The sequence below is a fragment of the Nonomuraea ceibae genome (assembly GCF_019396325.1).
In the GTDB taxonomy this organism is placed as follows: domain Bacteria; phylum Actinomycetota; class Actinomycetes; order Streptosporangiales; family Streptosporangiaceae; genus Nonomuraea; species Nonomuraea ceibae.
In genome coordinates this window covers 9,241-56,551 of the sequence record NZ_JAHKRO010000060.1, presented here as the reverse complement: position 1 = coordinate 56,551, position 47,311 = coordinate 9,241, and the positions used below count along the sequence as shown (strand labels likewise).

Below are 47,311 nucleotides of genomic sequence, written 5' to 3'. Positions count from 1 at the left end.
GGAGGGGTGGGCTGTGTCGGTCCCGTTGAAGGGGGGTGGGGGGTCAGGGGGTGGGTGGTCCAGGCGTAGGCGGCTGCGACATGGGCCGTCACGTAGGGATTGGCCGGGTCGCCGGCGGTGGCGGCTTCCTCGGCGAGGGCGTGGAGCTGGGCGGGGGTGACGGTGAGGCCGGTGCCGAAGCCCGGGTGGCGGCTCGCGATCACCGCGGCCCTGGCCAGCGCGATCGCCCGGGCGTCGCCGTCACCCGCCTGACGGGCGTGCTCGGCGGCGGCCAGGTGCAGCTCGTACGCCAGCGCCGAGTCGGCGAAGGCCAGTGCGCACTCGGCGGCGGCGCCCAGGTCGGCCGCCGCATCCCGGGCGTTCGCCGCGGCCTGCTCCGGGGTGGGGTGCGGTTCTGCGGGATCGTGCCGGGTCAACGCCAGCGTGGCGGCGTGGCGGAAGTGGGCGATGGCCTCCCGCAGGAAGCGCCGCCCGTACGCGAGCCGCCCCAGCGCCCTGGCCAGCCGGTGCGCCATCTCGCCAGGCTGGGCCCTGGCCAGCGCCGCCCGGAGATCGTCGGCCACGGCGTCGAACTCCGCCCACCACGCCACCCCCGCACGAGCCACCCCGGCGCGCCCGCCTTCCACGGGAACCGCGGCCCACGCGGGAGTCTCCCCCCGAAGGGAGCCCGTAGGCGAACCACCGGCCGTCCCGGCGGGGGCCTCCCCCAAGTGGGGTGATGGCCGGACCGCCTCTCCCGGACGGGAGTCCGCGCCGCCGGCCGTCCAGTCGGGGGCGGGTGTGGGGGGCAGGAGGCGGGCGGTCAGGGATTCGGCGGTGGTGGCGGCCCAGGTGAGGTGGCGGGCGTGGGTGGCGGGGGTTTCGCCGGCGGCGGCGAGGTGTTCGGCGGCGAAGGCGCGGACGGTCTCCAGGAGCCACCAGCGGCCGGCCCCGCGCTGGAGGAGGCTTTTGTCCACGAGGCGGCCGAGGAGGTCGGCGACGTGGATGCGGTCCTCGCCGGTGACCGCGACGGCGGCGGGGAGGTCGAAGGCGCCGGTGAAGGCGGACAGGCGGCGCAGGAGGGCGCGTTCGGGGTCCGCGAGGAGGTTGTGGCTCCAGGCGAGGACGGCGCGGAGTGACCGGTGCCGCTGGTCGGCTCCGCGCCCGCCGGCGAGCAGGCGGAGGTGGTCGTCGAGGGCGGCGAGCAGTCCTTCGGCGCCGAGGGCGGCGCTGCGGGCGGCGGCGAGTTCGACGGCGAGGGGCAGTCCGTCGAGCCGGGCGCAGATGGTCTCGACGGTGGCCGGGTCGAGGGCGTCCTGTCCGGCGGCGGCGGCGCGGTCGTGGAAGAGGGTGACCGCGTCGGTGCCGGCGGGGAGGGGTTCGACGGCGATGACGCGTTCGCCGGGCATGCCGAGGCGTTCGCGGCTGGTGGTGAGGACGCGGACGCCGGGGCAGCGGGCGAGGAGCCGGTCGACGAAGCCGGCGACCTCGTCGAGCAGGTGTTCGCAGTTGTCGAGGACGAGCAGGGCGGGTGTGGTGCCGAGCCGGTCGGTGACGGCGTCGGCCAGGGGCTGTTGCGGCTGCTCGGAGACGCCGAGGGCGGCGGCGACGGCTTCGGTGACGAAGCCGTCGCGGACGGGGACGAGGTCGGTGTAGGCGCCGCCGTGGCCTAGGGCGCCGGCCACGGCGACGGCGAGGCGGGTCTTGCCGACCCCGCCTGGCCCGGCGAGGGTCACGAGGCGGGAGGTGGCGAACGCGGCGGTGATCGCCTCCTGCTCGGCCTGCCTGCCGACGAACGAGGTGCGGGTGACGGGCAGCCCGGCCAGCTCGCCGGCGGGGACGGCGAGCGCGGCCAGCTCCTGCCGGTCGGTGACGCCGTACTTGCGCAGCAGCGACGAGACGTGGCTTTCGACGGTGCGGATGGAGATGTGGAGGCGGCCGGCGATCTGCGCGTTCGTGAGCCGCGCGCCGAGCGCCTCGAGGACTTCCGCCTCGCGCCTCGACACCCCGCCCGGACCTGACACCGTCACGTCCACATCATCGCCTATCAGGACTTTCCGTGGTGAATCCGTGGTGACTACGGATGTGTCCGGGGGGTGCCCGGCGGGAGGCTGGAGGCAGTCGGGAAACAGGAGGTCAGGGACATGGTGCAGCAGCTCGCGGACAGGACGTACGGGATCGCCGGCTTCCGTGGAGCCGTGCACCGGCCGGGTGGCGAGGGGTACGAGCGGGGGCGCGCGGCGCTCAGCCCGGCCGTCGACGCGCGGCCGGTGCTGGTCGCGGAGGCGTCGGGGCGGGAGGACGTGCGGGCGGCGGTGGCGGCGGCGGGCGAGCTGGGCCTGCCGCTGGCGGTGCAGGCGACGGGTCACGGCACGCACGTCCCGTCGGACGGCGGCATCCTGCTGCGGACGACGGCGCTGGACCGGGTGGAGATCGATCCGATCAGGCGGGTGGCGCGGGTCGGGCCGGGCGCCCGCTGGGGTCAGGTCCTGGCGGCTGCCGCGCCGTACGGGCTGGCGCCGCTGTCGGGCTCGTCGCCGGACGTCGGCGTCACGGGCTTCACGCTCGGGGGCGGCGTCGGGTGGCTGTCGCGCCGGTACGGGTTCGCGGCCGACAGCGTGCTGAGCGCCGAGGTGGTCACGGCCGACGCCCGGATCGTCACGGCGGACGCGCACCGCGACGCCGACCTGTTCTGGGCGCTGCGGGGCGGCGGCGGCAACTTCGGGATGGTGACGTCGCTGGAGTTCCGCCTGTACCCGGTGGCTGAGGTGTTCGCGGGCATCGCGTTCTTCCCGTACGAGCGGGCCGGGGAGACGCTGGCCCGTTACCGCGACTGGGCGGCGTCGGCGCCGGACGAGGTGAGCACGGCGATCATGCTCACCAAGGGGCCCGACGGCGGCCGGGCGGTCGGCATCAAGGCCATGTACGCGGGCCCGGCGGAGCGGGGGCGGCAGGTGCTGCGCCCGCTGTGGGAGGCGGCCGGTCCGGCGCTGGCGGACGGCGTGCGGCCGGTGCCGTACGCGCGGGCGGCGATGGGCGGGACGCCCGCGCGCTACCTGGACCTGTTCCCGTCGCTGCCGGACGAGCTGATCGGCGCGCTGGTGGAGACGGGCCGGGAGGCGACGGTGGAGCTGCGGCACTGGGGCGGCGCGATGGCCCAGGCGGGGCCGGACGCGGGGCCGGTCGGCCATCGCGGGCTGCCGTTCTCGATCATCGTGGACCAGGCGCTGCCGGGTCTCAGCGAGAGGCTGGGGCAGCACGGCATCGGCGGGACGTTCCTGAACTTCCTGGCCGACAGCACCCGGGTGCGGGACGCGTACACGGAAACGGACTATCGGCGGCTGGCAGCCGTGAAGCGGTGTTACGACCCGGGCAACGTGTTCCGGCTCAACCACAACATCGTTCCGCAGGGCTGAACACGCTCGCTCGGGGCAGAGGACGGGTCCCGCCCTAGGAGATCCCCTCGTGACGAACCCCACGCAAGAGCACGCGCAGTCCGACGGACGCGCGGTGCGGGTCGAGGGCTTCGCGCCGCGCGTCCCGGCCGCGCGGCGCGGTGAGAAGGCCCCGTTCGGCAAGCCGGGCCGGCCGGTGAGCGGGAGCCCGTTCATGTTCGGGTTCACGGCGGCGCTGGGCGTGCTGTCGGCCTGGCTGCTGGTGCAGGCGCTGACCGTGACGGCGTCGGCGCTGATCCTGATCGTGGTGTCGCTGTTCCTGGCCGTCGGGCTGAACCCGGCGGTGCGCCGGCTGGAGGAGCGCGGGCTGCGGCGCGGCGCGGCGATCGGGATGGTGTTCGCGGCGGTGATCGGGTTCTTCGTGCTGTTCGGCGTGGCGGTGGTGCCCGCGCTGTCGCAGCAGACGGGCCAGTTCGTCGAGCAGTTGCCCGCCTACATCGAGCAGCTTCTCGCCAATCCGGGCGTCCGCGAGCTGGACCAGCGGTTCGGGCTGCTGGAGCGGGCGCAGGACTACCTGCTCAGCGGCAATATGGGCACGCAGGTGTTCAGCGGGCTGCTGGGCGCGGCGGGCGTCGTGGTGAGCGTCCTGTTCTCGGCGCTCACGGTGCTGATCCTGACCCTGTACTTCCTGGCGTCGCTGCGCTCGATCACCGGGCTCGGCTACCGGCTGGTGCCGAAGAGCCGCCGCGAGCGGGTGCGGCTGCTGGGCGACGAGGTGCTGCGGCGGGTCGGCGGGTACGTCGCGGGCAACCTGATCATCTCGCTGATCGCGGGTGTCACGTCGTTCCTGTTCCTGTCGATCGCCGGGGTGCCGTACGCGCTGCCGCTGGCGATCATCGTGGCCGTGACGGACCTGGTCCCGCTGATCGGCGCGGCCATCGGCGCCGGGGTCGCCTCGATAGTCGGCTTCTTCGTGTCGATGCCGGTGGGGATCGCCTGTCTGGTGTTCTTCATCGCCTACCAGCAGGTGGAGAACTACCTGATCGCGCCGCGCGTGATGAAGACGTCCCGGCGTCTCGATGTGCCTCTTCGCGGACATAGGGCCCCCCCCGGCACCCGCCACGATCGTGGCGGCGCTGATCGGCGGCGCGCTGCTCGGCATCGTCGGCGCTCTGCTCGCCATCCCGGTGGCCGCCGCCATCCAGCTCGTCCTGGCCGAGGTGGTGCTCCCCCGGCAGGAGAGCCACTAGCCCTTGGCCTGCACCACCGGCGGGCCCTCGCTCGCCTGGACCAGGACGAACCCCTGTCCCTGGAAGGCGAGCTGCATGGCCTCGCCGCTGCCCCGGCCGATCAGCGCGCCGGCCTTGAACGTGCGGTTGACGCCCACCTTGAGCGACGTGCTCCAGCACACGGCCGACTGCCCGTCGGCGTACGTCGGCATGGCGGCGGCGTCGAGCACCACCGGCGTGCCGTGGGTGGTGACGGCGACCCAGCCGGTGCCGTTGAGCGTGGTGTTGAACAGGCCGCCGGCCGCCATGCCGGCCCCCTGCACCCGCTGGATGTCCCAGGCGAGCTGCGGCTGGAAGGCGAGCAGGTTGCGGCCGTTGACGGTCAGGCCCTCGTTCTCCAGGAAGAACAGGTGGATGTCGTCGGCGTTGTCGGCCAGGTAGAGGTTGCCCTGCCCGCGCACCCGCATGAGCGAGGCGCCCTCACCCGTCATGGCCTTCTTGAACAGCTTGCCGAGGCTGCCGGACCCTTCGTAGTCGAAGTCCATCTGCCCTTGGAAGGCGACCATCGAGCCCTGCTTGGCCAGCACTTCGGGAAGCTGGACGCGCAGCATCTTGGAGTTCTGCAGGGCGAAGCCCGGTGGGAGCTGCTGGGGGTCCATGTTGCCGAAGAATGCGCTGCGCACGCTCGCCCCTTTCGTGATGGATGTCCGTTGAGTCCCACGATATGGGGTCAGGACACGCCCACGTGGGCGGCGTGCCGGAGGCCGGAGCGGGGGGCGTAGGCGGGACGGGTGAGCATCGCCTGGGCGAGCGTGGCCTTGACCAGCGCGGCGCCGCGCAGCACCGGAACCAGCGTCAGCGCGAACAGCACGCCCACGATGACGTTGAAGGTGATGTGGGTCGCCATGTCGGTGCCGAAGCCGAGCAGCGCGGGCAGCCCGCCCTCGTGGAAGCCGGGCAGACCGGCCAGGAGCCAGCCGTAGACCGGGAACGTCAGGCCCGCGATCGCCCCGGCCCACCACACGACGGCGAACACGAACGAGACGATGGCGATCGGGAAGGACAGGATGGCGTACAGCAGGTCCATCGGGGCCTGCGCGTTGAGCACCGGGTTCATCGTGCGGCGGAACCAGCCGGCCCAGGCCGGGGCCTCGCGGTACTCGGGGCGGGCGACCGGGCGGCCGAGCACTTCCGGCAGCGCGGCCCGCTCCACGTCGGCGAAGCGCCGCGCCATCGTGGCCGTGGCGGCCAGGATCGGCAGGCCGACGAAGGCGACGGCGCTGCCCAGCCCGGCCGCGATCCCGGTCACGATCAGGCAGAAGCCGATGACGGCGAGGGGGAAACCGGTGAGGACGTAGCGGGTGTCGACGGCGATGCGGCGGCGGAGGTTCGTCATGTACCTCAACGTACGGTTCGGACCCCTGCCGCCACTCTCCCGCTCGCTGGCCTCTTGGGGTAGGGCTGTCCCTACCCCTTACCGGCCGCGCACAGCACGCCTGCCAGCGCGTCCGCCGCCGACGGATGCCGGGCCAGGAGCGCGGCCACCTCGGGGGCAGCCCCGGGCGCGGCGTCGCCGGAGCCGAGCGGCGCCCAGCCGCCCTCGCAGCCGAGCAGCGCCGCCACGGCGTCGCTGGGAGCCGGGTGCGCCGCCAGCAGCTCGGCGGCCGGCCCGCCCGTGACGGCGGCGGGAGCCGCCCGCACGCCCGGCCCGTCGCCGGGCGCCCGCTCCCACGGGGCCACCCAGGCGTCCACGGCCGCGAGCGTCGCCGGGAACGTGCGCCCGGCCTCCCGGATCAGGATCGGGACCAGCTCCGGGGCCTCCTTGCGCAGCGTCTCGATGAGCGTCGGCAGCCACGGCAGCAGCACCCGGTCGGGCAGCTTGGCGAACGCCCCGGAGATCACCTCCACCACGAACGGCGTCAGCGCCGGGGCCGCCTCCAGCGCCTGCACGAACCCGCTCAGGTACTGCGGGAACGACGGCACCACCAGCGGGTTGTCCAGCAGCTCCGCGCACCGCTCCCGCAGGTCGGCGATCGCCAGCACGCCGAGCTGGAACTGGGCCGCCCACAGCAGCGCGATCTTGCCGGGCGTCTCCGGGTGCGACTGGCGCACGGCCAGTTCGAGCTGCGCCCGGTCGCAGCCCAGCGACAGCGCCAGGCTCTCCATCGACGACAGGAACCCGAGCATGGCGGCCACCTGCCGCACCCCGACGTCCTCGGCCACGAACGCCGTGGGCAGCAGCGTGCAGTACTGCGCGTAGCCGGTGGTGACGAACCGCTCACACCACTCGGGCAGCGCCGGCTCGCTGGCCCGGTAGTGGGCCAGCAGCCGCCGGATGCGCCGCAGCACGTCCGGCGCGTCGTCGACGCTCCGCTCGGCGGCGAGCAGGTCCACGGCCCGCGCCCCGAGCTCGTCGGCGACGCGCCGGCCGCCCAGGAACAGGATGGCCTCCTCGACCGCCTGCAACGCGTCGGCGGCGGTCGCCTTCGGCTCCCACACGCTGCGCCGCAGCCGCTGTTCCAGCACCTGCTCGACGGTGACGCCCTCGTAGCCGAGCTCGATGAGCGCGCGCTGGTGGTGGCCGAGCGCGACGTCCCAGCTCTCCTGGATGGAGCGCTCGCCGAGCTGCTTGCTGCCCATGATGGGCCGCACGGCGTGGTCGTCGGGCATCAGCCGCCGCAGCACCCACAGCAGTTGCGAGCAGGGTCGCAGCTCGGGGGTGGCGTTCAGGTCGAGCAGCACCCGGTGCACGGCCCGCTTCTTCATGTCGAAGCCGAGCGGCTCCAGGCGTTCGAACACGTCCTGGGCGAGCGGCGGCAGCGACTGGTAGCCGACCTCGCCGATCCGGTCGCCGCCGAGCAGGATCTCGCACAGCCGCCGCACGTCCCGGCGGCCGGGCACGGTGTCCTTCTCGATGCAGGTGACGGCCGCGTCCTGGAAGTCGTACGGCGTCGGCCTGGCCCTGCCCCGGATCCCGGCGAGCAGGATGGACGTCTCGTACACGGCGATGGCGTCGGCGGTGCTGGACAGGTAGCCGTTGCGCCGGGCCAGCCGGACGATGTCGACGCACCAGCCGAGCAGTTCGGCCTCGTCGAGCGGGTCGCGCTCGGGCGGCCTGGACAGGAACCCGGTGAGCTGGTCGGCGGGCACCAGGGGCGCGGCGGGCTTCGCCTTGGCGGGCCGCTTGCTCGACGGCTGCCCCTTGAGCGCGTACGGCTTGACGCCGCCGCGCGTGGTGGCCTTGGCGTACGTGGCGGCGGCGATCGACACCGACCCGGGGGCCAGCCCGAACTGGGCCTCGATGGCCGAGTGGCTGGACGGGATGAGGCCGTACAGCCAGTTCGTGGCGGTCCGCGGGGAGATGTCGAAGTCCGTACGCGTCGCGTCCAGGCCGAACTCCTCCACCCGGCTGGCCGCGTGGAAGGCGCCGCACACGTACAGGCAGCGCTCGGGGTCGGCGCCGGTCGCGGCCAGGTGCTCGCGCATGCGCGTCCACATGTACCGCTCGCGGTCCTCGTCCCGGTCGAGCTTGGCCGAGTCGTGCGGGCGCAGCCGCCTGAACAGGCTGCCGATCAGCACCATGACCTGGCGGTAGGTGTCGTAGTCCGCGCCGGACAGCGGCTGCTCCACGTACTGGTCCCACCACTCGGACCAGTGGCGGACCTTGCCGTGGTGCAGCAGGTGCTCCTCCAGCTCGGCGAAGCGGGGCCGCAGGTCGCCGATCTCGACGCCGACCGCGTCGCCGTGCAGGCCGGCCTCCTCGGCGGGCCTGCCGGGCTCCTCCCGGGGATGCCACTGGAAGACGTGGTCGGAGGACCGGTCGACCAGCACCAGCTCCACGCCGGGCGTGTCGAGCGCGTAGGCGATGGCCTGATACTCGGCGGACGCCTCGGTGATGGGGGCGACCACGCTGAGCGGCCCCCAGCTCTCCGGGAAGCCGTCGAGGTCGGTGGCGAACGCCTGGAGCGCCACCGGCAGCTTGCAGGTCCGCAGCTCGTCGAGGAGCGGCCGCAGGTCCTCGCACAGCTCCAGGTAGATGACCTGCGGCTGCTTCTCGCGCAGCCGCCTGGCCATGGCCAGGGCCGAGGCCGGCGAGTGGTGGCACACCGGGAAGATCTCCAGCCGCTCGCCCAGCGCCCGGTCGACGTCGTCGACCATGCCCGTGAGGATCTCGGACAGGGCGCCGGGCGACCCGGCGAAGGTCTCGGCGGCATCGTTGAGCTGCTCGCGCAGCGCGCCGAAGAGGCTCATGACAGGGTGGCGATGGCCTGGCGGCCGCCTTCGAGGAAGCCCTGCCACTCGCCGCCGTCCTTCTTGCTGCGCGGCTCGACGACCCCGTGCCAGTACTTGTTGAGGATGGCCAGGTCCTCGGGGGTGCGCCGGGCCAGCGACCCGACGAGTGAGCCGGCCAGCGTCTCGGCCCTGAGCGTGCGGTCGCCGAAGAAGTTGCTGTGCAGGATCGCGTCCTCCAGCACACCGATCTGCTCGGCGGTGGACAGCGCCGACTCCAGCTTGCCGTCGTCGCTCTGCGCGGACGCGGCGGCGGCCCGCAGGTCGGCGAAGCTCTGCAGCAGGATGTCGAGCAGCGTGGGCGGCAGCTCCAGGTCGATGTTGTGGCGGCGCAGCAGCTCGGTGGTGCGGAAGCGGACGATCTCCGCCTCGCTCTTCTTGTTCGTCACGACGGGGATGCGGACGAAGTTGAAGCGCCGCTTGAGGGCGGACGACAGGTCGTTGACGCCCCGGTCGCGGCTGTTGGCGGTGGCGATGATGGAGAAGCCGGGCTGGGCGAAGACGATGTTGTCGTCGTCGAGCTCGGGGATGGACACGTACTTCTCCGACAGGATGGAGATGAGCGCGTCCTGGACGTCGCTGGTGGAGCGGGTCAGCTCCTCGAAGCGGCCGATCACGCCCTGCTCCATCGCCGTCATGATCGGCGAGGGGATCATCGACTCGCGCGACTGCCCCTTGGCGATCACCATGGAGACGTTCCACGAGTATTTGATGTGGTCCTCGGTGGTGCCCGCGGTGCCCTGCACGACCAGCGTGGAGTTGCGGGAGATGGCGGCGGCGAGCAGTTCGGCGAGCCAGCTCTTGCCGGTGCCTGGGTCGCCGATCAGGAGCAGGCCGCGGTCGGAGGCCAGCGTGACGATGGCACGCTCGACGAAGCTCCGGTCGCCGAACCACTTCTGCGCGATCTCCCGGTCCAGGCCGTCGGAGCGCTCGGAGCCGAGCACGAACAGGCGGACCATGCGCGGGCTGAGCCGCCAGGAGAACGGCTTGGGGCCGTCGTCGATCGACTCCAGCCAGTCGAGCTCCTCTGCGTACTTGACCTCGGCGGGGGCGCGCAGCATCTCGTCGGTCATTGGGGGATTCTCCTAGTTGAGGAAGTTCTTGAGCTCGAACACGAGTTTGCGGATGTGGCCGGAGATCACCGGCGTGCCCAGGTCCTTCAGCTTCTGCTTGAACCAGGAGTCGACGCTCTGATGTCCGGAGCTGCTGACGGACCCGACGGGGATCAGCTTCACGCCGGAGCGGTGCAGCGACTCGAACTCGGTCTGCACGTCCCGGTTGTCGTAGAAGTCGGAGATCCACACCAGCGCGGTGTTACGCGGGTCCATGATCTTGGGGCGGGCCAGGCTCATCGCGACCATGCCGTTGGTGCCGCCGCCGAGCTGGGTGCGCAGCAGCACCTCGAACGGGTCGTGCACCCACGGCGTCAGGTCGAGCGCCCGGTGGTCGTAGGCGATCAGGTGCACGTCGACCTTGGGCAGCCCGGCGAAGATGGAGGCCAGGATGGTGCAGTTGACCATCGCGTCCACCATCGAGCCCGACTGGTCGACGACCACGATCATGCGGGCCGGGACCGTGCGCTTGGCGGTGTGCTTGTAGAAGAGCCGGTCCACGTAGAGCCGCTCGTCGTCGGGGCTCCAGTTGGTGAGGTTCTTCCAGATCGTCCGTTCGATGTCCAGGTTGCGGAACACCCGCTTGGGCGGCACCGACCGGTCGATGGTGCCGGCGCTGGTCTGCTGCACCTGGGTGCGCAGCACCTGGGCGACCTCGTCGACGTAGCGGCGGATCAGCGCCTTGGCGTTGGCCAGGGCGACGCCCGACAGGTTGTCCTTGTCGCGCAGCAGTTGCTCGATGAGCGACATGCTGGGCGTGAGCTGCCGCGACAGCGCCGGGTCGGCGAGCACCTCGCGCAGCCGCATGCGCCTGACCAGGTCGCCTTCGAGGCCGGCGAGCAGGCCGCCGAGCCCGTTGCCGCCGGGCTGGGCGCGCAGCTCGCCGGGCTCGCAGCCGAGCGCCTGCTCGAACCAGCCGGCGTCCTGCTGCCAGGCGGCCAGCTTGGTGGCGGAGACGTCGCCGCTGCCGGTGGCGAACAGGTTGAGCAGCAGCTTGGACGCCAGCGCGGCGGTGCGGGCCCGGTCGCGCGGCTCCTCGTCGTCCTCGCCGGGCGCCATCAGGCCGCGGAACTCCTCGGCCAGCTCGGGGAAGCGCTGCACCAGCGTGTCGACGGACACCGACGGGTCGAGCAGCGCGGGCGGCAGCTCGAGCGCGTCGACGGCGGCCACGCTGGCCGCTTCGAGCGCCGGCTGCTCGTCGGTCTCGAACACGCGGGCCAGCAGCCGCCACAGCAGCACCTGGCGCCGGTTCTCCTCGGCGCGGGTATCGGTCATTTCCTCAGCAGCCGTCCTGCTCGTTCGCGGAGTACGGCCACCGCGTCGCCCGATCTGGCCAGCGACTTGACGACCTTGGGGTCGGTGGGCCCGAGCGCCCAGTCGCCGTTGTGCACGGCAACCTGCTGGCGCTTGACCGTCGACTGGACGGCGAGCGGCTGGAGCAGCCAGCGGCCGTCCCAGCGCAGCAGGCCGATGCAGGCGGTGGAGGTGGCCAGGAGCTGGGGCGTGAGCGGGCCGCAGCCGGGCAGCCGGTCGGTGGCGACGGCGATCGCCTGGTCGCCGAGCCGGAACTCGATCCCTTCGCCCGCTTTGACGGCCTTGTAGCCCTCGACGAACACCGGCTCGGCGATGGCCACGGGGTGCCGGTCGATCGGCGGCCCGGCGGGCGCGAGCGCCCCGGCGAGCTGGACGCGGGCGACGGCGAACGGGGCGGCGAGCTCGCCCACGGCGGCCTTGGCGTCGTCCCACAGCAGGTCGCCGCTCGCCAGCAGCGGCATGTCGGTGAGGTCGAGCGACAGGTGCCTGGCCAGCGCGCCGAGCAGCGCCGGATAGTCCTGGAGGACGCCCCACACGGCGGGGCCGACGACGGTGTCGACCTTGGTGGCGGAGATCGCGGTGCGCACCAGCCGGGGCGTGCCGCCGTCCTTCGGCTCCAGCAGGCCGTGCACCTGGACCTGGACGGCGGTGGCGTGCTCGTGCACGTCGGCGCCGAGGATGAGCAGCCGCCCGGACACCGGGACGCCCGGGTCGGCGCCGGCGCGGCCGGGCTGGGTGAGCATCAGGGCGCGGGTCCACAGGTCGGCCCAGCGGCGTTCCGGCAGCTTCTCCATCGTGGCGACGGGGCTGGAGGCGCGCAGCTCGGCGGCGAGCCCGTCGAGCAGCACGGCCGCCCGGCGCAGCGCGGGCTCGCCGAACATGGCCTCGATGGCCTGGTCGGAGGCGGCGACGAGGTCGTGGCCGACGCCGCGCCAGCCGGTGATGGCCACCTCGTGCAGCCAGGACCGGCAGCCGACGAGCAGGTTCTCCGGAGCTTCGGCCGGGCCGGCGGCGGGCTCCTCCCACTGGGCGCGGGTCCGGCCGAGCGCCTCGTCGAGGCGGGCCAGCAGGGCGTCGGCGACGGCGCCGAGCAGCGCGGCACGCGCCCCGGCGAGCATCGTCAGATGGTCGCCCGCGACCGAGCCGGTGGCGATCTTGTCGGCGGCCTCGACGGCCCGGTCGCCGAGCGGGGTCGCGGCCACGGCGGCGGCCAGGCCGGTGACCGCCTGGGCGCCCTCCTGGCTGAGCCGGCCGAGCCCGGTGCCCAGCGTCTCGTCGAAGGCGGAGACCAGGCCGAGGGCCTCCTCGACACCCGGGGGCAGGCCGGTGTCGAGCGCGCCGAGTTGCACGTCCAGCATCAGCGCACCGCCCCGGTGGAGGGGAACCAGTGCATCTCGGCGAGCGGCGCGGTGCTGGCCGGCAGCTCCAGGTAGCCGAGGTGGCGCAGGAACCGGCTGAACACCACGGCGGCCGAACCCGGCTCGTGCCCGCCGGTCAGGCGCCTGATCAGGTCGTGGCTGGTCTCGACGGTCTCGGCGCCGTCGACGCGCAGGTAGCGGGCGACGCGCCCGGCGCCGTACTGCACGATCGCCTCGGCCACCAGCGAGTTCAGGTGCTTGCACGGCGAGCCGTAGAGGCCGCCGCAGGGCCGGTTGTTGTTGGTGCTGCAGTTGAAGTCGTGGGTTCCGGCGGCGATGAAGGACACGTACACCCGCCCGATGTCCGATCCGCTCGACACGACGCCCTGCAGGCGTCCGTCAGCCAGCTCGACGAAGGGCACCTTCGCCAGCTTGCGCGGCTGGACGGGCGGCACCACGAGGGTGACGCTGCGCCGCTCCCACGCGGTTGGGTCCGCGTTCACGATCCTCTGACCTCCAGGGCTCTTGATCAACGAACCGGAAATGTAGCGGAGGCCACCGACAAGAGTGGGCGGTTCACGCAGAATGACTAGGCTTGGGCGGTGATCCTCTGGTACGACCGACCTGCCGCGAACTGGGAGAGCGAGGCGCTGCCCATCGGCAACGGCGCGCTCGGCGCGACCGTCCACGGCACCGTGGCGACCGAGCGGTTGCGGCTCAACGAGAAGACGCTGTGGACCGGCGGCCCCGGCGAGGACGGCTACCTGTCGGGCAACTGGCCGCACCCCCGGCCCGGCGCCGTCGAGCGGATCCAGCGGGGCATCGACGAGCGCGGCAGCCTGCCGCCCGAGGAGGTCGCGGCCGAGCTCGGCGCGCCGCCCACCGCGTTCGGCGCGTACCAGACCTTCGGCGAGCTGCTGCTCGACGTGCCGGGCGCGCCCGCCGAGCCGGCCGGCTACCGGCGCGCGCTCGACCTCGGCGACGCCGTCGCCACCGTGACCTACCGGGACGCCGCCGGGGTCACGTTCACGCGCGAGTACCTGGCCAGCCATCCGGCCGGGGTGATCGCCGGGCGGATCACCGCCGACCGGCCGGGCCGCGTGAGCTTCACGCTGCGCTTCGCCGGCGCGCACCCCGGCTGCGAGCGGGTCACGACACGCGACGGGCGGCTGGTCATGCGGGGCGCGCTCCCGGGCAACGGGCTGCGTTACGAGGGCCAGGTCCAGGTCCTCGCCGACGGCGGCGCCCGTGCCGACGGGGACGGGTGCGTGACGGTCAGCGGGGCCGACGGCGCGACGTTCGTGTTCTCGGCCGGCACCGACTACGCGCCCGCGTACCCGCACTACCGGGGGCCGGACCCGCACGCGCGGGTGACGGCGGCCGTGGACGGCGCGCCGCCGTGGGAGGAGCTGCGGCGGGCGCACGTCGCCGACCACCGGGAGCTGTTCGACCGCGTACGGCTCGACCTCGGCGAACCGCTGCCCGACGTGCCCACGGACCAGGCGCTCGCCGGGCGGGGCCGGGGGTTGCAGGCGCTCTACTTCCAGTACGGGCGCTACCTGCTCATCGCCTCGTCGCGGCCCGGCTCGCTGCCCGCCAACCTCCAGGGCGTCTGGAACGAGTCCAACACGCCGCCGTGGGACTGCGACTACCACACCAACATCAACCTCCAGATGAACTACTGGCCCGCCCAGGTCACCGGCCTGGCCGAGACCGCGGAGCCGTACCACGCCTTCGTCGAGGCGCTGCGCGAGCCCGGCAGGCGGACGGCGAAGGAGCTGTTCGGCACCGAGGGCTGGGTGGTGAACCAGAACACCAACCCGTTCGGCTTCACCGGCGTGCAGGACTGGGCCACCTCGTTCTGGATGCCGGACGCGGCCGGCTGGCTGGTGCGCGAGCTGTACGAGCACTACCTGTTCGGCGGCGACGTGGACTTCCTGCGCGAGCGCGCCTACCCGGCGATGCGCGAGGCGGCCCTGTTCTGGCTGGCCAACCTGCGGACGGACCCGCGTGACGGGCTGCTCGTCGTCTCACCCAGCTACTCGCCCGAGCACGGCGACTTCACCGCCGGGGCCGCGATGCCGCAGCAGATCGTGTGGGACCTGTTCACCTCCACGCTGGAGGCGGCGGACGTGCTCGGCGCGGACGGCGAACTGTGTGAACGGCTGCGGGCGGCGCTGGACCGGCTCGACCCGGGCGTGCGCGTCGGCTCGTGGGGCCAGCTCCAGGAGTGGAAGGCCGACCTCGACGACCCGGACGACGAGCACCGGCACGTCTCCCACCTGTACGCGCTGCACCCGGGACGTCAGCTCACCGAGCCCGCGCACCTGGAGGCCGCCCGGGTCACGCTCGGCGCCCGCGGCGACGGCGGCACCGGCTGGAGCAAGGCCTGGAAGATCAGCTTCTGGGCGCGGCTGCGTGACGGCGACCACGCGCTGCGGATGCTGACCGGGCAGCTCAAGGACAGCACGCTGGCCAACCTGTGGGACACGCATCCGCCGTTCCAGATCGACGGCAACTTCGGCGCCACCGCCGGGATGGCCGAGATGCTGCTGCAGAGCCACGCGGGCGTCATCGACGTGCTGCCCGCGCTGCCGTCCGCCTGGCCGGACGGGTCGGTGGACGGCCTGCGGGCGCGTGGCGGCTTCACCGTCGGCGTCACCTGGGCCGGCGGCCGGCCGACGGAGATCCGCCTGACCTCGAACCTCGGCGGCACCGCCAGGCTCCGGTATCCAGGGTCCGGGATCCTGACGGTGCCCACCGAGGCGGGCGGCTCCTACCGCGTCGCGTAGGCCCTGATCACCTCCTGCGTGACGCCGTTGCCGTGGACGTCGGCCGCGGTCAGCCGCAGCGAGACGAACCCGGACCGGTGCCGCTCCACCTTGGCCTCGTACCGCTTGTCGCCCTTGTTCTTCAGCTTGACCGGCTTCCAGGTGGCGCCGTCGTCGTAGGAGATCTCCAGGGCCACGTCCTTGACGTCGCTCTGCTCGGCCCCTTCCTGGTGGAACACCCGCACGCCGAGCTTGGTGGACGTGGCCCGGTTCTTCAGGTCGACCGGGGCGTCGAAGCTCGCCATGAGCAGCGGGATCACGGTCGTGTCCGCCGTGTGCGCCGAGCCGAACGTCCACACGCCCTTCGTCCGGGTGGACAGCCTGGCCCACTCCGCCTCGTTGCGCACGTCGTACTCGATCCGGTAGGACGCCTGCTCGGCGGGCAGGTCGACGGTGCCCGTCGGCAGGTAGTTCGTCTGCGTGACGAGCGTCTCGCCCTGGTAGAGGCGGAAGTCGGTCTTCATGCCGCGCTCGAAGTCACTCGTGTACGTGTCGCCGAAGTTGCCGTCGGCGTCCACGAAGCCCTGCATCGAGATCGACAGCCGGTCGCCGTCGCGGCGCAACGGGTTGCGCGGGTTGGTGCCCGGCAGCAGCGGATGCCGGAACCAGCTCCGGCTGACCTTCTGGCCCGCCTCGAAGGTGGCGAAACCGGGCAGCGTCAGCGTGACGTACGGGGTGTCGGGGTGCGGCCACATGCTGTTGTAGTGCCGCTCCGGCGTCCCGGCGCTGGTGGTCCAGCGCAGGTCGGCGCCCGGGCTGACGTAGTCGACGCGGGTGCGCGGCGCCTTGGCCAGCGGGCGGTTGGTGGTGATGGCGAAGGTGTCCCACGGCTCGAAGACGTAGCGGGCCTCGTTGACCGTCACGTCGTCGGCGAGCTGGCTGCGGAAGTCCGTCTCCACCCTGGCCAGCGACTTGGCCCGCACCACGTAGTCCAGCGAGCCGGGCACCCGGCCGACCTCGCGCAGATACAGGTCGTAGGCGTACGGGCTGGCGACGATGCCCTTGGCCAGCACCGGGACGGGCAGCCGCTTGAGCCGTTCGACCAGCTTGAGCCCTTCCTCGTGGCTGAGCCGGACGGTCGGGACGGCGAGCTTGACGCCGTTGCCGCCCGAGCTGACGTCGGAGCCGGGCGTGTCGCTGTAGATGGCGACGAGCTTGGCCCCGGCCGCGGCGGCGGCGTTCGACTGGGTGGACACGGGCACGCCGGGGGTGCGGCGGATGACGGCGAGCTTGCCGCGCAGGCGGGCCCGGGCGATCTCCTCGGCGCCGCCCCGGCCGGCGTCGGCCGCCATCAGCAGGGCGGTGCCGTCGAGGCGCGGGTACTCGGTGGAGAAGTCGCTGAAGTGGACCGGGTCGTAGTAGAAGGGCTCCAGGTCGAGGCCGGGGGCGCTCAGCGTGATCGCCGGAGCCTCCAGCCGCCATCGGGTGGCCACGGCGAACGTGCCCTTGGTGACCTTCTTCGTCGGCTGCACGAACAGCCGCTCCTCGATCTGGCCGCCGGGCGAGATGTGGGTGCCGCCGCGCAGCGCCGTGCCCTTGTCCGCGGCGCGATACCACATGAGCTGGGCCGCGGCCCCGACGTTGCGCTTGGTGCGGTGGTCGGGGGTCTTGATGGTGACCTCGACGGCCTCGCGGGCGTCGAGCACGACCTCGGTGTTCTCGGTGATCTCCATCTCGGGGTCGCCGACGAGGCTCTCGTGCAGCGGCTTGCCGCCCGACGTGCTGTCCTGGCCGGCGGGCATGGTCCAGATGTGGCCGAGCACGGAGTACGTGCCGGGCGTCACCAGCAGGCAGGTGCCCTGGCCGTACTTCTGCTCGGTGCACGGCTGGGCCGGGTCGCCGGGCAGCACGCGCCCGGCGAGCGTGCCCTCGTCCAGGTTGAGCACGGTGAAGCCGCCGCGCCCGTCGCGCCCGTCGCGGGCGATGCCGCGTACCCGCAGCTCGACGCGCTTGGGCTCGACGCTCGCCGCCAGCAGCGTGCGCACGGTCGCGCCGCCGGCGGCGGTCGCGGTGAGGTGCTCGCGCAGCAGTGCGGGGGTGTCGCCCTTCAGCGTCACCGTGGCCTCCGCCGTCCCGGCGGCGGGCACGGTGAGCTTGGCCGGCTCCACGGCGAAGGGGCCGCTGACCGCCAGGTCCAGCTCCACGGGCGCCTGCCCGAGGTTGCGGTAGGCGACGGTGGCGGTCTTCGTCTCGCCCGGCTTGACCTTGCCGAACTCGGCCGAGCCGGTCGAGGCCAGGACCGTGCCCTTGATCGCCGCGGCCACGTCGATCCGGCCGTTGCCCTGCGCGTCGGCCGCGATGTCCTGGCCCGGCTTCGCCGTGCCCATCAGCAGCGCCTTCAGCTCGGCGCCGGTGATGCCGGGCCGGGCCTGCCGCAACAGCGCCGCCGCCCCTGCCACGTGCGGCGTCGCCATCGAGGTGCCCGACATGGGGGTGTACGGCCGGTCCTGGGCGGTGCCGCCGGTCCGGGCCGCGACGATGCCGACGCCCGGCGCGGTCACGTCCGGCTTGACCGCGAGCGTCGCCGCGATCGGGCCCCGGCTGGAGAAGCCGGCGAGCTTGTCCTCGCGGTCGACCGCGCCGACGGTCAGCGCCTCGGGGGCGTCGCCGGGCGTGCCGACGCAGCCGTCACAGCCGTCGTTGCCCGCCGCGACCACGAACAGCGTGCCGTACTGGCGCGTCAGCGCGCCGACGGCCTCGGTGAGCGGGCCGCCCGGCTCCGGGCTGCCGAGGCTCATGTTGACGATGCCGGCGCGCTTCTCGCCCGCCGCCCACTCCATGCCGTCGATGATCCACGAGAGCTGGCCGTTGCCGTCGCCGTCGAGCACCCGGCCGTCGACCACCGTCGCGCCCGGCGCCACGCCCTTGCCCCGGCCCTCGGAGGCCGCGCCGCTGCCCGCGATCGTGCTCGCCACGTGGGTGCCGTGGCCGTGCGGGTCGCCGGTGGCGTTCTCGCCGGTGAAGTCGCGCCGGTCGGCGACCTTGCCGGCCAGGTCGGGGTGTCGGTCGTCCACGCCGGTGTCGAGCACGGCGACGGTCGTGCCCGTGCCGTCGAAGCCCGCCGCCCACGCCTCGGGCGCGGCGATCTGCGGCACGCTGTGCTCCAGCGACGGCTCCACCTTGCGGTCGAGCCAGATCTTCTCCACCGCCCCGAGCGGGCCCGCCGCGCGGGCCGCGGGACCGGCTCCGGCGAGCTTGACCAGCTCGGCGCCGAGCCCGGCCGCCTCCGAGGCGGCCAGCTCCACGCCGGCGCCGCCGATGCTCTCCAGCGTGCGGGCCTGCTTGACGGCCGGGAGCGCCGCCTTCGGCACGTTGTCGCGGTAGGTGAGGATCAGCGGGATCGACGCCCCGTAACCGTCCCTGGCCAGGTCGGTGACGTTGAACAGCGCCGGGTCCAGCCGGTCCGGCACCAGGGCCGCCACGTCGTCCGGGATCACGGTCAGCTCGCCGTCCGACTCCAGCGTCCGGAACGCCGGGACGTGCCCGTCCGCGCGCGGCGCCGGGGTGACCGCCACCGTCCGGTGGCCGCCGTCGACCGCCCGCACCCGCACCCGGTCACCGGTGATCAAGGTGATCTCGTCGGCGGCGCCTAACGCGGTGGCCGCCGGGACACTCTCGGCTCCCGCGCCCGGCACGCTGAGCGCCGACACGGCCAGAACCGCCGAGACGCCCACCACCGCCCCTCGGCGCCATCGCCCCAAACCAGACATTCGACCGTCCTCCAACGCATGTGGTAAGCCCAACTACCGAATTCCTATGGGGCGCGATCTGCTGGTGTCCATGAGATCGGCGTGGCTGGAACCGGACTTGTCATGAATCCGCCACCCATTCCGGCCCGCGCGGTGGTCGTTCTCGGTGTTCATTTGGGGATTGCGATGGAATAGTCGGAAGGAGGCGAGGCAATACCTGCGGCATTCGGCTGCTTAGGGGTATGTGATGGTCTCTGCACGGCGAGTTCTCGGCCGGCTGGCGTACGGCACCCGCTACGACCGCGTCCCCTGGGGACAGCGCGTCTACGTCCGGCCCGGCGAACGCCTCGTCCGCGAGGCGCAGTGGCGCTGGCGACTGCGCCGGGCGCCCGTCCTGCCGCTGGAGGACTACCAGGCCGACCTGCCGCTGGGCGAGATCGAGGAGTTCCTCGCCTGCATGATGTGCGGCGACGAACGCCAGCAGCCGCTCTTCCGGCCCACCGGCGAGAAGTGGCGCTACCGCGTCGTCCGCTGCCCCTCCTGCGGCTTCCTCTACCGCAATCCGAACATCCGCCCCGAACGCCTCGGCGACCTGTACGCCACCGGCTACAGCAAGTTCCTGACCGGCAAGTACGCCGCCAACCGGCAGCGCCGCTACACCCTCACCATGCAGGCGTTCTCCCCCATCCTGGACGCGGGCGAGGGCAGGCGGCTGCTCGACTTCGGCTGCGGCGCCGGCCTCTTCCTGGAGCTCGCCGAACAGCGCGGCTTCGACGCCTACGGCGTGGACCTCTCACCCGACTCCGTCGCCCAGGCCAACGAACGCCTCACCAAGGCCCGCGCGTTCTACGGCGCGCCCGAGGACGTGCCCGAGATCGCCGAGGGCGGCTTCGACGTCATCACCCTCTGGTCGGTGCTCGCCCACCTGCCCCGCCCGCTGGACGACTTCACCCGCTTCCGCAGCCTGCTCGCTCCCGGCGGGGTGCTGCTCATCCTCACCGTCAACGCCCGCTCCCTGCTCCTGAAGGCGTACGGGTCGGCGTGGAGCGGGTTCACCAAGAACCACCTGATGTTCTACTCGTCCGACACGCTGCCCACGCTGCTGAGGCGCACCGGGTTCGCCGGGGTCGGCTACGCCCCGCACTACGGCGACACCGTCGAGGCCGGCACGTCCCGCCTGCCCGATCCGCTCCGCGCCCGCCTGCGCCGCGCCGTCGAGGCCACGGACGGGGGCAACATGATGCGGGCGATGGCGTTCGCCGACGACGAGGCGATCTCCCGGTGGGGCGGCGCCCTCAAGGTCCGGCGCCTGCGCGAGTCCCCCGCCTCGGCCCCTCTGGAGTCGGCGGGCCACTGACCTCCGGGCCCACTCCCGGGCCCGCTCCCGGGCCGGTCGCGGCGGCGGCGTAGCGGCGGGCCAGCCGGGCGAACGCGTCCCTGAGCTCGGGAGGCCCCACCACCTCGATGTCGGCGTCGAACCTGCCGAGCGCCGCCGCCAGCCCCGGCCACGACCACGAACCCAGCACGACCCGGCAGCGATCCGGCCCGAGCTCCTCGACGAGCGCTTCACCGGCGAACCGCGACACCTCGGCGGCCGGCAGGCCGAGGATCACCTCGCCCCGGCAGGGCCAGTCACCCGCCCCGCCTGCCCCTCGGAACCTGCCCGCCACGAACGCCGCCGCGTCACCCCCGGGCAGCGTGCGCGGCGTGAACCGGGGCCCCGCCGCCGGGACGCGCGGCGTGATCCGATCCGCCCGGAACGTACGCCAGTCGCCCCGGTCGAGATCCCAGGCGACGAGATACCAGCGCCCGCCCCAGGTGACGAGATGATGCGGCTCCACGCGCCGCGCCGGCCCGGGATCGCGCTCGCCGGTCCGCCTCCTGTAGTCGAACCGCAGCACCTCGCGGGCGTGCACGGCCGCGCTGAGCGTCATGAGCACCCCGCTGTCCACCCGCGTCTCCGGCCGGACCGCGTCGGCGGCCGTGACCTGGAACGTGTCGATCCGGTGCCGCAACCGAGCGGGCATCACCTGCCGGACCGTGTGCAGCGCCCGCGCCGCCGCCTCCTCGATCCCCGCCCCCGACCTGGCGGCCCCCTGAAGCGCGATCGCCAGCGCCACGGCCTGCTCGTCGTCGAACAGCAGCGGCGGCAGCTCGCTCCCCGCGTCGAGCCGGTAACCGCCGTCCGGCCCCTTGATCGCGAGAATCGGATAGCCGAGCTCCCGCAACCGATCGACGTCCCGCCGTACGGTCCGCGGGCTGATGTCCAGCCGCTCGGCCAGCAGCGCCCCCGGCCAGTCGCGGCGCGCCTGCAGCAGCGAGAGCAACGCCAGCAGTCGCGCTGAAGTCTTCGGCATGTTCTCCATGGTGCCGCAAATAGCGGCCACACCCTGGCCTGTACTGCTGCGACTGTTGACCCCGTACCGAGAACCACCCACCGAAAGGCCGGTCCACCACCATGCCCACTCCCGCGACCCCCACTCTTGACGCCGAGCGCGCCGACCTTCTCGCCGAGCTCGCCGCCGTCCGCTCCGCCCTGACCGCCACCGTCCGCGGCCTCACCGACGAGCAGCTCGCCGAACGCCCCACGGTCAGCGCCCTGTGCCTCGGCGGCGTGATCAAGCACGTCGCCGCCATGGAGGAGCAGTGGCTGCGCTTCGCTACCGACGGCCCGTCGGCCATGAGCTACGACCTGCCCGACGGCGTCACCTGGGCCGACATCGCCGCCGGCACCGCCCGCGAGTTCCCGCAATGGATGATCGACCACCAGAACGACTTCCGGATGCTGCCCGGCGACACGCTCGCGAGCATCCTGGCCCGCTACGAGGAGGTCGCCGCCCGCACCGAGGAGATCGTCGCCGCCGTCCCCTCGCTGTCGGCCGCCCACCCGCTGCCCGAAGCCCCCTGGCACCAGCCGGGCGCCGTGCGCAGCGTCCGCCTGGTCCTCCTGCACGTCATCGCCGAAACCGCCCAGCACGCCGGCCACGCCGACATCCTCCGCGAATCCCTCGACGGCCAGAAGTCCACCTGACCCCGGACTTCGGCATGAGTACAGTTATGATAATTGCACTTATCACACGGCGCTCTACCACTCCGTCCTCGCCGCGATCGCGGCAGGCAACACCACCCGCGGCGGCATCGCCTCGTTCATGGGCCGCAAGTCCGGCGACCTCGCCCACCCGCTCACCGTGCTGGAGGACTGCGGCCTGGTCAGCCGCGAACCCGACGTCTTCAAGGACAACCGCTCGAGCATCCGCATCGCCGAGCCTCTGATCACCTTCCACCACGCCGTGATGCGCCCGATCTGGTCCGACCTGGAACACACCAGGGACGCCTCCCGCCTGTGGCAGCGCTCGCAACGGCGCTTCACCGCGAACGTGCTCGGCCCGCACTTCGAGCACCTGTGCCGCCACTGGACACGCCACTACGCGCCCGAGAGCCTGCTGGGCGACTTCCCGCACCGGGTCGGATCCGGCACCGTCAACGACCCCTCCGCCCGCACCAGCCACGAACCCGACGTCGTCGCCCACGGCCTCGACGAGGACGACCGGCAACCCCTGCTCGGCATCGGCGAGGTCAAATGGGGCGACGTCATGGGCCTCGGCCACCTTGACCGGCTCACCCGCATTCGCGCACTGCTCACCGCCCAGAACCGGCCCGGCGCCGCGACCGCCCGCCTCCTGCTCTACAGCGCCACGGGCTTCACCGCCGAACTCCGGGCCCGCGCCGCCTCCGATCCGGGCATCGTCCTGGTGGGAGCCGAAGACCTCTATACGTCCCACTTCGCCGCCTCCAAGCGCCGTTCTCGTACGAAATCCGCTTGGTAGCCTCTTACGCAGGGTAGCCTCAGCTTCGAGGAGGGCGGATGCTGCTCAGGTTCCGTGTCGCGAACGTCCTGTCCCTGCGCGATGAGCAAGTCCTGTCGTTCGTGGCGGCCCACCCCGGCGCTCCCGCCGCGCGTGACACCGGCCTGACGATCGACGGCAAGCCCGTACGCGCCCAGCCGGTCATAGGCGTGTACGGCGCCAACGCCTCAGGCAAGTCGAACGTGCTGCGCGCGATGGAGCTCATGCGCGACGCCGTGCTCGATTCGCACGCCGAATGGGCGAAGGGCGAAGGCGTGCCGCGCAAGCCCTTCGCGCTCGATTCGTCCTGTGCCGCCGAGCCGTCGTTCTTCGAGGTCGACGTGGCCCTCGGCACCCCTCCCGTGCACTACACGTACGGGTTCACGCTGAGCGACAGTCAGGTCGAGCACGAGTGGCTGTACGCGTATCCGAGCGGCAGGCGGCACACCCGTCAGGTGTGGTTCACCCGGGACGCTTCGGCCCGCGTGCCCTTCGAGTTCCCCGGAGACCACCTCAAAGGGCCGAAGTCCACGCTGGCGAAACTCACCAGGCCCAACGCCCTCTTTCTCTCCACCGCCGCCGCCAACAACCAGCGGCAGCTCACCGCCCTGCAACGGTGGTTCGCCGACGACTTCTCGCTGCTGACCCCGGAGAGAAACCGCACCGTCCTGGAGAACGACACGAGACGGCAGTTGCTCGGGCCGCTCAAACCCTGGGTCGAGGAAATGCTCCGGCATGCCGAACTCGGCATCGAGGGGATCGACGTCATCGCGAGAGACCCGGACCCGCCGGAGATCCGATTCGTCCACCGCGCCGGGGCCGACCGGGTGACGCTGGACTTCGCCGACGAATCGCTCGGTACCCGCACCTGGTTCTCGATGCTGGGACCGGTCCTGCTCAGCCTGAGCCGTGGCTCCGTGCTCCTGGTGGACGAACTCGACGCCAGCCTGCATCCGGCCATCTCGGCCGAGCTGATCCGGCTCTTCAACGACCCCCAGGCCAACCCCGCCGACGCCCAGCTCGTCTTCACCTCGCACGACACCACGCTGTTCGGCAACCTCCCGGGCGGACGCCCGCTGGACCGCACCCAGGTCTGGTTCACCGAGAAGACGGACGAGGCGGCGACTGAGCTCTACCCCCTGGCCTCGGCGAAGCCGCGCCCGGACGAGAACCTTCACCGCGGCTACCACGAGGGCCGTTACGGCGGCAGACCGTCGATCATCCCCGGTGACCTCGCCTGGCGGATCGGGCTGCGAAGAGCAGGCGAGGGCGGAAGCTGATGCCACGCCCCACCCCCGGGACCCCCTGCGCAGTGGCGGCGGACGCTTCCGCTCCCGAGTTCCCGTCTACTTCTTCGTCGAAGGTGAGACCGTAGAAGGACCAGCTCCGCGACCCCGACACCGGCCCGCGAGTGTGGTGCGTGTTCGACTTCGACGGGGATCACCGTGTCGATCGGCTCTTCCAGCAAGCCGCCCGGCACGGGGTCCGCATCGTCTTCTCGCACCCCTGCCTGGAGCTCTGGTGGCTGCTGCACTTCCAGGCCGTCACCGCGACCCTGGACCCTGAGACGATCAAGCTGAAGCTGGGGCGCCAGTCCGAGGCCTTCCGGGGGCTGAGCAAGAACAAACGCCTCACCCCACAACGATGGGAAGCCCTGCGGGGGCTCTACCCGATCGCGTGCCGACACGCCGACAGGCTGATCTCTCACTGCGGCTGCGCATGCGAGCCGCCACGCCACGGTGACGACTGCCCGCCGTCCAAGCGGAGCCCTTCGTGCAACCTCGCGGAACTGGTCGGCTCCTTCGCGATCACCTACTGACCCGTCCGCGCCTTGTTACCTTCCGGCGCCCCTCCCCGTCATACGGGCAACGGCCGCGGACGCGGGCCGACGACGAGATGGGACACCGGAATGCTGACGAACATCATGTACGTGACGATCCCCGTCACCGACCAGGACCGGGCGCTGAAGTTCTACACCGAAGGGCTCGGTCTGGAGAAGCGCATCGACTTCCCGGGGCCGGAAGGGCGCTTCCTCACCGTGGCCGTGGCCGACAGCCCGGTGCAGCTCCTCCTCTGGCCGCACGCCGGGCAGCCGGTCGAGAAGCAGCCGGACGCCGAGGCGGGCCTGCTCATCCTCGAGTCGGACGACCTGAGGAAGGATTTCGAGGTGTTCCGCCGGCGGGGCGTGACATTCGACCAGCCCGAGCCGGAGGATTATCCGTTCGGCGTGCGCATCGAGGCGGTGGACCCGGACGGCAACCGGATCTCCCTCCGCCAGCAGCGCCGCCCATGACCCACCAGCAAGCCGACCCGAGGAACGCCACAGGATGACTGACACCAGCCGGCCGGACCTGCTGGCCGCGGCCTTCGAGGCCGAGCGCGACCGGCTGGGCGCGGTCGCGTACCGCGTGCTCGGCTCGCACGCCGACGCCGAGGACGTGGTCCAGGAGGCGTGGATGCGGCTGGCCCGCCAGGACACGACGGCCATCGCGAACCTGCCCGGCTGGCTCACCACCGTGGTCGGCCGGATCAGCCTGGACGTCCTGCGGTCCCGCCGAACCCGCCCCGAGGCGACCTACGGGGACGGGCTGTCCGAGCTCGTGATCACCGTCGACGACGGCGACGAGCCCGGCGAGACCGTGTCGGTCGCCGACTCGGTGGGGCTCGCGCTGCTCGTCGTCCTGGACGTGCTCGGGCCCAGCGAACGGTTGACGTTCGTGCTGCACGACCTGTTCGCGGTGCCGTTCGCCGAGATCGGTCAGATCCTGGGCAAGTCGGCCGACGCCACCAAGATGATCGCCAGCCGCGCCCGCAGGAAGGTACGGGCCGCCGAACGCCCGATGATCGCCCGGCGCGAGCAGCGGCGGGTCATCAAGGCCTTCCGCGAGGCCGTCACGGACGGCGACTTCGAGGCGCTGCTGCGCGTGCTCGACCCGGACGTGAAGCTGACGGTCGACACCCCCGGCGGCGAGGTCGTCACCCTCGGCGCCACCGCCGTCGCCTCCGGCGCCCGGATGTTCTCCGGCGCCGTCGCCCGCCACCGGGCGGTCCTCGTCAACGGCCTCCCCGGGTACGTCTCGTGGCGCGAGGACGGGACGCCGCTCTCGATCATCTCCTTCGCGGTCACCGACGACCGCATCACCGCCATCACCATCGTGGCCAACCCGCCCCGGCTCGCATCCATCCCCCTCCCCGCCCCCGCCCCAGCCTGAGCCGGTACCGGCCTCCCGATCGACCGACCCCTCGGGGCGGCCACCCTGGGGGGCGCCCAGCCTTGGGGGGCGGCCAGCCCTGGGGGCGGCCAGTCCATCCGGACCGCGCGCCTACCCTTCTCCGCTGGTCAGGGCCGCCGGGAGTCGGACCGGCCGCCGCTTCCGAACGATCGGGCAGCTCTGTGGACCTCCCGGCTCGCCGTGACGCAGTCGGTGCGTCTGGGCTCGACGACGCCCCTGGTCGCCGCCGTGTCGGCCCACACCGAGGCCCGGCTGGGGCCACGGTAGAGGTGCGGCTTCAAGGCCGCGATGCGCGGTGCCAGCGGCTCTCCGCCCAGGTGGTTGGCCATGCGGCGGTCGCGCGGCGCTCGGGGGTGCAGGGGGCCGGAGGCCCCTTGCCAAGGGGGTGTGGGGGAGCTCGGCTCCTCCACTGGACACAGCCCGAACCCGTCGGGCGCGAAGCGCCCCCCGGTGAGGGCCGCGCTGTTCCCGGCCCGGTGAGGGCCGCGCTGTCCCGCCCGAAGCGCCCCCCGGTGAGGGCCGCGCCGTCAGGGGAGGCGGTCGAAGACGAAGCCGAGGGAGCCGTTCATGCGCACCGGCGCTGCGCGCACCCCGAACACCTCCTCGATGAGCTCCGCCGTGAGCACCTCGCCCGGCGGCCCGCCGGCGACGATGCGGCCGGCCGACATCACGTACAGCCGGTCGCAGTACGCCGCCGCCTGGTTGAGGTCGTGGAGCACGGCCAGGGTGCTGACGTCGAGTTCGCGTACGAGGTGGAGGACTTCGAGCTGGTGCCGGATGTCGAGGTGTGAGGTGGGCTCGTCGAGGAGGAGCAGCCCGCTGCGCTGGGCGAGGGCGCGGGCGATGAGAACGCGCTGTTTCTCGCCGCCGGACAGGACGGCGTAGCGCCGGTCGGCGGCGTGGGCCATGCCGGTGCGGGCGAGGGCGTCGGCGCAGATGCGGTCGTCGTCGCGGGTGGTGCGGTCGAGGGCGCGTTTGTGTGGGGTTCGGCCCATGTGGACGACTTCGGAGACGGTGAAGTCGAGGTCGTCGGGGGTTTCCTGGGGGACGACGGCGACGCGGCGGGCGGCTTCGCGGGAGGGGAGGCGGGTGAGTTCGTCGCCGTCGACGGCGATGAGGCCGGCGGTGGGGCGCAGGGCGCGGTAGACGGATCGCAGGAGGGTGGATTTGCCGCAGCCGTTGGGGCCGATGAGGCCGACGAGTTCGCGTTCGCCTACTTCGAGGTCGGCGCCTTGGACGATGGGGCGGCCGTCGAGGGCGACGCGGACGCCGGAGACGGTGAGTTTCATGCGCGCCTCCGCAGCAGCCAGAGGAAGAACGGCACGCCGAGTACGGCGGTGACGATGCTGAGGGCGAGTTCCTGGGGTGCGCTGATGGTGCGGGCGGCGAGGTCGACGAGCTGGAGGAAGACGGCGCCGAGCAGGGCGGTGACCGGGAGCATGCGCCGGTGGTCGGCGCCGACGAGCATGCGGGCGACGTGCGGCACGATGAGGCCGACGAACGCGATGGCGCCGGTGGCGGCGACCATGACGCCGACGAGCAGTGAGGTGATGACGAAGAGCTGGGCTCTGAAGAGGTGTACGGGGATGCCGAGGGAGAGGGCGGTCTCTTCGCCGGCGGTGAGCGCGTTGAGGCCGCGGTGCTGCACGAGGAGCAGGCCGAGGCCGATGATCATGACGGCGGCGGGGAGGGGCAGGTTCTCCCAGCGGGCGCCGCCGAGGCTGCCCATGAGCCAGAAGAGCACCTGCTGGGCGGCGCGTCCGCTCTGGGCCTGCTGGAGGACGAAGCTGTAGAGCGCCTGGAACAGGTAGGCGAGCGCGACTCCGGCCAGCACGAGCCGGGCGGGGGTGAGGCGGCCGCTGCGCTGGGCCAGCGCGTACACGAGGGCGAGGGCGAGCAGCGCGCCGAGGAAGGCGGCGGTCGGCAGTGAGAGGCCGCCGAGCACGGTGGGCCCGGCGATGAGCACGACGACGGCGCCGAAGGAGGCGCCGGAGGAGACGCCGAGCAGGAACGGGTCGGCGAGCGGGTTGCGCACGACGGCCTGGAGGACGGCGCCGACGACGGCGAGCCCGGCGCCGACGAGCAGGGCGAGGAGGGCGCGCGGGAGCCGGTAGGTCCAGACGATCTGTTCCTGGGCGGCGGTCCACGTCTGCTCGACGGTGCCGGGGATCAGCCGGTTCACGATGATTCCCCAGCATTCGGCCACGCCGACGGGGACGGCGCCGATGCCGACCGACAGCAGTGTGGCCACCACGATGGCGGCGACGAGGCCGAGGACGAGCAGGGAGAATCCGGTACGCCGCCGCCCGGTGGGCGGGACGGCGGTCAACGCCTCGGTGCTCACTCCTTGAACGCCTCGGGGTGCAGGTGCCGGGCGATGTCGAAGACGGCCAGGACGTTGCGGTAGCCGGGGTGCGCGGCGGCGGCGGGGACGGGCAGGAACTCCTTCTTCGCGGCGAGCGGGCTGCCCTTGGTCATGCCGTACGCGAGGTCGGCCTTGGCCTTGGCGGCGGGCATGTTCTCGCCGCGCAGGTTGGCGTAGTCGAGGACGAGCAGCGCCTCGGGGTCGGAGGTGGCGACCTTCTCGACGCTGACCTCGGTGTAGTCGGCCTTGACGTCGGCGAGGACGTTGACGCCGCCGGCCAGGGTGATGAGCTGGTTCATGATGCCGGCGCCGCCGAAGGCGTTGACCGGGCCCTCGCCGCCGTCGGTGGCGAGCACGCGCTTGGGCGGCAGGTCCTTGACCCGGTCGCGGACGTCGTCGAGCCGGGCCTGGAGGTCGGCGACGACGGCTTCGGCCCGCTCCTCGACGCCGAAGATCTTGCCGAGGTTGCGCAGGTCGGTGAGCGTGTCCTCGACGGTGAACTCGAGCTGCTCCTGCGGGCTGCACCAGCCGCCCATGATGTAGACGGGCGCGCCGGCGGCGTCGAGCTCCTCGACGGTGGCGTAGCCGCCGGCGGCGTCGAAGCTGGCCATGCTGTTGTCGAGGACGAAGTCGGCGCCCTGCGACAGCATGATCTCCTTCTGCGGCAGCATGATCGTGCTGGAGATCTCGGGGATGGCGTCGTAGTGCTGCTTCTGGCCGGGCAGGAAGCCGTCGGGGCCGAGCTCGGTGAAGTTGGTGCGGGCGGCGACCTTGTCCTGGAGCCCGAGGGTGAGCAGCGTCTCCAGGGCGGGGTGGTAGCCGGTGACGACCTTGCTCGGCGGTTTGTCGAAGGTGAGGGTGCGTCCGCAGTTCTCGATGGTGACGTGCTTGCCGGCGGCTTGGGGTTGCGGGGCGGGCGCCGCCGCGCAGCCCGTCGCCAGGAGCAGCAGACCGGCGAGCCAGTAGCGCATGCGAGGACCTTCCAGAGTGGTACGGCGCGGCAGGGCGGACGGGTCCGCCCTGCCGCATAGCTCGCACCAATCTAGCAATTGCGAACTATTCGCAGCTATCGGGGCGTGATCTCCGCCGCCGACAGGTACTGGCCGTTGTGCCCGCGCGTCCCTTCCAGCCGTACGTAACGGGCGGTCACGGCGGGGAAGGCGGCCGTCTTGAGCCGGGCGTCCAGCGCCCACGACCCGCTCGCGACCTTGGTGAACTCCCTGCCGTCGGCGCTGACGTAGACGTGGTAGTCGAGGATGGTGCCGTTCAGGTTGCCGTCGAAGCGCGGCTGGTAGTCCAGCGCGCTCACCTGCCTGGTCTCGCCCAGGTTGAGCGTGATCGACTGCGGCAGCGGGGTGAGCGGCTGATACTCCGAGTGCCAGAACGTCGCGATGTCGCCGTCCACGGCCAGCTCGGGCCCGTTGCCCGCGTGGAAGCTGGTGGCGTACACGGCGGGCTCGGAGCAGGTCTCGGTGACGGTGACGGGCACCTCGGTGGTCTCGGAGCCGGCCCGGACCGTCAGCCGGTGCTCGCCGGGCGGCGTGTCGCGGGGCGCGGTGACCTTGACCACGACGCCGCCGCCCTGCCCGGCGGGCACGTCGAGCGCCGCCGGGGCGGTGGCCGCGAGCGGCGCCGGGGCGTCGACGGTGACGGGCAGCGACACCGGCTCGCCGGTGTTGTTGACGGCCCGCACCACCACGTCGGCGACGCGGACGGCCAGCTCGCAGTGGTCGAGCGCGATGCGGGCGGGCGTCACCGCCTGCTGGACGTCCCGCCCGGCCGCGAGCAGCGCCCAGCTGAACGGCGCGTCGGCGTAGTAGTCGGACCGGCACGCGGGCGGCGCGGTCCCGGACCGCCCGGCGTCGAAGGCCGCCTTGCAGGCGGCCACGTCCGGCAGGTCGCGGTCGTAGCCCGCCGCCAGCACGTCGCCGCGGGCGAACAGGTAGCCGGTGAGCGGCCGCGTGTGCGCGTCGCCCTTGTCGAAGAGCGCGTCACTGTACGCCCCGGGCCCGGTCAGGCTCGACCAGAACGCCTGGGGCGCGCAGCCGGCCGCCTGGTCCGCGCTCGGCGTGGCGCAGCGGCCCGCCCGAAAGTCGCCGCCGAGCACCGTGACCTGGCCTCGGGCGCGCGGGAAGCGGTCGGCGAGCTGGGGCACGGCGGTGGCCGGGTCGCCGCCGGGGTGGGCGGCGAGCAGTGGCACCCGCAGCGTCCCGTCGCGCCGGGCGGCGGCCACGTACGCCTGGTCCTCGTCCTGGACGCGGTGGAAGCCGCCGGGCTGTTCGGCGAGCATGGTGTCGGTGTTGAGGATGACGGCGTTCTCGCGGACGGCGCCGTCCGGCAGGAAGGCCGTGCGCTCCCCGGCGGCCATGACGCGGTAGCGGTAGCCGGTGGCCTGGCTGAGCTTGGTGGCCAGGCGGCGGGCGCCGGGGCCGAGCACCTCGGTGAGCACCAGGGCGTCGGGCGCGGCGGGGACCTTCCCGGCCAGGCGGCGGGCGAAGGTGTCGAGGTCCCGGGTGTCGCGGGCGTCGGCGGGCCGTACCGAGTCCTGAAGGCCGGCCTGGACGACCAGCACCTGGCCGGCGGGGGTGGCGGGCAGGCGCGGGGCGCCGGTGGCGGGGACGGCGAGCGCGCCGAGGGCGAGGGCGGTCGCGGCGGCGATCCGTAGGTGTCTCATGGGGCCTCACACGTCCTGGAGGGCCGGGCGGCCGGACTCGACGGCGAACGACCTGCGGACCGAGGCGCCGCCGCCGGGCGTGGTGACCCGGTCGACGACCACGAAGTCCGTCCGCAGGAGGTCGCGGGACAGGGTGCAGCGCACGTATCCGCGCTGGCTGTTGAAGAACTTCAGGTGCGGGTTGGCGGCCAGCCACTCCTGGCCTCCGGCGGTCATGTCGGCGCCGTTGCCGCCGGAGCTGATGGAGGTGCCCATGAACTCGACGCCGACGGTCGCGGAGTCGGGGTTCGCCCAGTCGGCCTTGAGCTCGGCGGCGCAGTTGACGTGCGCGTCGCCGGTGATGACCACCGGGTTGGAGACGCGGCGGCGGGCGATCTCGGCCCAGAGGCGGTCGCGGCCGGCGGCGTAGCCGTCCCAGGTGTCGGGGTTGAGCTGCTGGAGCCCGGGGTCGGTGAGCCGGTCGAGCTGGAACATCTGGACCTGGTTGGCGATGAGGTTCCAGGTGCTGCGGGAGGAGGCCAGGCCGTCGGCGAGCCAGCGTTCCTGCTCGTGGCCGAGCATGGTGCGGTTCGGGTCGAGGCGCTGGGTGATGTTGGCGGGGCTGCGGAACTGCCGCTCGTCGAGGATGTGGAAGGTGGCCAGCCGGCCGTAGCGGAGGCGGTGGTGCAGCGACATGTCGGGGCCCTCGGGCAGGGTCGAGGGGCGCACCGGCTGGTTCTCGAAGTAGGCGCGGAAGGCGGCGGCGCGGCGGCGCAGGAAGTTCTCCGGCACCATGCGGGTGGGCGACAGGTCGGCGCCCCAGTTGTCCTCGACGTCGTGGTCGTCGACCATGAAGAACCAGGGCGCGACCGCGCGGGCGGCCTGGAGGTCGGGGTCGGAGTTGGTGAGCGCGTAACGCAGCCGATACTGCGAGAGCGTCATCACGGCGGCGGTGTGCGCGGCCGACAGCGGCGTCCTGCGCTGGCCGCCGGTGGCGCCGATGCCGTACTCGTAGATGTAGTCGCCCATGTGGCCGACCAGGTCGAGGTCCTGGGCCGCCAGGTCCTTGTAGGCGGTGTAGAAGCCGGCCTCCCACTGCTGGCAGGAGGCGAAGGCGAAGCGGATCTCGGGGGCGATGCGCGGGTCGGGCGCGGTCTTGGTGCGGCCGACGGCGCTGGTGTCGCCGCCGACGGCGAACCGGTACCAGTATTCGCGGCCCGGCCGCAGCCCGTTCACCTCGACGTGCACGGAGTGGGCGAGGTCGGGGTGGGCGGTGGCGGTGCCCTTGCGGATCACCCGGCGCATGCCGTCGTCCTCGGCGAGCTCCCAGCGGACCGGCACCCGCTCGCGCGGCATGCCGCCGAAGCCGTCGTCGGCCAGCGGCTCGGGGGCCAGCCTGGTCCACAGCACCACGCTGTCCGGGCGCGGGTCGCCGGAGGCGACGCCGAGCGTGAACGGGTTGGCGGGCAGCGCGGGCGCGGAGTCGGTCCAGCCGCTGGGCGCCTGGCTCAGGGCGGCGAGCCCGGCGAGGCCGGCGGCGTAGGAGAGGAGTTGTCTTCGGGAGGCGGGGGTCATCCGGTGTGCCTTTTCGTCGTTCCTGGGCCGTTCGGGGGCTGGGAAGGCGAAACCTCTCATACGGTGATCAAACACCGAGGAACGCCGACACACCACAGGCGAGACGACAGGTGAACGAATGACCCCCAAAGGCTAGAAGCGCCCCTTCTTGAACCTTCGCACGAAGATGTGCGTGTGCGAGCGGCTGAGCACCTCGACCTTCCGGCGGCGCGGATGCTCGTACATCGTGACCTTGAGGCACTTCAGCGTGACCCGGCGCGGCCCGCGCAGCGCGTCGAACGCGATCGTCTCGGTGTCGAAGCCGCGCCCGTCGTCGATGCCGATGCCGAGCTCGCGGCGGAACTTGAAGGAACCCGGCGGGTTGAACGGCTTGGTCGCCACGATGGCCCGGTTGGCCTCGAACGGGCAGCGGACCAGCACCCGCACGTCGCTGTCCTGCCGGGGCCGCCGCGGCCTGATCTTCACCCCGGTCCACTCGTCGGTCCAGCGCAGCGGGCCGTGGTCGGCACGGGCCGGGGCCGGGGCGGTGACCTCGGCCGTCAGGCCGCCGGCCAGACCGAGCGCCACGACGATTCCGATCCCAACGAACAGCCTCATGTTCTCCCCCATCGTCGGCGTTTCGGGGGGAGCTGATCAAGTATCGGCTACTGTGAGTAGTGAATCAATCACTCTTCGAGAGGAGTCGCGGTGAACGACGGAAATGTGCTCCGCAGGTGTGCCGAGCGTAACTTCAAGGATCTCGACACCGATGGCGACGGCGCCCTGACCAGGGACGACTACGTGGCGCTGGCCGAGCGCCGATGCACCGCGGCCGGCGTCGCCCCCGACAGCCCGCAGGGCCGGTCCGTCATCGAGGCGTACGCGGCCACCTGGGCTTCGCACGCCAGGGCCATGGACCTCGACCACGACGAGCAGATCTCGCTGGACGAGTACGTCCGGTCCTTCGAGTCGATGGTGCGCAGCGGCACGATGTCGCAGGTGCTCGCGCCGATGTTCCGGGCCACGTTCGAGCTGGCCGACCGCGACGGCGACGGCGCCCTGGCGGCCGAGGAGTTCAGGGCGCTGTGGAGCCGTCCCGCCGACGGCCTGGCGGCGGCCTTCCAGGAGGCCGACGCCGACGGCGACGGCCGCATCAGCTACGAGGAGTACGCGGACGTGCGGCACCGGCTGCTCGTCGGCGACGCCTGACGCGCGCGGCGGTCAACCGCGGGGCAGGGCGAACCAGGTGGCCTTGCCCGTCCGGTCGGGGCTCGTGACGTAGCGCTGCGGATGGCAGCCGTAGAAGCCGTCGGACAGCGCCGCCACGATGTGCAGGCCGCGCCCCCGCTCGGCGTCCAGGTCAGGCGGGCGCTGGGCGGGCAGCGGCCTGCCGCTGTCGACCACCACGCAGACGATCTCCTTCCGCCCGGCGTTCACGGCCAGCTCGTACGGCGCGTCGCCGTACAGCAGGGCGTTGGTGACCAGCTCGCTGGTCATCAGCACCGCGTCGTCGACGAGGTCGGCGGGCAGGCCGAGCCCGGTCAGCAGGTCCCGGATGGTGGTGCGGGCGTGGCGCACGGCCAAGGCGTCGCCGGGCAGCGGCCATGCGTACTGGATTCGGCTCTGCGGAGCGGATCGCAGCATGTCGTCCCTTTCCTCAACCGGGCGGAGGGTGCCGTCCCCAACCTGTACGAACACAGGAGGTTGCCAGGTTGAACCCCCGGCTGTCCCGGGGAAGTGACAACTTCGCTACTGTCCGGCCAGGCCCGTGTAAGGAACGACGCCGTCAGGGCGTTCCTGCAACCGCTTTCCGCACCCTTGACCCCACTGCTGATAACGCTAACAATCGGGGGACCCGGTATTGAGGAGCAGCCACGTGCAGACGGCGCACCTGACGATCGACCCCGCGTTCCGGGTGGCCCCCGTGCGCCGCCGCACCTTCGGCGCCTTCGTCGAGCACCTGGGCCGATGCGTCTACGAGGGCATCTACGAGCCCGGCCACCCCCGCGCCGACGACGACGGGTTCCGGCGCGACGTCCTCGACCTGACCCGCGAGCTGGGCGTCACCACCGTCCGCTACCCCGGCGGCAACTTCGTCTCCGGCTACCGCTGGGAGGACGGCATCGGCCCCAAGTCCCGGCGCCCGCGCCGGCTCGACCTGGCCTGGCACAGCACCGAGACGAACGAGGTCGGCGTCGACGAGTTCATGCGCTGGTGCCGCAAGGCCGGCGTCGAGCCGATGATGGCCGTCAACCTCGGCACGCGCGGCATCGCCGAGGCGCTCGACCTGCTCGAATACTGCAACCACCCGTCCGGCACCGCCCTGTCGGACCTGCGCGTCGCCAACGGCGCCAAGGAGCCCCACGACATCCGCATGTGGTGCCTGGGCAACGAGATGGACGGCCCCTGGCAGACCGGGCACAAGACCGCCCGCGAGTACGGCAGGCTCGCCGCCGAGACCGGCCGCGCCATGCGCGTGCTGGACCGCGACCTGGAGCTCGTCGCCTGCGGCAGCTCCGGCTCGGGGATGCCCACGTTCGGCGCGTGGGAGGCGACCGTGCTGGAGGAGACGTACGACGTGGTCGACTACGTCTCCTGCCACGCCTACTACGAGGAGAAGAACGGCGACCTGGGCAGCTTCCTGGCCTGCTCGACCGACATGGAGTACTTCATCCGCTCGGTCGTCGCCACCGCCGACCACGTCGGGGCCCGGCTCAAGTCCCGCAAGCGCATCGACATCTCCTTCGACGAGTGGAACATCTGGTACATGTCGCGCTTCCAGGCCGCCGAGCCGCCCGCCGACTGGCCGGTGGCGCCGCCGCTGCTGGAGGACCACTACCACCTGGCCGACGCGGTGGCCTTCGGCGGGCTGCTGATCACGCTGCTGCGCAACAGCGACCGGGTGACGGCCGCCTCGCTGGCCCAGCTCGTCAACGTGATCGCGCCGATCATGACCGAGCCGGGCGGCCGGGCCTGGCGGCAGACCACCTTCCACCCGTTCGCCCAGGCGTCGCGGCACGCGGCCGGCGACGTGCTGCGCGTCGAGCCGGTCTCACCGAGCTACGAGACCGCCGAGTACGGCGAGGTGCCGCTGCTGCACGCGGTGGCCACCCGCTCCGACGCGGGCGTGACGGTGTTCGCGGTCAACCGCTCGACGGACGCGCCGCTCTCGCTGGAGATCGGCGCCCGCGCGCTGGGCGGCGCCCGCATCACGGCCGCGACCACGCTGACCGACGACGACGTGTACGCGCGCAACACCGCCGACGACCCTGACCGGATCGGCCCCCGCGCCAACCCGGACGTCGAGCACGACCCGATGCGGGTGCTGCTGCCGCCGGTGTCGTGGAACGTGATCCACCTGGCCTAGCGGGGCGGGGGCGCGGTGCTCTCGCGGACCACGAGCTGCGGCTCGACCAGCCGCCGCGCCCCTTCGCCCTTGCCCGCCATGCGGTCCAGCAGCAGGTGGAAGGCGTGCCTGCCGACCTCGCCGAAGTCCTGGCGCACGGTGGTGAGCGGGGGCGAGTAGTAGGCCGACTCGGGCACGTCGTCGAAGCCCACGACGCTCACGTCCTCGGGCACCCGGCGGCCGGCCTCGCGCAGGGCGCGCAGCATGCCGAGCGCCATCTGGTCGTTGCCCACGAACACGGCGGTCACCGCCGGGTCGGCGGCCAGCCGCCTGCCCAGCTCGTAGCCGGAGCGCGGGGACCAGTCGCCGCGCAGCGGCTCGTGCACCGGCCGGTCGTGGTCCTCCAGCACCGCCCGCCAGCCGTCGATCCGGTAGTTGGCGTCGAGCCAGTCGACCGGCCCGCCCAGGTGCCACACGCTCTCGTGGCCGAGGTCGAGCAGGTGGCGGGTGACGTGCTCGGCGCCGGCCTGCTGGTCGACGGTGACCACCGGGACCGGGATGTCCTCCCCCGCGTCGACCGCCACCACGGGCAGGTCGGGCGGCAGGTGGCGCAGGCCGTCGGCGGCCGACTCGTGCGGGGCGAGGATGACGACGCCGTCGACCGACTGGGAGCGCAGCCGGTGCACGGCCTCCTCGATGGAGTGCCGGCTCAGCAGGCTCAGACTGGCGATGCTCACGCTGTAGCCGCTGAGCCTGGCGGTCTGCTCGATGCAGTAGAGCGTGGACGCCGGGCCGTACAGGGTGGTGTCGATGCTGACCACGCCGAGCACGCCGGAGCGGCCGGTGACGAGCTGGCGCGCGGCCGAGTTGGGCCAGTAGTCGAGCTCGCGCACGGCGGCGAGGACGCGCTCGCGCGTCTCGGCGCGCACCCGGTCGGGCTTGTTGAGCACCCGGGAGACCGTCATCGCCGAGACCCCCGCCAGTGCGGCGACGTCCCCCAGCACCGCCGGCCTGGTGCGCGGGCTGCGTTCGTCGGACTTCCCGGCCATGGCCGCTCACCCCCTTGCCGATAACGCTAACAGGACAGGGCCGGATTCAGCGCCCTGTTATCTCCATCAATCGATTGATAAGTTCGGGCCATGACCACCCCAGCGGAGACGATCCTCAAGGTCGCGACGGAGCTGTTCGCGGCGCACGGCTACGCGGGCACCTCCACCAGGCGGATCGCCGAGGCCGCCGGGCTCAACATCGCCACCGTCAACTACCACGTGGGCGGCAAGCGGGAGCTCTACCTGGCGGTGATGGAGCACGCCCACCGGGCCGAACGCGAGGCGCTGGAGGCGGCGCTGGCCGAGCTGCCCGGCGACGATCCGGTGGCCGCCATCCACGGCCTGATCGACGCCTACCTCGACTTCTGCGTGGCCCGCCCCGAGGTGCCCGCGCTGTGGATGCACCGGTGGCTGTCCGACGCCGGCGACGTCAACGAGCTGGAGCGGCGCTACGTCCTGCCGCTGGTCGGCGCCGTCGCCGTCGCGCTGCGGCCCTCGGTCGAGTCGCGGCTCATCGACCCCGGCCTCGACCTGGAGTACGCGGTGTGGTCGGTGGTCTGGTGCGTCCACGGATTCGCCAAGGGCGGCGTGCTCGACGCCGACGGCCGCCGCCGGGGCGCGGGCGACCGCGAGGCGCTGCGCCGCTTCCGCGCCCACCTGCACCTGTCGCTGCACCGCACGCTCGGCCTGCCAGGCCAGGCGCCGTGACGACCGCCGGACGCCTCGGGCGCGGGCGGCTGCTCGGCTACGGCGCGGGCTCGGTCGGCACCGGCGTCTTCTCCGCCGTGCCGGGACTGCTGCTGCTCTACTACCTGACCGACATGCTCGGCGTGCCCGCCGCCGTGGCCGGGGCCGTGCTGGTGACGCCGAAGATCTGGGACGTGCTGCTCAACCCGCTCGTCGGCGCGGCCAGCGACCGCGAGGCCGTGCGCACCGGGCGGCGGACCCGGCTGCTGCTGGCGGGCTCGGCGGCGCTGCCGGTGACGTTCGCGCTGATGTTCGCCGTGCCCGGCGACGTGCCCGGCTGGCTGTGGGCGGGCGGCGCGTTCCTGCTCGCGGCCTCCGCGTTCGCCTGCTTCCAGGTGCCGTACGTGGCGCTGCCCGCCGAGATGTCCGCCTCCCCCGCCGAACGCACCCGGATCATGTCCTGGCGGGTGGTCTGCCTGACCGTCGGCATCCTCGTCGCGGGCGGGCTGGCCCCGGCCGTGGTCGACCTGGCCGGCGGCGGCCGGGGCGGCTACGCGGTCATGGGCGTCACCGTGGCCGCGGTGATGGCGGTCGCGCTGGTCACCGCGACGCTGTCCACCCGCTGGGTCGACTCGCGGCCCGGCCCGCGCCCGCTCGGCGTCGTGGCCGCCTTCCGGCTGGCGCGCGGCAACGCCGCCTTCTTCGCGCTGCTCGCCGCGTTCGTCACGCAGGCGCTCGGCGTGGCCGTCATGCTCGCGGGCGCGCCGTACGTGGCCTCCTACCGGCTGGGCGACTACGGGCTGACGACCGTGCTGTTCGTCTGCCTCGTCGCCCCCAGCACGGCCGCCGTGCCGGTGTGGGCCCGGCTGTCCCGGCGGCACGGCCCGGTGCGCTGCTACCTGGTGGCCACGGTCGGCTTCGGGCTGGTCACGCTCGCGCTCGTGCCCGCCGTCCAGGCCCGCTCGCTCACCGCCACGCTGGCGCTCGTCGCGGTCGCCGGCGTCTGCTACGCCGCGCTGCAACTCCTGCCGCTCGCCATGCTGCCCGACACCGTGCACGCCGACAGCGCCCGTACGGGACACGCGCAGGCGGGCGCGTTCACCGGGCTGTGGACGGCGGGCGAGACCGCCGGGCTGGCGCTCGGCCCCGGGCTGTTCGCGCTCGTGCTCACGCTGTCCGGGTTCGCCTCCGCGCCCGCCGAGACGCCCGTCGCCCAGGAGCCGGCCGCGCTGACCGGGCTGCTGCTCGGCTTCACCGCGCTGCCCGCCGTGCTCATGCTGCTCAGCCTGCCGTTCATCGCCCGCTACGGGCGGCTCGCCCGAATCAAGGAGACCCTGTGAACCTGCCCGCGACCGGACGCACGCCCGAGGACCTGCTGGCCGAGCTGGCCGCGCTCAGGGAGCACGACCTGCCGGTGCGCGGCGGCCAGGTGACGTCGTACGTGTACGACACCGGGCGGCCCGAGGTGCACGAGGCGGCGGCCCGCGGCTACCTGGAGATGCTGGAGGTCAACAGCCTCGACCCGACCGCCTTCCCGAGCATCGTGGAGATGGAGAAGCAGGTCGTCGGCGCCGTCGCCGACCTGCTCGGCGGCGGCCACGGCATCTTCACCAGCGGCGGCACCGAGTCGATCATGCTGGCGGTCAAGGCCGCCCGCGACGCCGCCGGCCGGGCCCGGCCCAACCTGGTGGCGCCCGTCACCGCGCACCCCGCCTTCCACAAGGCCGCCCACTACCTGGGGCTGGAGGTCAGGGCGGTGCCCGTGGACCTCGGCACGTACAAGGTGCCCGTCCAGGCCGTCGCCGACGCGATCGACGAGGACACCGTGCTGGTCGTCGTGTCCGCGCCCGCCTACCCGCAGGGGGTGATCGACCCGGTCGAGGAGGTCGCCGCCGTCGCCGCCTCGGCCGGGGTGCGCTGCCACGTCGACGCCTGCGTGGGCGGGTGGCTGCTGCCGTGGCTGCGCGAGGCCGGGGCGGACGTGCCGCCGTTCGACCTGTCGGTGCCGGGGGTGACGTCGATCTCATGCGATCTGCACAAGTTCGGGTACGCGCCGAAGGGGGCGTCGGTGGTGCTGTTCGCCGACCCGGCGCTGCGGCGCAGGGCCTACTTCGCGTCCGCCGCCTGGCCCGGCTACACGATCATCAACGCCACCGTGCAGAGCTCGCGCACCGCCGGGCCGCTCGGCGGCGCCTGGGCCACCCTCCAGGCGCTCGGCCGTGACGGCTACCTGGAGCTCGGCCGGACCACGCTGGAGGCCGCCGCCCGGCTGCGCAAGGGGATCGCCGGGATCGACGGGCTGCGGGTGCTCGGCGAGCCGGAGTCCACGCTGATCGCCTTCACCGGAGACGACGTGGACGTGTTCGTCCTGGCCGACGAGGCGCGGGCGCGCGGCTGGTTGATGCAACCGCAGCTCTCCTACGCGGGCATCCCGGCGAACCTCCACATCACGGTCACCGGCGTGACGCTCGCCGGGGTGGACGCCATGCTGGAGGTCATCGCCGAATCGGCCGCCGCCGCCCGGCGCATCGGCCCCGCCACCCTGCCCGACGGCCTCGTCGACCTGATCGCCGGCCTCGACCTGGACGCCCTGGACGACGCCGCCTTCGCCGAACTGGCCGCCTCCGTCGGCGTCGACCTGCGCCCCGGCACCGGGCAGCCCCGCATGGCTGTGGTCAACACCGTCCTGGACGCCCTCCCGGCCCCGGTCCGCGAGTCCGTCCTGGTCCGCTTCCTGTCGGTGATCTACGGCTGACGCCGCCGCGCTCACTAGCATGCTCAGCGACGAAACCTGATCCACCTGCGAGGAGTGGCGGCATGTTCGAGAAGTTCACCGGACGGGCGCGGCGCGTCCTCATCCTGGCCCAGGAAGAGGCCAGGATGCTCAGCCACGACTCCATCGGCGGCGAGCACCTCCTGCTCGGCCTGATCCATGAGAACGAGGGCCTGGGCGCCCATGTCCTCAAGAGCCTGGGCCTCACCCTTGAGGGTCTGCGCTCCCAGGTCGCGGAGAGCAGGGGCCGAGGCGGGCAGCCCGCGCAGGGCTACCTGCCGTTCACCCCGCCGGCCGAGCAGGCGCTCAAGGCGGCGCACGAGGAGGCCGTGCGGCGCGGCCTCGACTACGTCGGCACCGAGCACCTCCTGCTCGGCCTCGTCCGCGACGGTGCGAGCCCGGGCGCCCAGGTGCTGGTCAAGCTCGGCGTCGACCTCGGCCGGATCGAGCGCACGGTGGACGAGTTCGTCCAGCGGACGCTCGGGTCAGCGGTCGTTGACGCAGCGCAGGACCGGGGGTGAGGTCAGGGCGTCCGCGTCCAGCGATTCGCCCGTCGTCACGTGGAAGGTCGCCGTCTCGCCCGGCAGGAGGGTGACGAGCAGGTCGTCCACCGAGGCCGCCGGGTCGAGGCGGTCGGGGAAGAGCGCCAGGTCGCGCAGGACCGTACGGGCGGTGACCGTGACCCGGTAGCCGCCGTCCACCGGCTCGGCGCTCGCGTCGTAGGCCGCCAGGGGGAACGCCACGGCCGGGTCCTCGGCGAAGAACGCCACGGCGCGCCGGTCGCCGAGCGAGACCGTGAGCAGCTCGCCCGACGGGTCGTCCGGCGCCGACAACGCGGGCGGCAGCGGCACCCGGACGACCGAGCGCGGCGCGGCCTCGACCGGGACCGACTCCTTGGCCAGCGGTTCGCCGGCGAGGGTCCGGCGGACCAGCAGCAGCTCGCCGCGCCACGCCGCGCCGCCGTCGTTGACCACCGCCACCTCGTCCCCCTGCACGCTGAGCAGCCGGTCGGCGTAGACGCGGCGGAGCGCGTACCAGAGGGGCTTGCGGCGGCCGTCGCCGTCGACGGCGGCCCACGAGGTGACCGGCCAGCAGTCGTTGAGCTGCCACACGATCGTGCCCATGCAGTGCGGCGCGAGCGCGCGGAACCGCTCGATGCCGAACGTCATGGCCCTGGCCTGGTTGAGCTGGGTCAGGTAGTGCCAGTCGTCGAACGAGCCGGGCAGGGGGAGGTGGTCGCCGAGTCCGCGCAGCAGCTTGGCGTTGCCGTCGTCGGCCTTCTGGTGGTGCAGCACCAGCGGCGCGTCGGCGGCCAGCTCGCCGGAGACGGCGCGGCGCAGCGTGGCGTACGCGGGCGGGCCCTGGAAGCCGAACTCGGCGACGAACCGGGGCGTGTAGGCGGCGTAGCGGGTGTAGTCCTCGCGGTTCCACACGTCCCAGATGTGGATGGTGCCGCTCGACGGGTCCTGCGGGTGCCTGCCCGGGTCGGCGGAGAACGGGCTGCCCGGGATGTACGGGCGGGTGGGGTCCAGCTCGGCGACGATCGACGGCAGCAGGTCGTGGTAGAAGCCGCCGCCCCAGCTCCGGCCCTCCAGCGGCTCCTGCCAGGACCAGTCGGCGTACCCCTCCAGGTTCTCGTTGTTGCCGCACCACAGCACCAGGCCGGGGTGCGGGGCCAGGCGGGTGACCTGTTCGCGGGCCTCGGCGGTCACCTCGGTGCGGAACGGCTCCTCCTCCGGGTAGGCGGCGCAGGCGAACGGGAAGTCCTGCCACACCATCAGCCCCAGCTCGCCGGCCAGGTCGTAGAAGTCCTCGCTCTCGTACAGCCCGCCGCCCCACACCCGCAGCAGGTTGACCCCGGCGTCCACGGCCTGGGCGAACCGGGCGGCCAGGCGTTCGCGGGTGACACGGCTGGGGAAGCAGTCGTCGGGGATCCAGTTGACGCCCTTGACGAACACCGGCTCCCCGTTGACCGACAGCCGGAACGCGTCCCGGTCCAGCTCGACGCTCCGGAAGCCGATCTTCCGCTGCCAGCGGGACCCGCCGAGCCGCACGGTCAGCTCGTACCGGTGCGGCTCGCCGTAGCCGCGAGGCGACCAGAGCAGCGGGTCGGGCACGGACAGGGAGGCGACGGCGGTGCGCTGCCCGGCGGCGAGCGGCACCTCGGCGCTGACCCCGGCCACGTCGGCGGTGAGCGTGAGCGGCGCCTCGGTGGCGCGCTCGACGCGCACGTGCACGTCCACCACGCCGGCCGGGCCGTCCAGCCGGACCTGCGGGCGGACCTCGGCCAGCCGGGCGCCGCTCCAGCTCTCCAGCCCGATCGGCCGCCAGATCCCGGCCGTGACCAGCGCGGGCCCCCAGTCCCAGCCGAAGTTGCAGGCCATCTTGCGCACGAACGGGTACGGGGCCGCGTAGGCGCCGGGCCGGAAGCCGAGCCGTTCGCGCTGCGCCTCGGCGTGGGCGACGGCCGGCCCGAACGTCACGGTGAGCGTGTTGGCGCCCTCGCGCAGCAGGTGGCGCACCGGGAACCGGTAGGAGCGGTGCTGGTTGGCGGTGCTGCCCACGGTGACGCCGTTGAGCGTGACCGTGGCGACCGTGTCGAGGCCGTCGCACACCAGATCGGTGCGCTCGTGCTCGTCGCCCTGCCAGGTGAAGACCGTCGTGTACGCCCAGCGGGTGTCGCCGATCCAGGCCAGCCGGTTCTCGTTGTCGTCCAGGTAGGGGTCGTCGATGAGGCCGGCGGCCAGCAGGTCGGTGTGCACGCAGCCGGGCACGCTCGCGGGCACGTCCGTCGGTCCGGCGTCCTGCGGGACGGCCGACAGGGTCCAGCCGTCGTGCAACGGTCGGTACGCGCTCAAGTAGGTCTCCTTAGCAGTCGCTGAGCTGGGCACATGCCACGAAGTGCCCGGGGTCGGCCTCCAGCAGGCCGCCGGTGGCGCCGCGCTCGTGGTAGAGGCAGGTGGTGACCGGCGTGGCCTCCTCCCAGGGCGCGTGCAGCCGGGGGACGGCCGACAGGAGTTGCCTGGTGTAGGGGTGCAACGGGTCGTCGAACACCTTCGCCGTCACGCCCATCTCCACCACCGTGCCGCGCCGCAGCACGACGGTACGCTCGGCCAGGTAGTGCCCGAGCGACAGGTCGTGCGTCACGTACAGCACGCCGAGACCCCGGCCCTTGAGCTCGGCCAGCAGGTTGAGCACGTCGATGCGGGTGGAGGCGTCGAGCATGCTGGTGATCTCGTCGGCGATCAGCAGCTTGAGGTCGAGCAGCAGCGCCCGCGCGATGAGCAGCCGCTGCAACTGGCCGCCGCTGAGCTGGTGGGGGAACTTGCCCAGCACCTCGTCCGGGTTGAGCCGCACGTCGCGGATGGCCGAGCGGACCCGTTCGTCCCACTCGGCGTCGGGCACCGACGGGTAGTAGCTCTCCTTGATGAGCCGGAACACCCGGTCGGCCTTGAAGACGGGGTTGTAGCAGCTGAACGGGTCCTGGAAGACGCCCTGGACAGACCGGTAGTACTCCTTGCCCGGCCGGACCGCGACGCCGTCCACGGTGATGGAGCCGCTGGTGATCGGGACGAGGCCGAGGATCATCTTGCCGAGCGTGCTCTTGCCGCTGCCGCTCTCGCCGATGAGCGAGACGACCTCGCCGGGCCGCACGTCGAAGCTCACCGCGTCCACGGCCGTCATGGTCCTGCCGCCGAAGGTGCCGACCTTGTACACCTTCGTGACGTTGTCGACTTTCAGCATCAGGCCTTCCAGCACGCGACGAAGTGGTTGGGCTCGATCTCGACCGGCGGCGGGTCCTCCGCGCACTCCTCGCCGGCCATCGGGCACCGGTCGCGGAACCGGCAGCCCTTGGGCGGGTCGAGCAGCGACGGCGGGCTGCCCGGGATGCCGGTCAGCTTGCGATCCTGGTGGCGCACGCCGATCTCCGGCAGCGAGTTGATCAGCAGCCGGGTGTACGGGTGCCGCGGGGCCTTGGTGAGCCGGTCGGAGGGCGCCTTCTCGGCCAGCCGGCCCGCGTACATCACCATGATCGTGTCGGCGATGTGCGAGGTCAGCGCCAGGTCGTGGGTGATGAAGATCATGCTCTTGACGTAGCCGCTCTCCCGGAAGCCGAGCAGCGCCTTGGCCACAGCCTGCTGCGTCGACACGTCCAGCGCCGAGGTGATCTCGTCCGCGATCAGCAGCGACGGGTCGAGCAGCGTGGAGATGACCATCACCATGCGCTGCTTCATGCCGCCGGACAGCTCGATCGGATAGCGGCCGAGCACGTCACGCGGCAGGCCCACCAGGTCGAGGCGGCTCTCCAGCTCCTTGACGTCGAGCGTGACCCCGCGCGAGCGCAGCAGCTCGCCGACCATCCTGCCGATCCTGCGGGTCGGGTTCATGGCGCTCATCGAGTACTGCGGGATGAGCGACACCTCGTGGAAGCGGAACGCGACCATCGCCCTGTCGTCGCCGACGGGCAGCTCGCGGCCGTCGAGCTCGACCGTGCCGCCCGCGTGACGCATCCGGCCGTCCATCCGGATCAGGCTCTTGCCCAGCGTCGTCTTGCCGCAGCCGGACTCGCCCGCCAGGCCCAGGATCTCGCCGTCCGCCATGCCGAAGGAGACCCCGTCGAGCGCCTTCACCTCGCCCCTGAGCGTACGGTAGTGCACCCTCAGATCGTTGACCCGCAGACTCATGTCTCCCTCAGCTTCGGGTTGAAGACCTCGTCGAGGCCCACGTTGGCCACGTACAGGGCGCCCACGACGGCGGTGATGGCCGCACCCGGCGGGACGAACCACCACCACAGGCCGAGCTGGAGCGCGCTCCACTGGGTCGCGTTCTGCAGCATCAGGCCGAGCGAGACGCCCTCGGTCGGCCCCAGGCCGATGAAGTCGAGCGAGGCCGCGATCAGGATGGAGCCGCCGAACAGCAGGATGAAGGTCATGAACAGGTACGAGCTCATGTTGGGCGCGATCTCCCGCATGATGATCCTGCGGGTGCTCACGCCGCTCAGCCTGGCCAGGTCCACGAAGTCGCGGCTGCGCAGCGAGAACGTCTGCGCCCGGATCGCCCGAGCCGCCCACGGCCACGAGGTCAGGCCGATGAACAGCGCCTGGAGGCCGACGCTCCTGATGCCCAGGTAGGCGTTGATGATGAGCAGCACGGCCAGCGTGGGGATGACCAGCACGACGTTCGTCAGCATGTTGAGCACCTCGTCGACCAGGCCGCCCCGGTAGCCGGCGACGAACCCGATCGCCATCGCGATCACCGCCGCGATCCCGCCGCCCATCGCCCCGGCCAGGAACGTCGTGCGCAGCCCGTACACGAACTGGGTGAACACGTCCTGGCCGAACGTCGTCGTGCCGAACCAGTGCTCGGCCGAGGGCGGCAGCATGGGCCCGGCCACGTACTCGTTGGGCGGGGCCGAGCCGAGCAGCAGCGGCCCGAGCAGCCCGACGAGCAGCAGCACGAGCACGATGCCGAAGCCGATGAGCAGCTTGGTGTTGCGCACCGCGAAGTACAGCGCCTCGCGGCGCACCACCCGCTCTTCCGCGGGCAGGGTGGTGGTCGTGGTCATGCGGCACCCGCCATTCCCGCTCGTGTCCGGGGATCGACGATCACGTACACGATGTCGATGATGAAGTTGGCCAGCAGCACCCCGATCACGATGAACATGAACGTGCCCTGGAGCAGGAAGAAGTCCTGGTTCTGGATGGCCTTGAGAATCAGGCTGCCGAGCCCCGGGTAGGAGAACACGATCTCGGTCACCAGCGCCCCCGCGACGAGCACGCCGAGCTGCAGCGCCAGGCCGGTGATCTGGGGCAGGATCGCGTTCCTGAAGGCGTAGCGGCGGATCAGCCGGGTCGGCGCGCCGAGCGCCGCCAGGTAGTTGGAGTAGTCCGACTCCAGCTCGTAGATGATCATGTTGCGCATGCCGATCGCCCAGCCGCCCAGCGCCACGACGAACAGCGACAGGAACGGCAGCGTCCAGTGGTGCAGCAGGTTGACCAGGAAGGCCCAGCTCCAGCTCGGCTGCAGCGCGAAGCTGTAGCCGCCGGCCACCGGGAACCAGCCCGCCGTCACGCCCAGCCCCCAGGCCAGGATCACGGCCAGCCACATGTACGGCATCGCCGTCAGGACGTAGCCGACCGGCAGGACCGTGTTGTCCAGCAGCTTGCGCCGCGCCGCGAACGCGCCCAGCCGGTTGCCGATCCAGTAGCTGAGCAGCACCGCCGGGATCATCAACCCCAGCGTGTACGGGACCGCGCCGAGGATGACGTCGGCCACCGGGGTCGGGAACACCCAGATGCTGATGCCGAAGTCACCCTGGAACAGGGCGCCCCAGAAGTTCAGGTACTGCTGCCAGATCGGCTGGTCGAAGCCGAACAGGTTCGTGTAATAGGCCCGCATCGCCTCGACGGCCGCCGGCTGCGACACGCGGGACCTGGCCAGCATGCTCGCGACGGGGTCGCCGGGCATGAAGCGCGGGATCATCCAGTTGACGGTGACGGCGACCACGAAGGTCAGCCCGTAGATGAGCAGTTTCCTGCCGAAGTATTGGCGCACGTGAGGTCTCCCAAGCGGGCCCCCCCCCCCCGGGGTCGGGCGGGGGGGGGGCCC

Annotated in this window: 38 protein-coding genes and 2 pseudogenes; 17 read left to right on the top strand and 23 right to left on the bottom strand. The window is 72.6% G+C overall.

Features of this window, described 5'->3' with window-relative positions:
• Positions 1-2,009, bottom strand: a 2,009-nt coding sequence (locus KME80_RS52110) for an ATP-binding protein (RefSeq protein ID WP_219509830.1), incomplete at its 3' end; no start/stop codon positions are given.
• Positions 2,010-2,123: 114 nt separating this feature from the next.
• Between KME80_RS52110 and KME80_RS30315 the strand changes: the two genes are divergently transcribed.
• From KME80_RS30315 to KME80_RS52105, 3 genes and pseudogenes are all read left to right on the top strand, one after another.
• Positions 2,124-3,395 (top strand): FAD-binding oxidoreductase, encoded by a 1,272-nt coding sequence (locus KME80_RS30315; protein WP_219509829.1) that lies wholly within the window; start codon positions 2,124-2,126, stop codon positions 3,393-3,395.
• A gap of 193 nt (positions 3,396-3,588) precedes the next feature.
• A pseudogene (locus KME80_RS30310) lies at positions 3,589-4,389 on the top strand (AI-2E family transporter); the annotation flags it as partial.
• Between the two features lie 112 nt (positions 4,390-4,501).
• A complete protein-coding gene (locus KME80_RS52105) occupies positions 4,502-4,624 on the top strand; it encodes a hypothetical protein (RefSeq protein WP_281427234.1) in 123 nt (40 codons plus the stop codon).
• Here KME80_RS52105 and KME80_RS30305 read toward each other — a convergent pair.
• From KME80_RS30305 to KME80_RS30275, 7 genes are all read right to left on the bottom strand, one after another.
• Complete coding sequence (locus tag KME80_RS30305; protein ID WP_308125984.1) at positions 4,621-5,286, bottom strand: AIM24 family protein; 666 nt, start codon at positions 5,284-5,286, stop codon at positions 4,621-4,623. The two genes, KME80_RS52105 and KME80_RS30305, sit on opposite strands and share 4 nt — an antisense overlap.
• Positions 5,287-5,333: 47 nt before the next feature.
• Positions 5,334-5,999 carry a sensor domain-containing protein gene (locus tag KME80_RS30300; protein ID WP_219509828.1) on the bottom strand — a complete coding sequence of 222 codons (666 nt, stop codon included), beginning with the start codon at positions 5,997-5,999 and terminating at the stop codon, positions 5,334-5,336.
• A 71-nt stretch (positions 6,000-6,070) separates the two neighbouring features.
• Entirely contained in the window at positions 6,071-8,854 is a 2,784-nt protein-coding gene (locus tag KME80_RS30295) for a DUF5682 family protein (protein WP_219509827.1), read from the bottom strand.
• The gene (locus tag KME80_RS30290; protein WP_219509826.1) at positions 8,851-9,966 is read right to left on the bottom strand and encodes an ATP-binding protein; all 1,116 of its coding nucleotides are present in this window, start codon (positions 9,964-9,966) and stop codon (positions 8,851-8,853) included. The genes KME80_RS30295 and KME80_RS30290 overlap by 4 nt, the downstream gene beginning before the upstream one ends.
• 12 nt (positions 9,967-9,978) lie before the next feature.
• Positions 9,979-11,280, bottom strand: a complete 1,302-nt coding sequence (locus KME80_RS30285) for a vWA domain-containing protein (protein ID WP_219509825.1) — start codon at positions 11,278-11,280, stop codon at positions 9,979-9,981.
• Positions 11,277-12,677: a hypothetical protein gene (locus KME80_RS30280; RefSeq protein WP_219509823.1), complete on the bottom strand. Its 1,401-nt coding sequence runs from the start codon at positions 12,675-12,677 to the stop codon at positions 11,277-11,279. Before KME80_RS30280 ends, KME80_RS30285 begins: the two co-directional genes overlap by 4 nt.
• Positions 12,677-13,180 carry a hypothetical protein gene (locus tag KME80_RS30275; RefSeq protein WP_219509822.1) on the bottom strand — a complete coding sequence of 168 codons (504 nt, stop codon included), beginning with the start codon at positions 13,178-13,180 and terminating at the stop codon, positions 12,677-12,679. The genes KME80_RS30280 and KME80_RS30275 overlap by 1 nt, the downstream gene beginning before the upstream one ends.
• A gap of 99 nt (positions 13,181-13,279) precedes the next feature.
• On the opposite strand from KME80_RS30275, the gene KME80_RS30270 reads away from it, so the two are divergent.
• Entirely contained in the window at positions 13,280-15,469 is a 2,190-nt protein-coding gene (locus KME80_RS30270) for a glycoside hydrolase family 95 protein (protein WP_219509821.1), read from the top strand.
• On the opposite strand, the gene KME80_RS30265 is transcribed toward KME80_RS30270, so the two are convergent.
• Positions 15,454-19,218, bottom strand: coding sequence for a S8 family peptidase (locus KME80_RS30265; protein ID WP_219509820.1), 3,765 nt, complete (start codon positions 19,216-19,218; stop codon positions 15,454-15,456). The genes KME80_RS30270 and KME80_RS30265 overlap by 16 nt on opposite strands.
• Before the next feature lie 226 nt (positions 19,219-19,444).
• Here KME80_RS30265 and KME80_RS30260 point away from each other — a divergent pair, with 226 nt between their 5' ends.
• Positions 19,445-20,554, top strand: a complete 1,110-nt coding sequence (locus tag KME80_RS30260) for a class I SAM-dependent methyltransferase (protein ID WP_219509819.1) — start codon at positions 19,445-19,447, stop codon at positions 20,552-20,554.
• Here KME80_RS30260 and KME80_RS30255 read toward each other — a convergent pair.
• Positions 20,493-21,554, bottom strand: coding sequence for a helix-turn-helix transcriptional regulator (locus tag KME80_RS30255; protein ID WP_219509818.1), 1,062 nt, complete (start codon positions 21,552-21,554; stop codon positions 20,493-20,495). The two genes, KME80_RS30260 and KME80_RS30255, sit on opposite strands and share 62 nt — an antisense overlap.
• A gap of 101 nt (positions 21,555-21,655) precedes the next feature.
• Here KME80_RS30255 and KME80_RS30250 point away from each other — a divergent pair, with 101 nt between their 5' ends.
• From KME80_RS30250 to KME80_RS30225, 6 genes and pseudogenes are all read left to right on the top strand, one after another.
• The gene (locus tag KME80_RS30250; RefSeq protein WP_219509817.1) at positions 21,656-22,228 is read left to right on the top strand and encodes a DinB family protein; all 573 of its coding nucleotides are present in this window, start codon (positions 21,656-21,658) and stop codon (positions 22,226-22,228) included.
• Between the two features lie 118 nt (positions 22,229-22,346).
• Positions 22,347-23,024: a DUF234 domain-containing protein gene (locus tag KME80_RS30245; protein WP_219509816.1), complete on the top strand. Its 678-nt coding sequence runs from the start codon at positions 22,347-22,349 to the stop codon at positions 23,022-23,024.
• 38 nt (positions 23,025-23,062) lie between these two features.
• Positions 23,063-24,322, top strand: coding sequence for an AAA family ATPase (locus KME80_RS30240; RefSeq protein WP_219509815.1), 1,260 nt, complete (start codon positions 23,063-23,065; stop codon positions 24,320-24,322).
• 122 nt (positions 24,323-24,444) lie between these two features.
• Positions 24,445-24,861 (top strand): annotated as a pseudogene (locus KME80_RS30235) (RloB family protein); the annotation flags it as partial.
• Between the two features lie 90 nt (positions 24,862-24,951).
• The gene (locus tag KME80_RS30230) at positions 24,952-25,335 is read left to right on the top strand and encodes a VOC family protein (protein ID WP_219509813.1); all 384 of its coding nucleotides are present in this window, start codon (positions 24,952-24,954) and stop codon (positions 25,333-25,335) included.
• Between the two features lie 34 nt (positions 25,336-25,369).
• Complete coding sequence (locus KME80_RS30225; protein ID WP_219509811.1) at positions 25,370-26,254, top strand: sigma-70 family RNA polymerase sigma factor; 885 nt, start codon at positions 25,370-25,372, stop codon at positions 26,252-26,254.
• A gap of 548 nt (positions 26,255-26,802) precedes the next feature.
• On the opposite strand, the gene KME80_RS30220 is transcribed toward KME80_RS30225, so the two are convergent.
• From KME80_RS30220 to KME80_RS30195, 6 genes are all read right to left on the bottom strand, one after another.
• A complete protein-coding gene (locus tag KME80_RS30220) occupies positions 26,803-27,564 on the bottom strand; it encodes an ABC transporter ATP-binding protein (protein ID WP_219509810.1) in 762 nt (253 codons plus the stop codon).
• On the bottom strand, positions 27,561-28,619 hold the full coding sequence (locus KME80_RS30215; protein ID WP_219509809.1) for a FecCD family ABC transporter permease: 1,059 nt from the start codon (positions 28,617-28,619) through the stop codon (positions 27,561-27,563). Before KME80_RS30215 ends, KME80_RS30220 begins: the two co-directional genes overlap by 4 nt.
• Positions 28,616-29,611: an ABC transporter substrate-binding protein gene (locus tag KME80_RS30210; protein ID WP_219509808.1), complete on the bottom strand. Its 996-nt coding sequence runs from the start codon at positions 29,609-29,611 to the stop codon at positions 28,616-28,618. Before KME80_RS30210 ends, KME80_RS30215 begins: the two co-directional genes overlap by 4 nt.
• Positions 29,612-29,706: 95 nt before the next feature.
• Positions 29,707-31,314, bottom strand: coding sequence for a discoidin domain-containing protein (locus KME80_RS30205; RefSeq protein ID WP_219509807.1), 1,608 nt, complete (start codon positions 31,312-31,314; stop codon positions 29,707-29,709).
• A gap of 6 nt (positions 31,315-31,320) precedes the next feature.
• Positions 31,321-32,868, bottom strand: coding sequence for an alkaline phosphatase D family protein (locus KME80_RS30200; RefSeq protein ID WP_219509806.1), 1,548 nt, complete (start codon positions 32,866-32,868; stop codon positions 31,321-31,323).
• 132 nt (positions 32,869-33,000) lie between these two features.
• Positions 33,001-33,465: a hypothetical protein gene (locus KME80_RS30195; protein ID WP_219509805.1), complete on the bottom strand. Its 465-nt coding sequence runs from the start codon at positions 33,463-33,465 to the stop codon at positions 33,001-33,003.
• 90 nt (positions 33,466-33,555) lie between these two features.
• Here KME80_RS30195 and KME80_RS52905 point away from each other — a divergent pair, with 90 nt between their 5' ends.
• Positions 33,556-34,056 carry an EF-hand domain-containing protein gene (locus tag KME80_RS52905; protein ID WP_219509804.1) on the top strand — a complete coding sequence of 167 codons (501 nt, stop codon included), beginning with the start codon at positions 33,556-33,558 and terminating at the stop codon, positions 34,054-34,056.
• 12 nt (positions 34,057-34,068) lie between these two features.
• Here KME80_RS52905 and KME80_RS30185 read toward each other — a convergent pair whose 3' ends face one another.
• Entirely contained in the window at positions 34,069-34,491 is a 423-nt protein-coding gene (locus KME80_RS30185; RefSeq protein ID WP_219509803.1) for an ATP-binding protein, read from the bottom strand.
• A gap of 232 nt (positions 34,492-34,723) precedes the next feature.
• On the opposite strand from KME80_RS30185, the gene arfA reads away from it, so the two are divergent.
• On the top strand, positions 34,724-36,214 hold the full coding sequence (gene arfA, locus KME80_RS30180; protein ID WP_219509802.1) for an arabinosylfuranosidase ArfA: 1,491 nt from the start codon (positions 34,724-34,726) through the stop codon (positions 36,212-36,214).
• Here arfA and KME80_RS30175 read toward each other — a convergent pair.
• Positions 36,211-37,242, bottom strand: coding sequence for a LacI family DNA-binding transcriptional regulator (locus tag KME80_RS30175; RefSeq protein ID WP_219509801.1), 1,032 nt, complete (start codon positions 37,240-37,242; stop codon positions 36,211-36,213). The two genes, arfA and KME80_RS30175, sit on opposite strands and share 4 nt — an antisense overlap.
• 90 nt (positions 37,243-37,332) lie before the next feature.
• Here KME80_RS30175 and KME80_RS30170 point away from each other — a divergent pair, with 90 nt between their 5' ends.
• The 4 genes from KME80_RS30170 (at position 37,333) to KME80_RS30155 (ending at position 41,223) form a co-directional block, all read left to right on the top strand.
• Positions 37,333-37,950: a TetR/AcrR family transcriptional regulator gene (locus KME80_RS30170; protein ID WP_219509800.1), complete on the top strand. Its 618-nt coding sequence runs from the start codon at positions 37,333-37,335 to the stop codon at positions 37,948-37,950.
• Entirely contained in the window at positions 37,947-39,269 is a 1,323-nt protein-coding gene (locus KME80_RS30165) for an MFS transporter (protein WP_219509799.1), read from the top strand. Before KME80_RS30170 ends, KME80_RS30165 begins: the two co-directional genes overlap by 4 nt.
• Positions 39,266-40,684, top strand: coding sequence for a pyridoxal phosphate-dependent decarboxylase family protein (locus KME80_RS30160; protein ID WP_219509798.1), 1,419 nt, complete (start codon positions 39,266-39,268; stop codon positions 40,682-40,684). Before KME80_RS30165 ends, KME80_RS30160 begins: the two co-directional genes overlap by 4 nt.
• A gap of 62 nt (positions 40,685-40,746) precedes the next feature.
• On the top strand, positions 40,747-41,223 hold the full coding sequence (locus KME80_RS30155) for a Clp protease N-terminal domain-containing protein (RefSeq protein ID WP_219509796.1): 477 nt from the start codon (positions 40,747-40,749) through the stop codon (positions 41,221-41,223).
• Here the strand turns inward: KME80_RS30155 and KME80_RS30150 are convergent.
• The 5 genes from KME80_RS30150 to KME80_RS30130 are packed head-to-tail and all read right to left on the bottom strand — an operon-like array spanning position 41,188 to position 47,257.
• A complete protein-coding gene (locus KME80_RS30150; RefSeq protein ID WP_219509794.1) occupies positions 41,188-43,560 on the bottom strand; it encodes a glycoside hydrolase family 2 protein in 2,373 nt (790 codons plus the stop codon). The two genes, KME80_RS30155 and KME80_RS30150, sit on opposite strands and share 36 nt — an antisense overlap.
• 10 nt (positions 43,561-43,570) lie before the next feature.
• The gene (locus KME80_RS30145) at positions 43,571-44,446 is read right to left on the bottom strand and encodes an ATP-binding cassette domain-containing protein (RefSeq protein WP_219509792.1); all 876 of its coding nucleotides are present in this window, start codon (positions 44,444-44,446) and stop codon (positions 43,571-43,573) included.
• Positions 44,446-45,387, bottom strand: a complete 942-nt coding sequence (locus KME80_RS30140) for an ABC transporter ATP-binding protein (protein WP_219509791.1) — start codon at positions 45,385-45,387, stop codon at positions 44,446-44,448. The genes KME80_RS30145 and KME80_RS30140 overlap by 1 nt, the downstream gene beginning before the upstream one ends.
• The gene (locus tag KME80_RS30135; RefSeq protein ID WP_219509790.1) at positions 45,384-46,268 is read right to left on the bottom strand and encodes an ABC transporter permease; all 885 of its coding nucleotides are present in this window, start codon (positions 46,266-46,268) and stop codon (positions 45,384-45,386) included. Before KME80_RS30135 ends, KME80_RS30140 begins: the two co-directional genes overlap by 4 nt.
• Positions 46,265-47,257, bottom strand: a complete 993-nt coding sequence (locus tag KME80_RS30130) for an ABC transporter permease (protein WP_219509789.1) — start codon at positions 47,255-47,257, stop codon at positions 46,265-46,267. Before KME80_RS30130 ends, KME80_RS30135 begins: the two co-directional genes overlap by 4 nt.
• Positions 47,258-47,311: the final 54 nt, after the last annotated feature.

Bases quoted from the DNA above. Each gene is read 5' to 3' on its own strand.
- KME80_RS30315 (WP_219509829.1), top strand. From the start codon at position 2,124: ATGGTGCAGCAGCTCGCGGACAGGACGTACGGGATCGCCGGCTTCCGT.
- KME80_RS30300 (WP_219509828.1), bottom strand. From the start codon at position 5,999: ATGACGAACCTCCGCCGCCGCATCGCCGTCGACACCCGCTACGTCCTC.
- KME80_RS30295 (WP_219509827.1), bottom strand. From the start codon at position 8,854: ATGAGCCTCTTCGGCGCGCTGCGCGAGCAGCTCAACGATGCCGCCGAG.
- KME80_RS30290 (WP_219509826.1), bottom strand. From the start codon at position 9,966: ATGACCGACGAGATGCTGCGCGCCCCCGCCGAGGTCAAGTACGCAGAG.
- KME80_RS30285 (WP_219509825.1), bottom strand. From the start codon at position 11,280: ATGACCGATACCCGCGCCGAGGAGAACCGGCGCCAGGTGCTGCTGTGG.
- KME80_RS30280 (WP_219509823.1), bottom strand. From the start codon at position 12,677: ATGCTGGACGTGCAACTCGGCGCGCTCGACACCGGCCTGCCCCCGGGT.
- KME80_RS30265 (WP_219509820.1), bottom strand. From the start codon at position 19,218: ATGTCTGGTTTGGGGCGATGGCGCCGAGGGGCGGTGGTGGGCGTCTCG.
- KME80_RS30260 (WP_219509819.1), top strand. From the start codon at position 19,445: ATGGTCTCTGCACGGCGAGTTCTCGGCCGGCTGGCGTACGGCACCCGC.
- KME80_RS30255 (WP_219509818.1), bottom strand. From the start codon at position 21,554: ATGCCGAAGACTTCAGCGCGACTGCTGGCGTTGCTCTCGCTGCTGCAG.
- KME80_RS30250 (WP_219509817.1), top strand. From the start codon at position 21,656: ATGCCCACTCCCGCGACCCCCACTCTTGACGCCGAGCGCGCCGACCTT.
- KME80_RS30245 (WP_219509816.1), top strand. From the start codon at position 22,347: ATGGGCCGCAAGTCCGGCGACCTCGCCCACCCGCTCACCGTGCTGGAG.
- KME80_RS30240 (WP_219509815.1), top strand. From the start codon at position 23,063: ATGCTGCTCAGGTTCCGTGTCGCGAACGTCCTGTCCCTGCGCGATGAG.
- KME80_RS30230 (WP_219509813.1), top strand. From the start codon at position 24,952: ATGCTGACGAACATCATGTACGTGACGATCCCCGTCACCGACCAGGAC.
- KME80_RS30225 (WP_219509811.1), top strand. From the start codon at position 25,370: ATGACTGACACCAGCCGGCCGGACCTGCTGGCCGCGGCCTTCGAGGCC.
- KME80_RS30220 (WP_219509810.1), bottom strand. From the start codon at position 27,564: ATGAAACTCACCGTCTCCGGCGTCCGCGTCGCCCTCGACGGCCGCCCC.
- KME80_RS30210 (WP_219509808.1), bottom strand. From the start codon at position 29,611: ATGCGCTACTGGCTCGCCGGTCTGCTGCTCCTGGCGACGGGCTGCGCG.
- KME80_RS30205 (WP_219509807.1), bottom strand. From the start codon at position 31,314: ATGAGACACCTACGGATCGCCGCCGCGACCGCCCTCGCCCTCGGCGCG.
- KME80_RS30200 (WP_219509806.1), bottom strand. From the start codon at position 32,868: ATGACCCCCGCCTCCCGAAGACAACTCCTCTCCTACGCCGCCGGCCTC.
- KME80_RS30195 (WP_219509805.1), bottom strand. From the start codon at position 33,465: ATGAGGCTGTTCGTTGGGATCGGAATCGTCGTGGCGCTCGGTCTGGCC.
- KME80_RS30185 (WP_219509803.1), bottom strand. From the start codon at position 34,491: ATGCTGCGATCCGCTCCGCAGAGCCGAATCCAGTACGCATGGCCGCTG.
- KME80_RS30175 (WP_219509801.1), bottom strand. From the start codon at position 37,242: ATGGCCGGGAAGTCCGACGAACGCAGCCCGCGCACCAGGCCGGCGGTG.
- KME80_RS30170 (WP_219509800.1), top strand. From the start codon at position 37,333: ATGACCACCCCAGCGGAGACGATCCTCAAGGTCGCGACGGAGCTGTTC.
- KME80_RS30155 (WP_219509796.1), top strand. From the start codon at position 40,747: ATGTTCGAGAAGTTCACCGGACGGGCGCGGCGCGTCCTCATCCTGGCC.
- KME80_RS30145 (WP_219509792.1), bottom strand. From the start codon at position 44,446: ATGCTGAAAGTCGACAACGTCACGAAGGTGTACAAGGTCGGCACCTTC.
- KME80_RS30140 (WP_219509791.1), bottom strand. From the start codon at position 45,387: ATGAGTCTGCGGGTCAACGATCTGAGGGTGCACTACCGTACGCTCAGG.
- KME80_RS30135 (WP_219509790.1), bottom strand. From the start codon at position 46,268: ATGACCACGACCACCACCCTGCCCGCGGAAGAGCGGGTGGTGCGCCGC.